The 56,701-nt window shown below is 65.1% G+C and carries 54 protein-coding genes (1 of these 54 cut by a window edge); 17 read left to right on the top strand and 37 right to left on the bottom strand.

Going from position 1 to position 56,701, the window contains the following annotated elements; genetic code table 11:
• Positions 1-169: 169 nt before the first annotated feature.
• Together F3087_RS33955 and F3087_RS33960 are read right to left on the bottom strand one after the other, a co-directional pair.
• Entirely contained in the window at positions 170-643 is a 474-nt protein-coding gene (locus F3087_RS33955; RefSeq protein ID WP_150406211.1) for a hypothetical protein, read from the bottom strand.
• A 564-nt stretch (positions 644-1,207) separates the two neighbouring features.
• A complete protein-coding gene (locus F3087_RS33960; RefSeq protein ID WP_223885556.1) occupies positions 1,208-1,843 on the bottom strand; it encodes a TetR/AcrR family transcriptional regulator in 636 nt (211 codons plus the stop codon).
• A gap of 111 nt (positions 1,844-1,954) precedes the next feature.
• On the opposite strand from F3087_RS33960, the gene F3087_RS33965 reads away from it, so the two are divergent.
• The 5 genes from F3087_RS33965 to F3087_RS33985 are packed head-to-tail and all read left to right on the top strand — an operon-like array spanning position 1,955 to position 7,383.
• Positions 1,955-3,343: a flavin-containing monooxygenase gene (locus F3087_RS33965; RefSeq protein WP_150406212.1), complete on the top strand. Its 1,389-nt coding sequence runs from the start codon at positions 1,955-1,957 to the stop codon at positions 3,341-3,343.
• Positions 3,344-3,380: 37 nt separating this feature from the next.
• Positions 3,381-4,625: an NADH:flavin oxidoreductase/NADH oxidase family protein gene (locus tag F3087_RS33970; RefSeq protein ID WP_150406213.1), complete on the top strand. Its 1,245-nt coding sequence runs from the start codon at positions 3,381-3,383 to the stop codon at positions 4,623-4,625.
• Positions 4,626-4,640: 15 nt separating this feature from the next.
• Positions 4,641-5,441, top strand: a complete 801-nt coding sequence (locus F3087_RS33975) for an SDR family NAD(P)-dependent oxidoreductase (RefSeq protein ID WP_150406214.1) — start codon at positions 4,641-4,643, stop codon at positions 5,439-5,441.
• A 2-nt stretch (positions 5,442-5,443) separates the two neighbouring features.
• Positions 5,444-6,223, top strand: coding sequence for an acetoacetate decarboxylase family protein (locus F3087_RS33980; RefSeq protein WP_150406215.1), 780 nt, complete (start codon positions 5,444-5,446; stop codon positions 6,221-6,223).
• Between the two features lie 35 nt (positions 6,224-6,258).
• The gene (locus tag F3087_RS33985) at positions 6,259-7,383 is read left to right on the top strand and encodes an MBL fold metallo-hydrolase (protein ID WP_223885557.1); all 1,125 of its coding nucleotides are present in this window, start codon (positions 6,259-6,261) and stop codon (positions 7,381-7,383) included.
• A 1,100-nt stretch (positions 7,384-8,483) separates the two neighbouring features.
• Here F3087_RS33985 and F3087_RS34000 read toward each other — a convergent pair.
• The 4 genes from F3087_RS34000 to F3087_RS34010 form a co-directional block, all read right to left on the bottom strand.
• Positions 8,484-8,792: a hypothetical protein gene (locus F3087_RS34000; RefSeq protein WP_150406218.1), complete on the bottom strand. Its 309-nt coding sequence runs from the start codon at positions 8,790-8,792 to the stop codon at positions 8,484-8,486.
• Between the two features lie 716 nt (positions 8,793-9,508).
• Positions 9,509-9,658 carry a hypothetical protein gene (locus tag F3087_RS46155; protein WP_191094277.1) on the bottom strand — a complete coding sequence of 50 codons (150 nt, stop codon included), beginning with the start codon at positions 9,656-9,658 and terminating at the stop codon, positions 9,509-9,511.
• A gap of 131 nt (positions 9,659-9,789) precedes the next feature.
• Positions 9,790-10,605, bottom strand: a complete 816-nt coding sequence (locus F3087_RS34005; RefSeq protein WP_191094278.1) for a pentapeptide repeat-containing protein — start codon at positions 10,603-10,605, stop codon at positions 9,790-9,792.
• Positions 10,606-11,562: 957 nt separating this feature from the next.
• Positions 11,563-12,942, bottom strand: coding sequence for a Scr1 family TA system antitoxin-like transcriptional regulator (locus tag F3087_RS34010; protein ID WP_150406220.1), 1,380 nt, complete (start codon positions 12,940-12,942; stop codon positions 11,563-11,565).
• A 146-nt stretch (positions 12,943-13,088) separates the two neighbouring features.
• On the opposite strand from F3087_RS34010, the gene F3087_RS47540 reads away from it, so the two are divergent.
• Positions 13,089-13,361 carry a helix-turn-helix domain-containing protein gene (locus tag F3087_RS47540; protein WP_223885578.1) on the top strand — a complete coding sequence of 91 codons (273 nt, stop codon included), beginning with the start codon at positions 13,089-13,091 and terminating at the stop codon, positions 13,359-13,361.
• A 1,932-nt stretch (positions 13,362-15,293) separates the two neighbouring features.
• Entirely contained in the window at positions 15,294-15,869 is a 576-nt protein-coding gene (locus tag F3087_RS34020; protein ID WP_150406222.1) for a hypothetical protein, read from the top strand.
• 339 nt (positions 15,870-16,208) lie between these two features.
• Here F3087_RS34020 and F3087_RS34025 read toward each other — a convergent pair whose 3' ends face one another.
• From F3087_RS34025 to F3087_RS34130, 23 genes are all read right to left on the bottom strand, one after another.
• Positions 16,209-17,285 (bottom strand): coiled-coil domain-containing protein, encoded by a 1,077-nt coding sequence (locus F3087_RS34025; protein ID WP_191094279.1) that lies wholly within the window; start codon positions 17,283-17,285, stop codon positions 16,209-16,211.
• Positions 17,286-17,640: 355 nt separating this feature from the next.
• Entirely contained in the window at positions 17,641-18,345 is a 705-nt protein-coding gene (locus F3087_RS34030) for a hypothetical protein (protein WP_150406224.1), read from the bottom strand.
• 870 nt (positions 18,346-19,215) lie between these two features.
• Complete coding sequence (locus tag F3087_RS34035; protein WP_150406225.1) at positions 19,216-20,052, bottom strand: DUF5131 family protein; 837 nt, start codon at positions 20,050-20,052, stop codon at positions 19,216-19,218.
• Positions 20,049-21,197: a hypothetical protein gene (locus F3087_RS46885; RefSeq protein WP_223885558.1), complete on the bottom strand. Its 1,149-nt coding sequence runs from the start codon at positions 21,195-21,197 to the stop codon at positions 20,049-20,051. The genes F3087_RS34035 and F3087_RS46885 overlap by 4 nt, the downstream gene beginning before the upstream one ends.
• A 36-nt stretch (positions 21,198-21,233) precedes the next feature.
• Positions 21,234-21,557 (bottom strand): hypothetical protein, encoded by a 324-nt coding sequence (locus F3087_RS34045; protein WP_150406226.1) that lies wholly within the window; start codon positions 21,555-21,557, stop codon positions 21,234-21,236.
• Between the two features lie 30 nt (positions 21,558-21,587).
• Positions 21,588-22,622 carry a toprim domain-containing protein gene (locus F3087_RS34050; protein ID WP_150406227.1) on the bottom strand — a complete coding sequence of 345 codons (1,035 nt, stop codon included), beginning with the start codon at positions 22,620-22,622 and terminating at the stop codon, positions 21,588-21,590.
• A gap of 2 nt (positions 22,623-22,624) precedes the next feature.
• Positions 22,625-22,891, bottom strand: a complete 267-nt coding sequence (locus F3087_RS34055; protein WP_150406228.1) for a hypothetical protein — start codon at positions 22,889-22,891, stop codon at positions 22,625-22,627.
• A 106-nt stretch (positions 22,892-22,997) separates the two neighbouring features.
• Entirely contained in the window at positions 22,998-23,468 is a 471-nt protein-coding gene (locus tag F3087_RS34060; protein WP_150406229.1) for a hypothetical protein, read from the bottom strand.
• Between the two features lies 1 nt (position 23,469).
• Positions 23,470-23,877 (bottom strand): hypothetical protein, encoded by a 408-nt coding sequence (locus tag F3087_RS34065; RefSeq protein WP_150406230.1) that lies wholly within the window; start codon positions 23,875-23,877, stop codon positions 23,470-23,472.
• 1 nt (position 23,878) lies between these two features.
• On the bottom strand, positions 23,879-24,451 hold the full coding sequence (locus F3087_RS34070; RefSeq protein WP_191094280.1) for a hypothetical protein: 573 nt from the start codon (positions 24,449-24,451) through the stop codon (positions 23,879-23,881).
• 253 nt (positions 24,452-24,704) lie between these two features.
• Positions 24,705-25,058 carry a hypothetical protein gene (locus F3087_RS34075; protein ID WP_150406232.1) on the bottom strand — a complete coding sequence of 118 codons (354 nt, stop codon included), beginning with the start codon at positions 25,056-25,058 and terminating at the stop codon, positions 24,705-24,707.
• Positions 25,055-25,498: a hypothetical protein gene (locus tag F3087_RS34080; protein ID WP_191094281.1), complete on the bottom strand. Its 444-nt coding sequence runs from the start codon at positions 25,496-25,498 to the stop codon at positions 25,055-25,057. Before F3087_RS34080 ends, F3087_RS34075 begins: the two co-directional genes overlap by 4 nt.
• Position 25,499: 1 nt before the next feature.
• A complete protein-coding gene (locus F3087_RS46160; RefSeq protein ID WP_191094282.1) occupies positions 25,500-27,719 on the bottom strand; it encodes a hypothetical protein in 2,220 nt (739 codons plus the stop codon).
• Between the two features lie 35 nt (positions 27,720-27,754).
• Positions 27,755-28,123, bottom strand: coding sequence for a hypothetical protein (locus tag F3087_RS34085; protein WP_150406234.1), 369 nt, complete (start codon positions 28,121-28,123; stop codon positions 27,755-27,757).
• Between the two features lie 6 nt (positions 28,124-28,129).
• Positions 28,130-28,756, bottom strand: coding sequence for a hypothetical protein (locus tag F3087_RS34090; RefSeq protein WP_150406235.1), 627 nt, complete (start codon positions 28,754-28,756; stop codon positions 28,130-28,132).
• Between the two features lie 17 nt (positions 28,757-28,773).
• Positions 28,774-29,403, bottom strand: a complete 630-nt coding sequence (locus tag F3087_RS34095; RefSeq protein ID WP_150406236.1) for a hypothetical protein — start codon at positions 29,401-29,403, stop codon at positions 28,774-28,776.
• A gap of 39 nt (positions 29,404-29,442) precedes the next feature.
• On the bottom strand, positions 29,443-31,461 hold the full coding sequence (locus tag F3087_RS34100; protein WP_150406237.1) for a type IV secretory system conjugative DNA transfer family protein: 2,019 nt from the start codon (positions 31,459-31,461) through the stop codon (positions 29,443-29,445).
• Entirely contained in the window at positions 31,458-32,561 is a 1,104-nt protein-coding gene (locus F3087_RS34105; protein ID WP_150406238.1) for a hypothetical protein, read from the bottom strand. The genes F3087_RS34100 and F3087_RS34105 overlap by 4 nt, the downstream gene beginning before the upstream one ends.
• Positions 32,558-32,953: an RRQRL motif-containing zinc-binding protein gene (locus tag F3087_RS34110; protein ID WP_150406239.1), complete on the bottom strand. Its 396-nt coding sequence runs from the start codon at positions 32,951-32,953 to the stop codon at positions 32,558-32,560. The genes F3087_RS34105 and F3087_RS34110 overlap by 4 nt, the downstream gene beginning before the upstream one ends.
• Entirely contained in the window at positions 32,950-33,258 is a 309-nt protein-coding gene (locus F3087_RS34115; RefSeq protein WP_150406240.1) for a hypothetical protein, read from the bottom strand. Before F3087_RS34115 ends, F3087_RS34110 begins: the two co-directional genes overlap by 4 nt.
• Positions 33,255-33,548 carry a hypothetical protein gene (locus F3087_RS34120; protein ID WP_150406241.1) on the bottom strand — a complete coding sequence of 98 codons (294 nt, stop codon included), beginning with the start codon at positions 33,546-33,548 and terminating at the stop codon, positions 33,255-33,257. The genes F3087_RS34115 and F3087_RS34120 overlap by 4 nt, the downstream gene beginning before the upstream one ends.
• 41 nt (positions 33,549-33,589) lie before the next feature.
• Positions 33,590-33,952: a hypothetical protein gene (locus F3087_RS34125; RefSeq protein WP_150406242.1), complete on the bottom strand. Its 363-nt coding sequence runs from the start codon at positions 33,950-33,952 to the stop codon at positions 33,590-33,592.
• A 145-nt stretch (positions 33,953-34,097) separates the two neighbouring features.
• Positions 34,098-34,310, bottom strand: a complete 213-nt coding sequence (locus tag F3087_RS34130) for a helix-turn-helix transcriptional regulator (RefSeq protein WP_150406243.1) — start codon at positions 34,308-34,310, stop codon at positions 34,098-34,100.
• A 162-nt stretch (positions 34,311-34,472) separates the two neighbouring features.
• Here F3087_RS34130 and F3087_RS34135 point away from each other — a divergent pair, with 162 nt between their 5' ends.
• Positions 34,473-35,267 carry a GntR family transcriptional regulator gene (locus F3087_RS34135; protein ID WP_150406244.1) on the top strand — a complete coding sequence of 265 codons (795 nt, stop codon included), beginning with the start codon at positions 34,473-34,475 and terminating at the stop codon, positions 35,265-35,267.
• Between the two features lie 2 nt (positions 35,268-35,269).
• On the top strand, positions 35,270-36,055 hold the full coding sequence (locus F3087_RS34140) for a glycosyltransferase family 2 protein (RefSeq protein ID WP_150406245.1): 786 nt from the start codon (positions 35,270-35,272) through the stop codon (positions 36,053-36,055).
• A gap of 60 nt (positions 36,056-36,115) precedes the next feature.
• Here F3087_RS34140 and F3087_RS34145 read toward each other — a convergent pair whose 3' ends face one another.
• Genes F3087_RS34145 through F3087_RS34155 form a run of 3 tightly spaced genes read right to left on the bottom strand, consistent with a single transcriptional unit; the run spans position 36,116 to position 38,415 of the window.
• A complete protein-coding gene (locus F3087_RS34145; RefSeq protein ID WP_150406246.1) occupies positions 36,116-36,724 on the bottom strand; it encodes a hypothetical protein in 609 nt (202 codons plus the stop codon).
• Between the two features lie 46 nt (positions 36,725-36,770).
• Positions 36,771-37,397 (bottom strand): HD domain-containing protein, encoded by a 627-nt coding sequence (locus F3087_RS47545; RefSeq protein WP_396897598.1) that lies wholly within the window; start codon positions 37,395-37,397, stop codon positions 36,771-36,773.
• Positions 37,318-38,415, bottom strand: coding sequence for a tyrosine-type recombinase/integrase (locus F3087_RS34155; RefSeq protein ID WP_191094283.1), 1,098 nt, complete (start codon positions 38,413-38,415; stop codon positions 37,318-37,320). Before F3087_RS34155 ends, F3087_RS47545 begins: the two co-directional genes overlap by 80 nt.
• 1,900 nt (positions 38,416-40,315) lie before the next feature.
• Between F3087_RS34155 and F3087_RS34160 the strand changes: the two genes are divergently transcribed.
• Positions 40,316-40,705 carry a hypothetical protein gene (locus F3087_RS34160; RefSeq protein ID WP_150406249.1) on the top strand — a complete coding sequence of 130 codons (390 nt, stop codon included), beginning with the start codon at positions 40,316-40,318 and terminating at the stop codon, positions 40,703-40,705.
• A gap of 238 nt (positions 40,706-40,943) precedes the next feature.
• Here F3087_RS34160 and F3087_RS34170 read toward each other — a convergent pair whose 3' ends face one another.
• Positions 40,944-41,987 (bottom strand): hypothetical protein, encoded by a 1,044-nt coding sequence (locus tag F3087_RS34170; protein WP_150406251.1) that lies wholly within the window; start codon positions 41,985-41,987, stop codon positions 40,944-40,946.
• 984 nt (positions 41,988-42,971) lie between these two features.
• On the opposite strand from F3087_RS34170, the gene F3087_RS34175 reads away from it, so the two are divergent.
• Together F3087_RS34175 and F3087_RS34180 are read left to right on the top strand one after the other, a co-directional pair.
• The gene (locus F3087_RS34175; protein ID WP_150406252.1) at positions 42,972-43,376 is read left to right on the top strand and encodes a DUF6299 family protein; all 405 of its coding nucleotides are present in this window, start codon (positions 42,972-42,974) and stop codon (positions 43,374-43,376) included.
• A 148-nt stretch (positions 43,377-43,524) separates the two neighbouring features.
• Positions 43,525-44,139 carry a hypothetical protein gene (locus tag F3087_RS34180; protein WP_150406253.1) on the top strand — a complete coding sequence of 205 codons (615 nt, stop codon included), beginning with the start codon at positions 43,525-43,527 and terminating at the stop codon, positions 44,137-44,139.
• A gap of 11 nt (positions 44,140-44,150) precedes the next feature.
• Here the strand turns inward: F3087_RS34180 and F3087_RS34185 are convergent, their stop codons facing one another.
• Positions 44,151-44,810, bottom strand: a complete 660-nt coding sequence (locus tag F3087_RS34185) for a TetR/AcrR family transcriptional regulator (RefSeq protein ID WP_150406254.1) — start codon at positions 44,808-44,810, stop codon at positions 44,151-44,153.
• A gap of 291 nt (positions 44,811-45,101) precedes the next feature.
• On the opposite strand from F3087_RS34185, the gene F3087_RS34190 reads away from it, so the two are divergent.
• From F3087_RS34190 to F3087_RS34205, 4 genes are all read left to right on the top strand, one after another.
• Positions 45,102-46,037: a LysR family transcriptional regulator gene (locus F3087_RS34190; protein ID WP_150406255.1), complete on the top strand. Its 936-nt coding sequence runs from the start codon at positions 45,102-45,104 to the stop codon at positions 46,035-46,037.
• Positions 46,038-46,122: 85 nt separating this feature from the next.
• Positions 46,123-49,068 carry an AfsR/SARP family transcriptional regulator gene (locus F3087_RS34195; RefSeq protein WP_150406256.1) on the top strand — a complete coding sequence of 982 codons (2,946 nt, stop codon included), beginning with the start codon at positions 46,123-46,125 and terminating at the stop codon, positions 49,066-49,068.
• Between the two features lie 148 nt (positions 49,069-49,216).
• Positions 49,217-50,455 (top strand): phthiocerol/phthiodiolone dimycocerosyl transferase family protein, encoded by a 1,239-nt coding sequence (locus tag F3087_RS34200; protein WP_150406257.1) that lies wholly within the window; start codon positions 49,217-49,219, stop codon positions 50,453-50,455.
• Positions 50,452-50,640, top strand: a complete 189-nt coding sequence (locus F3087_RS34205) for a hypothetical protein (protein WP_150406258.1) — start codon at positions 50,452-50,454, stop codon at positions 50,638-50,640. The genes F3087_RS34200 and F3087_RS34205 overlap by 4 nt, the downstream gene beginning before the upstream one ends.
• On the opposite strand, the gene F3087_RS34210 is transcribed toward F3087_RS34205, so the two are convergent.
• The 3 genes from F3087_RS34210 to F3087_RS34220 form a co-directional block, all read right to left on the bottom strand.
• Positions 50,637-51,317: a response regulator transcription factor gene (locus F3087_RS34210; protein ID WP_150406259.1), complete on the bottom strand. Its 681-nt coding sequence runs from the start codon at positions 51,315-51,317 to the stop codon at positions 50,637-50,639. The genes F3087_RS34205 and F3087_RS34210 overlap by 4 nt on opposite strands.
• Positions 51,314-52,537 (bottom strand): sensor histidine kinase, encoded by a 1,224-nt coding sequence (locus F3087_RS34215; protein ID WP_150406260.1) that lies wholly within the window; start codon positions 52,535-52,537, stop codon positions 51,314-51,316. The genes F3087_RS34210 and F3087_RS34215 overlap by 4 nt, the downstream gene beginning before the upstream one ends.
• A 93-nt stretch (positions 52,538-52,630) precedes the next feature.
• Positions 52,631-54,862, bottom strand: a complete 2,232-nt coding sequence (locus tag F3087_RS34220) for an MMPL family transporter (protein WP_150406261.1) — start codon at positions 54,860-54,862, stop codon at positions 52,631-52,633.
• Between the two features lie 219 nt (positions 54,863-55,081).
• Here F3087_RS34220 and F3087_RS34225 point away from each other — a divergent pair, with 219 nt between their 5' ends.
• Positions 55,082-56,701, top strand: the 5' portion of a protein-coding gene (locus F3087_RS34225) for an FAD/NAD(P)-binding protein (protein ID WP_223885579.1). 180 nt of this gene lie beyond the right edge of the window; only the first 1,620 of its 1,800 coding nucleotides appear in the window; it begins with the start codon at positions 55,082-55,084; its stop codon lies off the right edge, out of view.

Genomic DNA, 56,701 nt, shown 5'->3' on the forward strand with positions numbered 1-56,701 from the left:
GTTAGCACGATCGGAGGTCTTCTGCCGCTTCCCGCGCGGTTCGAAGCGGCCAGCGTGACCTAGCCGAAGATCAACGGCCCCGGGGCATCTCGGGGCCGCTGCTGTGTCCGCTCATAGCCGATTACAGTCCGTCGCCGGGCCCCGGCATCAGTGGATGATTGGTGTTCTGTCAGCCGAGTGGCTTCTCACACAGCGCACGAGCACCCTCCTCGTGTTCGGCAAGGTTATCGAAGGTCATATTCCCTTCTGAGTCAACAGACATGATCCGTGCTGCCTCATCTGCGTGTGGGGCGATAAAGGTGGTCTCCGCGTTGACCTTCAATGCGTTCAACAGCTTGTCCCGCGCCTTCTCAGGCACCGTGTCCCACTCCGCCAGTTTGCCGCCCCATGTCTTGCAGGCTTCAGCGGCGTCGGTCGCTTCGTGGACAGTCAGACCGGTGAGGAGGTACTGGCGCTTGTTGGATTGGGACTTGATGATCAGGTCTTTCGGGCTGCCGGGCGCGGCATTCGCGATCGTGGCCTGTACTGGCCCGAGAGCGATGGTGGCCGCGACGCAGGCGAGGACTCCTCGCGCGCCCAGCCGCAGGAGTTTGCCGGACATGTTGTGACGCGTCATGGGTAGCCTTCCGTCGTCGTTGTGCATATTTCGCACCTGGCCCGGCCGCTCGTGCTCCGGCACGATCCAACCAGCCGAAACTATTCCAGCTGGTTATTCGAGGCTCGAGCCGTTCCGGATCGGTGCGTGTTGGATACGGCAGCAGACCTCACTACACGGCGGGGGCATTGGTCCACCGGTGCGTCAGCCCAGTAGAAGGATTGCCAGAGCGAGCATGTGGGAGCGGTGTTCCCGAGTCGCGTCGAACCCTTTCCCCAGGTTCAGCGATCACCAGCAGGTTTGATGAGTCCGGATGTCCGCACATGCCGCTGAGCGAGCGATGTCCGGGCGTCCAATTTGGTTGGCTGGCAGCGCCTCTCAATATCCGGTCTTGCCGATTTCAGCCCGTTCAGTCCAGACTCGGCGTCCTAGTGGACGTCGGCAGTTGTCTTCGGTTTGCGACGGGCGCAGCACGACGGGTGGGTGCATCGGCTTGGTGCTCGACCGGGAAGGTTCGCAGGTCAGTGTGTTGCGAGTCAGGTGTACTGGAGTTCGACGACCGCGAGAGCGGGATGCAGCTCGGGTGGGGTACGGAGGGATTGCCTCGGCCTGTCATCGCGACGGGCTCGTGTCGTTGAAGGCCGGTAGGGCGGGTATGAGGGTGTTGGCGAAGTCTCGAATCCGTTGCGGGGGGTAGGTTTCGGGGTCGGCCAGAACTAGGCGGCCCGCTTCCCAGAACAGGGCGTACATGGTCCGGGCGGTCAGTTCGACATCGACGTCGGGGAGTCGTTCGGGTGGTGTCGCGGCTCGGACGAAGGCTGCGAGCGCGGCGATGAACGCCTGTCGGCCGTTGTCGAGGCGGCGCCGGAAGGTGGGTGTGCTGGCGTCGGCGATGAGAAAGATGGCTCGCCATCGGTCGGGAGCGGACCGGATCGCGGTGAGGAAGTGTTCGAGGCTTTCGGTCATGGCCTGGACCGGGTCGCCGGAGGCCAGTGGCACGGCCTCCGCCATCTGGGTCAGGGCCGCGGTCTCCTCGCGGTCGAGGGAGGCGCGCAGGAGCTGCGCGGAGTCGTCGAATACGCCGTAGACGACGGGGCGGCTGACGCCGGCTTCCTTCGCGACGGTGTCGATGGACACCTTGTGCACGCCGTGCTGCACGATCACGCGCAGCACGGCGTCGAGGAGTTGTTCGCGCCGCTGTTCGGGGGCCATTCGCGGTGCGTAGGCGCGGTTTCGCCGTTCGGCCATGATCGCGATTCACCTCTTTCGTCCAGGGGGCTACTTGACATCGTGCCCGCGCTCCGCAAATACTACACTCAGTGTAGCTACAGCGACTGTAGCTTTTGATGGGAGGTCGCAATGACGCGTCGATACTGCATCATCGGGGCCGGGTACACCGGATTGGCGGTGGCGAAGGCGTATGCGGATCTGGGTCTGGATTACGACCACGTCGAGGCCACCGATGCCATCGGCGGTAACTGGTCGCACGGGGTTTACGACTCGACGTATCTGATCAGCTCCAAGGATGTGACCGGGTATCCGGACTATCCGATGCCCGAGGAATATCCCGACTTCCCCAGTGCCGCGCAGATGTGCGACTACCTGCGTTCATTCGCTGCGGAATTCGGGCTGGATCATCGGATCGAGTTCGGCGCGCTGGTGACCGACGTCGCGCCGCTCGATGATTCGGGACTGGCCGGGTGGCGGGTCGGGTTCGCGAACGGCGAGGTGCGTGAGTACACCGGTGTCGTCGTCGCCAACGGGCACTATTGGGACCTCAACGTTCCGTCATATCCGGGCGAATTCACCGGTAGGCAGATCCACTCCAAGGACTACAAGCGGCCCGCCGATCTGTCCGGTCCCCGTGTGCTGGTGGTCGGTGCCGGGAATTCCGGTTGCGACCTCGCGGTGGAAGCGGCGCTGAGCTTCGGGAATTCGGAGATCTCGCTGCGCCGCAGCTATTGGTTCATCCCGAAGTATGTGCTCGGCGTCCCGAGCGCCAAGTTCGACGTCGGTTCGGTGCCGGTGCCGAAACTGGTGCAGGAGGCGATATTTCGCTCGATCGTCGCCCTGGGCATGGGGAGCTATCGCAGCTTCGGACTGAACAAGCCCACGCATCGGATCTTCGATCAGGATCTGGTGGTCAATCAGCAGCTGCCGTATTTTCTCAAGCACGGCCGTATCGCCGTGCGGCCGGAGATCACCCGGTTCGACGGGCGCGCAGTGCATTTCGTCGATGGCAGCAGCGGTGAGTACGACACCGTCGTGTGGGCGACCGGGTTCCGGACCACCTTTCCGTTCCTGCGTGACGGGCTGCTCGAGTGGGAGAAACGACAGCCGAGGCTGATCGCGCACACCTTCGCGCCGGGGCTGGCCAATCTGTGCTTCGCCGGGCTGGTCGCGCCGCGCTCGGGCGCGGGCATGCTGCTGATGAACAGCTCCAGGCTGCTGGCCGAGGCCGCGTTGTTGCAGCAGCGGATGCCGACGCCGGTCGGTGATCTGTACGCACGTATCACCGAGCCGTCGAGCGAAATCCTCGCGGGCGGACCGGAATTGCGCTGGGAAGTGCTACGCGGGCGCTGGCTGGTGCGGACCATGACCCAGCTGTCCATGCTGCGTGGGCTGCTCCTCGGCACCGCTGCCGAGGCGAAACCTGAAGCGGCGCAGCCGCAAACACCGCCCGCAGTACGTGGCCTACCCGGCAGTGTGTTGCGCCCTCTGCTCGCCGCCGCCCGCCGTATCGCCTGACCTCCAATCACCCATCCCACCAACAGGAGTCCCGCTCATGCCTCCCACGAACCGCACCACGCGCCTCGTCGCCGTCGGCAGCCCACTGGCGCTGCCGTGCGGTGTCATTTTGCCCAATCGCCTGGCCAAGGCCGCGATGAGTGAGCAGCTCGCCCAGGTCGACGGCTCGCCCAGCCAGACCTTGACCCGCCTCTACAGCGCCTGGGGCCGCGGCGGTGCGGGGCTGCTGATCACCGGAAACGTCATGATCGACCGCCGCGCCTATGTCGAACCACGCAACGTGACCCTCGAAGACGATCGGCACCTCGAGGCCGTCGGCAACTGGGCACGGGCCGGATCGCGCGCGGGCGCGGTCATGGTCATGCAGATCAATCACCCCGGGCGCGTCGCGGTCGGACCGCTGCACCGCCGCCCGGTCGGCCCGTCACCGCTGCGCCCGCAGGCGGTCGGCTTCAACTTGCGTAAGCCGCGGGAACTGAGCACGACAGATATCGCCGAGCTGCGCCGCCGCTACGCCCGCACCGCCGACCTCGCCGTGAGCGCGGGCTTTGCCGGTGTTCAGGTGCATGCCGCGCACGGCTACCTGCTCTCGCAGTTCCTCTCACCGATCGCCAATCAGCGTTCGGATCGCTACGGCGGCACCCCTGCCAACCGGCGCCGGTTGCTGCTCGAGGTGGTGGCGGAGGTGCGCAAGGCGATCGGCCCCGGCGCTCTGCTGTCGGTGAAGCTGAACTCGGCCGACTTCCAGCGCAACGGGCTGCAGGAGAGTGAATCCCGCGATGTCGCACTCGCTTTGGAGCAGGCCGGGGTCGATCTGCTGGAGATATCCGGCGGCAACTACGAGGCACCGGCGATGACCGGTGTCGTGGCCGACAGCACCCGCGAGCGTGAAGCGTATTTCCTGCGGTACGCCCAGGAGCTGCGCGCTCGTTCGGCGATGCCGCTCATGCTCACCGGCGGTATCCGCACCCTCGACTTCATGAACGACGTGCTCGCCGATGGCGCGGTCGATGTGATCGGACTCGGCCGCCCGTTCGCCGTGCGCCCCGATATCGCGGCAGAGCTGCTCGCCGGAGCCACCGAGCCGCAGACGTCGCCGGGCGCGCCACGCATCCCGCTGCCCGGCGCGGACCCGATCAACTCCTACCTCCAAATCGCTTGGCACGCAGCGAATTTCCGTCGCATCGCCGCAGGCGAGAAGCATGTCGGCGGGCCGGGCGCGTTGCGCACCCTCGCCGCCGCCGGCGCCGCCGTGACCGCCCGCGCGCTCACCCAGTTCTGATCACCGAGGAGAGCCATGAGCCTGCCCGAACCTACTCCCGATGCCCGCGCCGTCATCACCGGAGCTTCATCCGGCATCGGCACCGCACTCGCTGAAAACCTTGCCCGGCAAGGGTATTCACTGATCCTGGTGGCGCGGCGCGAGGACCGGCTGCGTGAGCTGGCCGGCCGGCTCGCCGGCCGCTACGGCGTCGAGGCCGAGATCCGCGCGGTCGACCTGGCCGACCGGGACGCCCGCGCGACACTGTGCGACGAACTCACCACTCGCACTATCGCGGTGCTGTGTAACAACGCCGGGTTCGCCACCTACGGCGAACTCGCCGCCGCCGACCCGGCCCGCGAACGGCGGCAGGTCGAGCTTAATTCGGTGGCAGTACACGATCTCACGCTCGCCGTGCTGCCCGGCATGGTGGCGCGCGACGCGGGCGCGATCCTGATCACCGGCTCCACCGCGGGCAACCAGCCCAGCCCGCACAACGCCACCTACGCCGCGTCCAAAGCCTTCGCCAACACCCTCGCCGAATCGCTGCACGGCGAACTCGCCGGCACCGGTGTGGGGTGCACGCTGCTCGCGCCCGGTCCGGTGCGCACCGAATACGCCGAGGTCGCCGAGATTCCGAACGTGGATCGCCTGATCCCGGCCCCGTTGTGGGTGAGCGCGGAACACGCGGCCGCCGAAGCGATCGCGGGCCTGGCCGCCGGTCGCCGCCGGGTAGTCCCCGGAGTTTTCGCCAAGGCACAGACCCTCGGCGGCCAGTACACCCCCCGCGCGCTGATCGGCCCGATCCTGCGCACCGTCTACCGAAAGGTCCAGTGACCATGGGCTGGGAACCCGCCATCCGCACCATGGGGCGCTCGCTCGGCGCGGATCTGCGCCGTGTACTGGCGCTGGCCGATCCGCGCCACAGCCTCTACCGTGACGCGCACTACTTCAGTGCCACAGTCGAAGTCGACCCCGAGCGGATGAAGCAGTGGCTGCCCGCAGGAGTGCGGCTCACCGAGCCTGCCCGCGCGGACCTGTTCACGGCTTGTTTTCCGGACAACAACTTCCAGTCCCCGGGCTACCACGAAGCAGGTCTGTTCGTGCACGTCAAGACCGTGCAGGGCACCGGAATCCATTGCCCATGGATGATTCTCGACGACGACGTGGCGCTGATCATCGGCCGTGAACTGCTCGGCTACCCGAAGAAACTCGGTGAGGTCGACTGGACCGTTACCGACACCGAGATCCGTTGCCAGGCAACCCGGCGCGGGCACAAGCTGCTCACCATGAGCGGGCGGCTCGGCGAGGTCATCACCGATCCGCCGCCGATCCTGGCCCGCCCGCACCGCAACGTCGTCGGCCTCGGTGGGGTCTTCCCGTCCTGGCTGGTGGCCTTCACTCCACGCGAGAGCGTGGTCGAGGTGCGGCGAATCGAAGACTTCACGCTGGAAGTCCATGGCTCCGAACGTGATCCGATCGATCAGATGGGCATCGGCCGGGTACTCGAGGCGCGACTGCACCGCGTGGACCTGCTGGGTGTGTGGATGCCGCCGATCCCCGTGCGCCCGCTGACGCCGCTGTTCACCATGACTCGTATCCGTCCACGGATCCTCTGACCGGTCGCTCCCCACCGCCACCTTAGGAAACCGCAGTGAGTATCGCCGAACGTCTCACCACCGAACCGATCGCCATTCCGCGACCGGCAACGACCGCACCATTCCCCCGCATCGACACCTTCGACAAAGCCCTCACCGCGCCCGGCGGCTTCGGCCCCCGGTTGCGCGCATGCCGCAGTGCCGCACTGGATTTCCGGCGCGAGTTCGCCGCAACCGGCACCCCGGACTCGGTACGCACCCATGACCTGATCTCGCTGCCGTATCCGACCCGCTACGGGCTGTTCCGGGCCGCGATCAGCCCGACACCGTTCCTCACCATCAGCAACCGTATGCTCATCGTGCGCTGGACCGAATCCGACAGCACCCCCCGAACACTGCTGTTCGAGCCCAGCGATCACGAACTCGACTCCTACACACCATATTTCGCCGAACTCGACAAGATGGTGCCGGGTCCGCTGCGTAACCTGTTCGTCTCCGAACACTCCGATGTGCTGACCGCCTGCCGCAAAGCCGGCCTCGACCCCGCCGAGGTCGACTACCTGGCCTTCGATCACCTACACACCCAGGACGTGCGGCGCTGGCTGGGCACCACCCGCCCCCAGACCGACATCAGCCCGGACCGGCCGGTGGCCGCGGCCTTCCCCAACGCCAAGCTGCTCGCTCAGCGTGCGGAATTGACGGCGATGGCGGACCTGCACCCATTCCAGCGCCCCTGGTATCAGCCACGGACCTTCCTCGACCTGCCACCGGAAAAGATCCTGCCCCTCGACGGCAGCGTGCTGCTCGGCCCCGGCGTCGCACTGATCAACACACCCGGCCACGCCAAGGGCAACCAATCACTGATACTCAACACCGACACCGGCCTCTGGGCCATCAGCGAAAACGCCATCGCCACCGAATGCCTCACACCGCAGCACTCCCGCATCCCGGGCCTGTCCCGCGCGGCGAAATCCTGGGGGCACGAGGTCATCCTCAATGCGAACACTCTCGAAACCACCTACGAGCAATACAACTCACTCGTCATCGAAAAAACCATTGCCGATGCCTCCCAGCAAGATCCGCGATTCCTCCAGTTCTTCCCCTCCAGCGAACTCACCGGCGCGCTACTCAGCCCGGGCACCTCACCCACCTTCACCCACCGCGCCATCCAGCACCGCTGACCCACCGGATACGCCCGACCGGCGACCCTCACCGAACCACCCCACAACGGACAAACACACGATAATGCCGCGACCCGCGCGTTCGACGCGGCCTGACGCCACCCTGCGGAAGATCAACGGCCCGAGGCAACTCGGGCCGTTCTGGTGTCCGCACATGCCGAATTGAGGGCGTCGGGCTGGCCCGTCGTGGGGGAACGGGCCGACCGGTTGCTAAACACGCAGATCTGCCGGCCGGCACGTTTTCCGAAAGTTCGCGTTCGGCGCGAGATCCTCAGGATGCCAGCAGCGATTATTCGTCGTTCTGTGCATCGTCCTTGGGGATGCATTTGCCGTTCGGCTTGTCCCGGATGTATCCCTTCTTGCAGAAGCACCCTTTCACGCACCCAGAGTCTTCGCAGTCAGGATTCGGGTTCGCGACTGTTGGTTCGCACTTCGGCCCACAAATCTTGTACTCCTGGTTCGCTGGGCATGCTCGAGCTGAGATTTCGCCGGTGCTGGTCTCCAGGCACGGCTGCTCGGGGCCCCACGCAATAGCTGAGTCCACCGGCGAGGGCGCGGCCATGGCCAGAGGGGCAGCCATACTGAATCCGGCGACGACAAATGCGCCTAGACACACACAAACGCGGCGAGTGATGACATCGACAATCCCGTTACGGCGCAGGCGACGGTTCAAAACCTTGCGCATACGATCTCCCTTGGCTCGGTCTGACCCAGAGGGCCAGCGTGCGAATCGAACTCGACAACTCCAGTCATTCGAGACGGCCCCAACCTTGGATGGGCCATCACCACAACCGCCAAAGAGATTCTGGATCGGACACGCGTGACGCAGCACTGCCGTCACTTGCGCAACCATCAGGAACCGGGCGCATGCCACCTTCACAGCAACCGGCGACTGTTCTATGCCGCATGCCGCATGCCGCATGCCGCATGCCGCATGCCGCATGCCGCATGCCGCATGCCGCATGCCGCATGCCGCATGCCGCACAGCAAACAGCGGCCCGTCCCCGGGCAATTCGGGAACGGGCCGCTGTGCATGTCGCTTCGCGGGAGTCCGACCGGCGATCAGTGTCCGCATGGGTGCGTGACCCTCGCCTAACGTCCTACCCGATATAGGGCGAGACGTCGATTTGAATGTGGAGCCCGTCGTAGAGCTCCGAGACGTCGCGAAGACGGTCGCTTTCGACGATCCAACTTTCCACCTCTGGAACAGCCTGAGGTGTCACCACGTAGGTAGCGATCCGCCTGCCCGAAGCGTCCAGGACCGTAAGGTTCTGCGGGAAAACAGGACCTCCGGTGAGTACCAGCTCAGGAACCCCGTCCGTAATCTGAACGGTAAGTTCGCCCACTGCCTCCGGCAATACGGCGGCAGCCGAAATCACCAACAGTTCACTGCTTTCGGCCGGAGGCATCGAGACCTTGGCCGGGCCTCGCGTGTTCAACGACTCTGGATTTCTGTCATGTCTCACTCCTGCGAATTGCGGGTATCGTCAGATACTTTGCTGCGCAAGGCATCTGACGCGATCGACGTAGCAAGGATCGCACAGTACGGCTGTAGAAATCGTGCGAATTGCGGGTATCGAATCTCCCGGGACAGGGGAACGCCTCACCACCACTTTGAGCGGTTGCCCAGGGACGGACAGCTGCGGCCCGCTTTGCCATTGTCGTAGGCGCGCCCTCGATGCACTGTCATGCCGCTTATATCGCGCGTCAATGAACAGTGCAACAGCTACCGACTGGCGAGAGATGCGCCGGCCTCGACTGCACGAGCACCGTTCCCGGACTGCTCTACGCCTGGGCACAATGCACCGACGGCTCCTGGATCGGCCTGGTGGGCTTCGCCATCTCGACCGCGGATGGGCAGGGGCGCGTCGAAACCCGGCAGTGGACAGTGGCGCGAGCGCTGTCGCCCCGCGACAACCCGCCCGCTCGCAGTAGGTAGCTGTGTGCTTACGCCTCGGAAGTCCGGGTCTTGCCGACGGGGGACACCGGCCGGACAACCGAGCCGCCGCAGGAACCGCGGCCCCGAGTTTGCCGTTCTCTAGGGGTCCTCAACCTGTAGCGCATTGTTGCATCTGCTGATCCATAGGCTTGTTCTGCAACGGTTCTCTGGGGGTGTGCGACAGGCTCAGCTGGGCTCGTCGGGCCAGGGCTTCCAGTCCGGCGGGCGAACGGCGGTGAAGTACGTTCCGTCCATCCACTCTTGCCACATCTGGCATTGACTCAACAGACCCTCGGGGGTGTACCCATCCCACGGGTCGGCGTCGAATTCGGCCATGCTTCTTTGACGGGCCTAGCCGCGTCGGTGGTTCCGTTCGGCGGCGGAGTTGTCCGGAGTTGTCCGCTACCGCTCGATAAGCGGCATGTGCGCGCACTATCGCTTGCTGTAGCCAGGGGGTTTATAGCTGGTCAGGGTTCGGATCGGCAGGGGGGCACATTGAAGTTTGGTGGCCACCTGGTTTTGCTGTCGCAATACACCAGCAGTCCGCCGGGATCCCGGGGGAACATATCGGCCTCCAGACCCCACGCCTGTCGAAGCTTGGCTCCCGCCACGTTCGCGCCAGCGAAGCTCACCCAGTCGACCTGTACGCCGGCAAACTCCGCCTCGGTCAGGTTCGTGAAATCGAGGTGCGCCCAGACCAACGTGGTGTTACCGAACCCCACCCGAGTCAGGTTGGCGTTCGACAGCTCGGCCCTGGTCAGATCCACGTGGTCGAACACACTGTCCGTCAGATCCGACCCGAAGAAGTTCACCCCCGCCAGGCTGCCGTCTCTGAGGTTCGCTCCGGCCAAGCATATTCGGGAAAGATCCGTCCTGAACAGCGCCGACGGCGGCAGCCTGCTGAGCACCGTCAGTACCGCTTGGATATCGGCCTGTAAGTCAAAAAGAGCTCGTGGACGGCCGTTACATTTCTCGAGCGGGGAGCTGGTCCGCACAAACGCCGAGAGTACGTCCACGACTGCTGTTCGATCGTCAGCGGAATCGCGAGCCAGTCGCCCCAGCAAGTAGACACCCGCTACCCGAGAGTTGAGTTTGTCGGAACTGAGCTGCTCGGTCGCTTTGGCGAACCGTTCGGTGATAGCTGAGTCACGCGCTGAACTGTTCTGGTTGTTGGTGGCACGGAGTGTCTGGCCCGTGAAATACAGCGCCGCCACCGCGGCCAGTGCAGTGACTGATGCGGTGAACGTGGTCCAGCCAGGCCAGGTGAAGATCGTGTGCAGCACCCGGCCTATCCGCTGGATCCGCGAGAACGACGGGGTGGGTGGGGCTGGTGGAGGAGGGGTTGGATCCGGAGAGGGCACCGGCGGGTTACCTGCGGTCACATGTTCCTCCCCTGGCAATCCTGTAAAGCGTGAAAACTAGTGTAAAGAAGGATCTTTCGACTGGTCTTGTCCCGAGAACGTGCGCGCAGCTGTTGATCTGCAACAACGTTCCAGCTCAGGTCACCGCAACCTGGACACTACGCCGCAGACACCTCCGCACCACCACGGTTGGGCACCGTCAATTCGCGGTAGTTGATTTCGCGAGCCCACCAGTATCACCTGCCGTACTGGTCCGGTTCGCGGCCTCCGAGATCTCGCTGAACGTCGTGTAATCGGCATGAGGGTGCGTCCGCCGCGGTGCCGGCGAAGTTCTCGGAGATGCCGGGAGCTCGACCTGAGAACACATGCACGACAGCTGTCGTGCATGGCCTCCGTCAGCGGACCACCGCTGAACTGCCCAAACCCCAGGCCGTACCTCGGTGACCCCCCCAGAGAAGTGACGTCGAATTGAGTATGACAATCAGTCCTGACCTGCACCCCGCACCGCGATGCGAGCCCTCTCTTACAGGTCAACCGCAGGCCGAAGAAGACCGTGCGCGCGCAAGTAAGATCGCGAATGCCTGGTTCGAGCAACGGGCCATTGACTGGAGGGTGCCGGGGGTTACTGGCCGAAACCGTCCCCTCCGAGATCATTCAGTGCCGGACGCCGTGGACTGAGGATGGTCGAGGTGCAGTGCGTGGTGGATTTCACGGGGTTGCGGGCGGCGCCGACGCGGTGTCGGTCTCATCGTCTGTGCCGCAGCGGGTTGCACGGGACCAGCTGCGCTAGAGCGACCTCACCTTCGAGAGGGTTCGCCGGAGCCCAGCACAAAGCGACGCCGAAAGGGAGCAGGGGCAGCGATACTCCCTGAACACAAATCAGGCACCTTTTTTGATAGTCCCTGACGAAGCTGCCGCCAGGCCCGAGTACTGGTCGCGCAGCTGATAGAGAAAGTTTGTGGACTGTTCGGGCGTGTAGGACATCACACACAGCCTGTCCATTAGAGCGGTGTAGGGTTGTACATCCCGCTTTCCTTCCATATACAGAGCGCTCGTCAATTGCTCGATATAAACGAGATCAGGAAGTTCTTTCTCATTGAACCGCAGCAAGCTGAAAGACTCGGCGATTTCGTTTGCCACACGCTTCGTCGGAAGAATTTGGATTACGATGTTATCCATTTTTGCCGCTTCGATGAGGTGTTCGATCTGCCCACGCAGAACTTCGGGCCCACCAACCTGTCGACGCAACGCACTCTCATCGATAACTGCCCACAACTTAGGAGCATTCTTCACCGACAGCATCTTTTGGCGCTCAATACGCATTTCTACGCGCCGCTCCGTATCGAGGCCCAGAGTACCGATTACTGCCCGCGCGTAGGCTGCGGTCTGCAAGAGCCCGGGTACGAACTGCGCCTCGTGTGTTCGAATTATCCTGGCGCACTGCTCAAGACTGATATAGCTCTTGAACCATGCTGGCATGATTTCGGTATAGCGGGCCCACCACCCCGGATGGCTGGCGTCCTCGGCGATCCTGAAGAGTTCCTGCCTCAAACCCGGATCGTTCAGCTTATATGCATTGAGTAGATCGCTCAAAGAATCACTGCTGAATACCGCCTTACCGAGCTCCAAAAGGTGGATGCTGTACGTAGTGAGGAACGTTCGCGCACTCACTTGCTCGGGGGTCATCCCTGCGGTCTCACGCAACCTTCTCATGTTTCTACCGAGAACCATTGTTGAGATTGTTGGATGCACCTCACGATAGGCCGCTATAGGCTGAGTATCCGGATGGAACGATTCAATCGAAAATTCTCCGCGTGTCGCCGAATTGACCGTCAGCGACTGGGCAATGTCACCAAGAATTTCCAACAGCCGGTCACCCGTTGCCCCATCGCCTGCCTCCGATATTTCAGCGGCAAGCTTGTAGGCATCAGCCATCGCGCGAACCGCCGATCCCAGTTTCCGACTGTCGTTCCACTCACTTGGCCGTACAGGATGCCCCTTGGTCACCGACTCGCGAATGACGAGGGGGTCACCACCGTTCAAGATTCGGTGAGCACTGCCAGGCGACCACCCCAATGCTTGCTCGACCAGCGCCAAGGTTCCTTCGGACATCCCTCGGACCCCCCGTTCGAGGTCACCCAGGAGCCGGTAGCTCAAACCGGTCGCATCGGCCAAGTCCTGGCGAGTATGCAACGAGAGCTCCTCGCGGCGGGAGACCACACGATCTGCCAAACGCTTCCAGTCCTTGCCCGCGCTCATAGGCACATGATGCCACCCTTAGTCAGGGTGACCAAAGAATAAGTTCACGTGCTTAGACCATGCGGTGACCTTGCTAGATCGCTCCAATGGCACAGGATTCCTATTCATGCTGGCAAACGCTGCCAATTACTGGCTACGATGCGCACATGCAATCGTCGCAGGACCAGGTGAGGGTCGGAGCAACCATCCGGGCACTCCGCGAAAGGTCCGGGGTCAGCCGCCGCGACCTCGCGCGACAGATCGGGATCAGCGCGTCGCATCTAGCCAACATCGAGCGCGGACTCCGCGCCTGCACGCGCCCGAACGCTCACAAGGTCGCCGAGGCTTTGAACGTGGATCCGATCGCGATCATGGCCGAATCCGGCGAATCCGACGCTGCGCCCGATCGACTAGCCGGGTTTGCAAAGCCCCTCCGATAGAGCCATCTGGAGAGCGGGCCAGGGGTCACGTGCCCGGGCCGGCGCGGCATGGCACCAGATGAATTCCACAGGCCCCGGCGAAGACCGAGGCACCCTTCACCCCCGAATCAACTGCCTCAGACACCGGCACGACTGCCCCGCGCTAGAGCCAAGGAGGGTCGCGCCTCGTCTACCGCTCAGCTGCGCCTTCCTTACCGAACGCACATTCGAGCGCTTCGGCTGCGCGCCGATCTGATGCTCACGAGAGTTGATGCACTACTGACGAGTAGGAGACTTCTGTAACGATAGCGCAACGGAGCGTGTACCAAAATTGAAGTTGGGCGCGGATTGTGGTCGATCCACTTACCACCCGGTCCAAGGGTTGTACCCGTGAGTAACCAAGCAAGTCAGATAACGATTAGATAACGAACAATGTGAACGAAAGGCCTAAATCTTACCGAACGGTAGCCACCGTCTACCTCAGCAAAAAATCGGCTCAGCCATCGATGTCGGCGAGGATTCTTGTACGACCGAACTAAAATACTGGCCAGTAGGACTTGTGCGTGGACACCAAACGTGAGCATTCTGTCCCTGTTTAATGCCAGGCTTGTCCCGTCGAGCTTCCCACGGCCAGCACCCCCGGCCACGGGGAGCAAGGGTAGGACCACACCAAACGGCCTACACCTGCCGGCGCCGCCAGCACCCGCAACGCGGGCAACGGCACCCGCTCCACGAAATGTCCAGCGCGAAACCGAACACCGGAGTCCCCCATGAGCGTTGCGACACTGCGCGTCGCCACCGCAGCCTCGTCCCCGAACGAGCCCGCGGGAATTCCGCGTGTCCACCGACTGCACGATCGACTAGTCGCCGCTTACCGACTATTCGGCGCGGCGCACGTCACTGTCCCATCGGCGGTGTTGGCACCCGCCGACAGGCTCGGACCGCCCTGCGATGAATCCAGTTCGCCCCCGACGGCCGGCTCGGCGCGGTAGGCGAACGACCGGTACGAAAGTCGCGAATTCGCTACAGGTCTCAGCAACGGCCTGACAGGGCGAGCTAACCGGCGGACACGTCGAAGCCCAGCTCTTCACTGTCGCCTAGTTCGGCCTGCGTGAATCGATCCACCCGCATTTCCTTGCTGCAACCCCTTTCCCCGCGAAAGGGCACCTGGGCCGGCCGCCGAAACACGTCGGCGGCCACAGCTACCGACCCCGTCGGTAGCTGGGCAGTAAGGAGGTCCAGTGGATCCGTCCGACGTACCGGACACGGCTGGGGACGAGGAACAACCCACTCCCCCCAACCGGCAGGAAACAGCTCGACGATACTGCAAGGCTCTCGCCATGGGACTCGACGCCATCTCAGCGTTCTGCTCCCTGACAGGCAGAGACAGCCTGGCAGCCATCACCAGGCTGTCTACCCTGCCACTGCGAGCGATAGCGGATAGGAAGCCAAACTCGCCGCAGTGATCGGAGCGCTCGGGTCGTCAGCTACCAACTGCCGGCCCGAGCACTTCGCCCCTTACAGGACGCTTATACGGTAACGGTCCTTAGCCTTGCATAGCTCACGAGATGTAGCCAGATGTGAGAAGTGACAACGGCAGCTGAACGTCGAGCACCCTCACCAGGACACCACGCCGCATTCCGGTTCTCCAATGCAATTGCGTACACGCAACGCAACACTTCGCCTGAGGCACATTACAGTTCCCCCACCACCGGAAGGCACTTGCGGACCGTCACAACATGATGACAACCAAATGTCCGCACTCACGCCAACCTCCGCCAGGAAGACCAGATCAGGACGGGCCTGCCCAGGTCAGGGACTGTTTACCAGCAACAATCGGACAGCCCAGCGTAGACATGCAGAGAAGCGTATCGGGCGGGTGATGTCGCCGAAAATGTACTTGACCTCTCCGTCGACCCTGGCACAAAGTGAGGCACCGTAAGCTCCTCTGACATGGCAAAAGCTGTCACGTTCGGCGGCGTGGTTCTGTCCGTCGCGTGCTTTTTCGTCCTCCGAGGCGCCGGGATGTCTTTCGGTCACATCGGCAAGATCATGGAGCTCGCCGGGACCGGCATCACCGTCATCGGCCTGGGGATCGCGTGGGAGAAAGCAGCCAAGCGGCTAGCAGCCTCCTGGCAAGCGTTCATAGATCACGCGCGCGGTTGGCAAGCGCGAATCCTCGGCCGCACTACCGTAACCACGATCCAGGCCTCCGACACGATTACCGTCACCGACACCGCGACAGTACTGAAACAGGACGGTTTCCCAGCTACTGCGGTCATTGACGAAAAGGTCTACCGGCTGCTCGACGCAGTCAACGAGATTCGGCGCGATCTCCACACCACAGAGCAGAGGATGACCGCCATCGCCGCGGCACCGCGGCTGACACAGGCCGACGTCGACGCCGCCGTTGCGAACGCGTTAGCCGGCTTCAAGTCAGATCTCGAAATCCACGCAGTAAAGGACCTGACTGTAGCGATATGCGGCGTACTGACCACCATGGCCGGTCTCATCCTCGGCGCGGTCTAGCAGCATCGCGAAGCGGTCAGGTGTTGTCGGGTAGTGGGCGGAGATAGCCGTGTCCAATGCCGTAGTAGGTATAGAGGCAGTCGAAACAGACTACGTCGTTCTTGTTCCCCGTAGAGGCTGCGGTTTAGAGCGTTAGTGGGGTCTGGTTGAGTGCTGAAGCGGCGATCTAGGCACGCGAGTCGGCCTTGCCCACCCAGCGGCGGCAATCGGCGCACGGCGCCTCGTACATGTTGGTGCGCATTGCGCGTCCTAACTCCTTCGAATGATCAGTTCGATTGTGCCCGAACGGCTCTCGGTTCCGGCACAGGTTCCGGCCTCGGTAATTCGGTATGAGAAACCTCAGGTGAGCAGGACCACGAAGACCAGGGCGAGGCAAAGACCTATCAAAGCGAAGATCGCAGCAGCGCGGAGGTTGAGCTGGGTGGCTTGTTCGGCGAGCCGGTCGGTCAGGTCGGTCATCTTCTGCTGAGCGGCCGACCGCTCCCGCTCGGCGGTCTTGATGCTCTGGTCGGCCCGGTGGAGTTCGGCGTTTTGACTGGTGATTTTGGCTTCGAGCTGTTTGCGGTAGGTGAGGGCTTGCTCGGCCGCGGTGGTTTGGCGGGTGAGTTTGTCCGCGGTGGTGCGCAGCGAGTTGCAGGCGGTCTCGAATTTGGCACGCAGGTCGTCGCGTTCGGTGAGTGCCGCGGCGAGTTGGCGTTTCTTGGCCGCGATTTCCTCGGCTTGGGCTTTGGTGTGTTGCTGCCAGTCGGTCACGGTGGCCCACCCTCCTTTCTTGTGGTCCGGGTGCGCCCATGCCAGCCGGTCGCCAGCGATCCAGTCACGCAGGAAGGCACGGACCGAGATGTGGGCGGGTCGCAGGCCGGCGCGCGGGCGGTAGGTGAGAAATCCGGTGTGGGCTTCGTAGTCGTCGCCAGCAGGGTTGAACGAGGTGATGCCCAGGACTGGCAGCTTCTCGGCCCAGGAGCACGGGCGGGTGAGCCACAGCACTTCGTCGGCGCCCTCGGCGAGCAGATCCCGGGTGCGTGCTTGCGCGTCGGAGTGGTCGAGTCGCGACCATTGGACCTCGACGGCGAATCCGCGCCCGTGCAGGTGGCCGAACACATCCGGCGTGCGGGCCTCGAGGTGGGTTTCCACCCGGGCGTCCTCGGAGCCGAGCACCCGCAGTTCCGCGCACACCCAATGTTTGAGCCGGAAGTGCAAGAACGTCTCGCGCGCCGACGTCCTCAGGGCGCGATCACCGGTGACCCCAAAGCCTTTGCCGTGGCGCACGAACGGGTTCTTCGCACTTGAGTGGTAGACCGTTACCGGATGCTGGCAGACCAGGCACCGCAGCCCCGAGGTCTTCTGCCACGTTGCGAACACACCTGGGTCGCGGATGTCGATGTACTCGTCGTAGCGGCCCAGCGCGGCATCCATCTCCAGCGCATAGCACGGGTTTTTCCGATCCGGCCCGGCCATCCTCACCCCCAGAGCAACGTGAACGTCAACCACCTATCACGGTAGCGAACGGGTATGACACAAACCTGGGTTTCGGTGCGCACGAACGGATTTGGTCTCTATCCGGCCGAACGAGCCCTCGAGTCGTTTCGGATTGAGGCTTATGCGTCAAGCTAGCCCTGGGTGGTGAAGGGCTGCGCGCAAATCCCGCAGACAATCGTACCGCGTTCGATCGTGGTCTCGTCGGCCTCGATGTGCCGGGGTGGTGAGCACTGGCAGGTCAGCACCTGGTCGGGGTCGCCGGTGTGTGGATTCTGTTGTTGAGGCATATGCATCACGCGTCCTGGGTTGTCGGGGCGATTCGGAATTGTTCGTTGCAGAATCCGCAGAAGATCCGGCCGGCGGTGATCGTGCGTTGCGCGGCGCGGACCCGCCGCACCGGATCACAGGCACAGACCAGGGCTCGGCCGCTGCGTGGGGCGCGTTCACGCTCCTTTTCGTCGTTGGTGGCGTCCGCGTCGTCACCCGGAGCCAACAGGTCGTGGGGAGGGGGTTCGTGTTCGGAGCGGCGGCGCGCGATCAGCACCCCGGTCAGGGCGGCGATCTGGCTGCGGTACTGGGTTGCGGTGGCGTCGGGCAGGGTTGTTGCCGACCAGCCGCGGTGGGGTTCGCGGGTCACCGACAGGCCGAGTTCCTGTGCGATGCCTTGGAATCGGGCGTTGTGGTAGGTGCCGGCGCGGCTGGTGTCCTGGATGCCGCGGGCGCGGGCGACGCCGTGGGCGGCCTCGTGCAGCATCGTGGCCAAGACATCGTGGGCGCCCTGGGCGAATCCTTCTCCCCCGACGAACAATTCCGGCATCCACTGTTCGCCGCGCTGCCAGCGATCGGGTCCGAACTGTCCGAGCCGAACACCCCGGCCGGACCCGACCGATCCGGCGGCCATCGCGACCACCACGTCGGGCACGTCGGGATGGCGTTGGCGGATCGCCGCCCACACCGTTTCGATCGTGGTGACAACAGTTCCAGCGAACGCATTCACCCTCGTCTCCTCCCATAGATCTGCGTGCCTCGGTCGAACATCGACAGCTCCGCCCCTGAATGGGGTGATGCGATGTCGAGGACGCCGGCAGCCGCCGCGCCGGGTGGTTGTTCCAGATACCCCGGGTGATCACAAGCTCCGGGCTTGTGATGCCTATGCGTCAATTCTACCGCGAAAACCCTTGATTAGCAGCATGTTTCGGCGGTCGGACCAGTGCGATCCCGCTACAACGATGTGATGCATATGCATCACATGGCCTCCATCTGAATTACTTGACGCATGCGCATCAACTGGGCCCCACCCTGGTTTTGTGGTCCCATCCGCGACGCCTTCACAAAGGTGCGGCCGCCTCGCCGGGAGCCTCGTCCCTGCGAACTCGCGTGCTCTTGACCGCTACGTTCGCACCCTGCTCGCCCCCGCACTGAGCGCGCCTTGGCCGCGAACACGCCACCTCTGGTGGCGCAGCTCTAGACGTAACGTCCGCTCCCAACCTGACCCCGCTCCCAACCCCCTCCTTTGTGGTCTCTTTTCCTCTTTTGGTCCTTCTCTTGTCTCCCTTGTCTTTTGATCTCTTGTTCTTTGTGTTTTGTGTTGTCCTCTGTCCCTGCCCGGCTGACACTCTCTATGAACAGCGAAGCCATAGAGAGTGTCAGCCGGGCAGGGACAGAGGGCGGCGCGAAACACCCAGCTCAAACGTAGTTTGAGCGTCTACCTGCCGGGACTTGGACGGGACTTGGTTTTCCCGTCATTGTCCCGTCCAAGTCCCGTCATTGTCCCGTCCGAGTCCCGGCAGGAGTGGGCGTCTGAGCACACGAAAAGGCCCGCCTGGCGGGTGCCTGGCGGGCCTGGATTCGGGTCGGCGGGTCGGGATCAGGTGGTGGGCATTTGGTTCCAGATCTGTCCGTCGAGGGTGCGGCCGTGCTGTTTGGGTGTTCGTCCGCCCCACTGTTTGAAGAAGAACGGCACGCCGGCGTCGACGCATTGGTCGCGCAGGTCGCGCACCCAGTCCGGGTGCATTGCGCGGGCGCCGGAGCCGGACTCGCCGCCGGCGATCACCCAATCCACGGCCGGATCGGGTCGCCAGCTCGAACACCGACCGCCGCAGCCACATTCGTTGCGGTCAGCGTCATCGGGACGTCGGCATCCGCACCCCTCAGGGCATCTGTCCGGGAACAAATGCAGGTCGAGGTCGACCGGTCCCAGCAGTGGCTCGCACGACAGGAACCGCACCGCGGCGGGAACGGCCCGCAAGTGGGTGATCCGCGCGGTGCTGGCCTGGTCCTCGACCGACACACCGACCCACAGGTTCGGCGGAAACACCAAGTCCCGCTCCGTCATTCGCCGCATCCGCAGCGGTCGCTTGGTCAATATCTGGTAGGTGTGCTGCGGCGTCGAAGCGATCACCGCGAACACCTCCCGGACGAACGACTCCGGGACACGGGCATGGAACAGGTCCGACATCGAGTTCACGAACACCAGCCGTGGGCTGCGCCAGCGTGCCGGAATGTCGAGTGCCGCTGGGTGAATCGTCACCCCGAACCCGGGCCCGGAGGTGCGGGGGTCGCCGTCTGCCTGGTATTTGGCGGCGCCCATGGCTTTCAGCCGTTTCGCCATCGATAGCGCGTAGCAGTGATCGCAGCCCGCGCTGATCCGGTCGCAGCCGGTGACCGGGTTCCAGGTTGTCTCGGTCCACTCGATCCCGGTCATCGCACGCGACTCCGACCGGTCTGCTGCTCGATGTCCGAGGGTTCGGTGTCCTCTACCAGTTCGGCGTCGATCACGTCGATCGGCTCGTCGTCTGGTGCGTGGACGACCTGGAGCCCGGGATGCCGAGACGCGGTGTGCACCGGCGCCGGTGCGGGTGGTGCATCGGCCAGCACACGGCTCGCGGGTGGTGCATCCGCCGGTGCAGTCTTGGACTGGTTCAGTACGCGGGTGATCGTGGTGTGCGCGACGCCGATGAGCGGAGCGATCTGCCGCGACGACATGCCCCTGCCGCTGAGTTCGTGGATCAGGGCGTCACGATCGGCCGGTAGTGGCTGCTCGGTCTTCGCTCCGACGGGCTCCGGTGCTGGTGTCGACGGGTTGTGAGCTGGCGCGATGGCCAGTTCGGTTCGGTGTGCGCGTGGGCTGATGGATCGGGTCGAGTGGCCGTGTCGGGGTGTGCGTGCAACACGCCGGTGCGTGCGCACCGGCCCCGGTCGACGCAGTGGTGCACCGGTGGTGCGCGATGCACCACCGGGTGTGCTGCCGCTCGCGGCTGGTGCATTCGGCGGTGCAGTGTCGGGGGTGCGCGGGGCGGGTGCCTCGTGCTCGTTCTGGTCCGGATGCGCCTGGTGTGCAACACCTCCTGCGGTTGCTGGTGCGTCTTCGCCGGTGGGTGCCGGGTGGTGTTGCTCGCGCAGGATCATGTGGGCCAGCGCGGCGCCCATGCCGAGCACGGCGACGGGCAGGCACGCCACGAGCACGGTCACCGGCCAGGGCGCGGTCCGGACTCCCGCGGACTGCATGAGGTGATAGGCGATCTGTCCGACCGCGCCGAGGGCCAGACTGCCGAACGCGGACCATTTCGCATACCGGCGGGTCCCCGCGGCACGGATCCGGTGGCCCAGCCACACATACAGTGCGTAGGAGGCGTAGGTCTCCATCCCGATCGGCAACGTGATCGCGGTATTGAGGGTGAACGCGTCGGCGATACCGGGCAGCGGCCGGACCGGACCGAACCCGGTCAGCTCCCCCAACCCCACCCAGCCGGACCAGATCGCCACGAACGCCGGCAGCGCCAGCAGCAGCACCGGCCACGCCTTCATCGGCCGACGGGTCGACTGGTCGTCGAGCAGATTCGTTGTCATGATGTCGAAGCTCCTTTCGATTCGGACCGTCCCCGGTCAACGGGTGCGGCGCCGGTCACGGTCTTCGGGATCACCGGTGCCGGTGAACAGGTCGGTGATGGTGATGTTTTCGGCCGCGAGGTCATCGAGCACGCCGTACTCGACGCGGAACTCCGGGCGGGCGCCCAGCACGGTCCGGTGCGCGGCGAGGAATTCGTAATAGGTGATCTCCGCGGAGACCTCCCGGCGCGCCAGGTCGGTGGGTGCTGTCGTGTCCGGGTAGGCCAGTTCCGGGTTGTTCGCAACCGTGGTCGCGGCGACCATCGCGCGACACAGCTCGCTGGCCCGCTGATAGATCGCGGCGGAGTTGGGGGAGGTCATGGTGGTTGTGTCCCTTCGGTTCTGGTGGATTTAGCGGCCACGAGTCCGCGCCCGGCTCATGGCCGGGTCGCGAAATCTGTCCTGCTGCGGGGGATGCGGCCGGTCGAGGTAGGGGACGGGGTCGAGTTCGGACACCTCGTATCCGGCGTCGAGGTGGTCGGAGAGGTCTTTGCCGCCGCGGGCTTGCATCACCCGCACCTCCCCCACCCGCCCGGCCAAGGTGTCGGCGACCTTGGCGGCGTGCCGGTAACCGGGACGGTCACGGTCGGCGACCACAACCACCCGGCCGGCACCGGCCAGCCAACGCGCATGCTCCGGAGTCCAGGACCCGGCGCCGCCGACGTTGCAGGTCGCTATCAGTCCGGCCCGGTTCGCGCGCTGCACATCCTTTTCGCCCTCGCACACGTAGATCTCGCGACCGGTGTCGAGGCCTTCACGGATATCGGAGAGCTGGAACGGGATCGGCGCGAAACCGGCGTCCTCCCACTGGGTTCCGGTCCAACGCCGTTGATAGAACGACTTCTTCGTGCCGTGCTCGTGCGGGGTGTGTACCCGGATCACCGCGCCCTCGACGTGCCCGTCGGGCCACCGGTAGAGGTAGGCATCGACCTTCTCCGGAACCCCGGTCTGCACACCCAGGTCGGGTTTGCTCAGGATCGGTAACCGTGCGGCCAGGATCGCCTGCTCCACTGGCGACACCACCCCCGCCCGTCGCGGACCCTGACCACCACCGGCACCGGACGCGCCAGGTTCGCGGCGGCGTTCGGGCAGCCGGTCGAACATGTCCCGCACGCCCAGCTGCCGGTTCTCGGTCGGATGTGGCAGTCGTGCGAGGACTTTCTCGTCGTCGCAGGTGGCCCAGCAGCGCACGATCGTCTTGCCCTGCTCCGGGTCATACCGCACGCCCAGGCTCGGGGTGTGCGGGCGGCCGTCGCCCTCATGGACAGGACACAAATAGTTCGTCCACCGAGTCGGATCATGGGTGCCGTGTCCAGGGCCCATCGTGCGTTTCAACGCGGTGGTGATCAGGTGATAGGACGGCCCGGCGGGCTGGTGCTGCGCCATGGCTACCGCGCTCGCTGCTGCGGCGGTCGTTCCTGCCTGCGATCACGTTCCGCCGCGGTGAGGTCGCGGGCCTGGAGCTGGCTGCGGTACTCGACCTCGGTCACGCCGACGAAGTAGCCGACCGCGCGGTCCTCGTCGACGCCGTCCAGGAACCGGTCCATGGTCTCGGGGCGGCGCTGCCAATCGTCGTGGGCGGCGTCGAGGTAGTGCCAGTGCTCGGCGTGCGGACCGGACTTCCACAGTTGACTGATCTCATTGCGCGCGCACACAATCCGAGACTGTTCGTCTCCTCCGCGGGCGTGGGCGGCAGCGGCACTCAGACGATCGAATCGCGCGAAGTCTCGCCGCATGGCTTCTTCGTGTTCGCGTTCCATGTCAGCGACTCCGCTCGATCCGAGGACGCGGCCGATCCTGAACCGGCGCCGGATTCTGTTGCACCGGTTGCGGGTTCGCCTGCACGGGGATCGTTTCGAGGTAGTCGGCGTAGCCGGTGGCCTGTTGATCCCAGCGAGACTCCGCTTCGGTAGCACTGATCCCGTACGCGGCACCGATCTGATCCCAGCCGGCACCGAAAACGCGGGCGTTGATCACGTTGCCGAGCGGGTCGACATCGGCGGCACGCTCGATACGGATCTTCGTCACATGCCACTGCGCCGAGCGCGCCTGCCCTTCCGGAGTGTCGCGCTGGCTCCACTCCCGTTCCCATTCGGTGCTTCCCCACTGCGGACGGTGAAGGAGACCATCGGCCAGCTCCGAAGTCTTGATCGCGATTGCTGCCCTGAGTTCGCGTGCCGCCGCGTCGATTTCGGCGTCGCTCGGCGAGTGCTGCTCGGTGTTGTGGTCCATGTCAGTGGGTCCTTTCGATCCGGTGCGGGCGCGCCTGCTCGACCGCTGTGACGGCGGCGGGTGTGCGGCGGTCCCGGATTGGTGTGGTCGTGATGGCGTCGTGGACTTGGACGAGGCTGCGGTGCTGCACGTCGGTCAGGCCACGCTCGAACCAGGCAGGCTCGCCGCGGTCGAGTCGGTCGAGGCTGCGCGCCAGCGCAGCAGGGTTGTTCGCCCACTGCCAGTGCGCCATCTCGAGGTATCGCCACTGATCGGCGTGCGGCCCGTCCTCCCACCGCTGACCGATCGCGTTACGTGCGCGCAGGATCCGGGGCCGCTCCACTCCGGCACGGGCGCGGTCGGCGGCGGCACTGAGCTCGGCGAACCGGGCGAAGTCTCGCCGCATAGCTTCTTCGTGCTCGGGATTCATCTCAGCGGGTCCTTTCGATCCGGCGGCGCACGGGCACCGCGAGTTCGGTGACGGCGTAGCCGTCGTGGGTGTGCGAAGGTGCAGCTGTGAGGGCCTGCACTGCCCAGCCCAGTTCGGGGCGTGGCGTCTTCTTGCGGTCGTGGTAATAGCGCTGCGGACTGGCATTCGGGTCGTCGATGGTGTCTTCGTCCCACTGCCACGACCGCGCCCAACGGTGTGCGCGCCCGTAATCACGGGCACGCTGGGACGGTCCTGGTGTGAGTTGCATCCGCGCGAAGAGCTCGACCACGTCGCGATACCGGCCCGCGGTGATCGGCCGGTCGCCGTGCATGAGCGGCCCCATGTTGCTGGGACGCATGCCGAGTTCGTGAGCCAACCGAGCTTGCGGCCAGCCATCGGCAACCAACGCCCGCAACCGGCGCTGCGCGCCTACCAACGGCACCGGAGCACCGTCGGCGGCGACCTCGACCACTGATTCCGGCACCGGCACCGCCAAGATCCGCTCGGCGGTGGCGTGGGAAACCCACTGCTGCGGTGGCGATTCCGTACCGCCGCGCAGCAGGTGACCCAGCACCGATCGATGCAGACCGGCGAGCTCGACGAGCCGACGGTGACTCAGGCCGGCCTCGCTCAGCCGGGCGACGTGCTCGCGTACGGGTTCAGCGGGGGCTCGGTCCGGGTCCCATCGGCCGTAGGCCTTGTTGCGCTCTCGCGTCCGTTCGTAACACGCCCCGCACAAACCGCGTCGCAATGGCGGTTTGACCCGATCGCATCGGCCGCAGGCCTTAGCAGCGGAATTCCCGTGCCCGGATTGGGTTCCCATCGTGTCACCGGCCCCGCTCGATCTCGGGACGCACTGCCTGGCAGGACAGGATGCGGGCTTGTTCGATGCTGCGCCGCTGCACCGCGTCCAACCCGCCACCTGATGCACCGAGGGAATGCCGCAGCGCGTGGCGCACACTGTCGGGTTCGCATTCCCATTGGCTGCGAACCGATTTCAGGAACTCCCATTCCTGCTGATGCGGGCCGTAATGCCAGCCCTGATCGATCGCAGCGCCCTCGGTGTAGAGCCGGTTGATATCGGCTTCACTGGCCTGGGGCCGATACGCCATGTTGGTGAGGCGATCGAGTTCGGTGAACGCCTCACGCATCGCTTCCTCGTGCTCGCGGTGCATCCTCACCGCCCCCGCTCGATGCGCCGACGAGCTGGGCCGAACGCCGGTACCGGCACTTCCGGGGTGAACCGGGCTGCATCCGGTGCGTTGCGTTCGTAGTCGACGTGGAAGGTGTTGCCCGACAGCTCACGGGCCTGCTCGATGTTGCGCCGCTCGACCGCGGTGAGCTGCTCGTAGCCGATCTCGCGGTAGTGCTCGGTCCACGCCAGGAACCGGCGCACTCCCTCGGGGTCTTGCTCCCAATTGGTGTAAGCGGCGCACAAGTGTTGCCACGCTTCGGAGTGCGGCCCGTTCGTCCAGCGCTGGTCGAGGGTGTGTCGCTGGTCGTCGAGAGCCTCCACCTCGGTGTCGGGGCAATCCGATACCTCGGCGTGAACAACTTCATCGCGCAGCCGGACAAGTTCGGCGAAGTCGGTGCGCATGGCGTCTTCGTGTTCGTGTTCCATGTCACCGGCTCCGTTCGATCCCGTTGCGGCGCTTGCCGTTGCGTTCCGGCTGGGTGATGCGCTGGCGTGGGGTGTCGAGGTCTTCGGCTCGCCAGGGCTGGGTGTTCTCGCGCTGGTCGGCGGGTTCAGGCTGAGACTGATCGCGGGAGCGTTTTTCGGCCCAGTACTCCTCGGCGCCACCGTTGGCCCACCAGCGCACGAATTCGGCGGCCTGGGGTGCCCCGATCGGGCGGCCTCGATCCTCGATCGCCTGAACCTGACGGCGGATTACCTCCGAGTAACGGTCGGTGAGAGCGTCGGTCATGTTCTGGCGCACGAGGTTGTCGAAATCGCGTCGCGCCTCCTCATGGGACGCGCGGGCGTCGCGAAACCGATCCGCGTCGCTGTCCTCGCGGTTCGGGGTCGCTGGGCGATCACCGCTGGGATGCTCGCTGCCGTTGGAGCTACGCGAACGGCTGCCGTAACGGTCCGGCTCGGGAGTCGACCGCACCAACTTGGCGACCGCCTCATCGCGTTCGCCTTTGTACCGGTCACGTTCCGCGGCGACCTGTTCCACCGTGGGGCGCTCACGGAGCTCGTCGATCTCGTTGGCCAGGCGCAGGTTCCGGTTCTTCAACTCCTCGATCCGGGCATCGGCGCTTCCCAGGCACCGTTTGACCTCGTCACGGTCGGCGGTGACCGCATCCAAGCCGCGCTGAAGAATTTCGACCCGGGAGGCGAGCCGGTCCCGATCGGCGGCCATGTCGGTGAGCTGGCGTTCGATCTGCGCGATCCTGGAGTTGTCGACGCCGGCGGCGGCCGACGACTCGGCCGGGCGCGTCTGCTCTCCACGATTGCGGTGTGCGTGCTGTGCGCGCAGCGCGTCGATCTCGTCGCTCACCATCCCGATCGGGCCCTCGGTACGGAATACCGGATCGTGGTCGCCGCGGTCGCCGTCGTAGATGCCGACCTGCACGAGGGTTCCCGGTGCGGGCCGGATCGCGTCGAGCTGAGCGCGGGTCCAGTCCGCGCATTCGGCCTCGCTGGGGTGGCCGCGGGTTTCGTGCACCGCCCGGTCCCCGCCCTGGGGGGTGTAGCTGATCTGCGCGGCGTAGCGGTACCAGCGTTGACGGATGTCCTCGATGACATCGCTGGGTGTACCGGCGGCGACGTGGCTGGGCTGGACGGCGTCCTTGTCCCACAACGTCGCAGTCACCCTCGTGCGGGGCTCGATGTCGAGGGACCCCACGGTGTCGTGCACCCAGCGTGCAGAGGTTTCCCGGTCGTCGTGAAACCCGCGCAGCACCGAGATCTGATCGGCGTCGAGATCACCCGGTGCGTGATAGCGCACGATGGTCGTGAACCGTCGGTCCTGCGCGGTCACCGCGGCGGCGTCACGGCTGATGCTCCGGTCCCGAGCGTCGGTGTAGGCGAGCAGGTTTCCCGTGACCTCGCGGGGTTCGCCGTAGTCGCGGTAGGGCGACACGCTCTGGTCGTGGGTGTCGGTGATGTTCAGCTCGACGGTCGTGCCCGAGGTCCAGTCCGAGCGTGCGATGTTGTCGTGGACCCACTGCGCGGCGCCGTCTTCAGTTCTGGCCGAGCCGAACTCGCTCCACACCCAGCCCCGCGGATCCGACCACGTCAGCTGTGCGGCGAACCGCTCGGGCCGGCGTACCCGCGGCACCACGCGGCCCTGGTCTTGGTCGGGTGCGATCTCGCGGCCACGATGCACCTGGCCGGTCTTCTCCCGGGCGACCAGCGCCCGATAGTGCAGGGCATCAATGCCTTTCACCTTGTGGGCGCGGTCGAACAACCGGCCGGTCTTCAGGTGCGGGAACACCGTGGCCGCGTCGAGCCCGTCCAGAGCGATGCCCCGCTCGGTGAGCGTCAACCGGGAATTGTCGAGGATCTTCGAGCGGAGGTAGTCCGAATGCTCGGCCAGAATCTGTGAATCACGGTGCCGACGTGCGTGATCGATGTTCGGGTTCTCCGCACGCTCGGCGACGGTGGCGGCGTGCACGCGGTAGCGCTCGACCATCTGCTGAGTCCAGCCCAGTTGATGATCACGCATGGTCTGCTCGGCGCGGCGCTGCTCGCGCAACGCGAGACTGATCTGCTTGCGGATGCGGCGCCGTTCCAGCCAGTGTGCGGCTTGGGCGTGGGCGCGCAGCATGTGCTGAAACGAGCGGCCGAACTTCACCGCTTCGGCGATCAGTTCGTCTTCGGGACTACGGTCAGTCATGTCTGTATTCCTCTCGGAGGTAACGGATTTGAGGGCTATCGGGTGCGGTCGATCGGTGGCCGGCGCTGCGTCAGCTGGTGTTCGCGCTGTTCGCAGGCGTGGTCGGTGAGCTTCAACCGGCCGGCGTAGGCGCGTGCTCGGGCGAGCTGTTCACTGGCGCGCCACAGGTTGCTGTCGGCACTGGACAACCAGTTCTCCGTGAGCTGGGCGGCATGAAGCGGACTGATTGGTTCGCCGAGGGTGTCGACATCCAGGGATCGGGGCGCGCGGCTCAGTTCGTAGTAGCGGTGCTGGAGGTCGAGCAGCTTGCTCTGAAGCTCGGCCAGCTGGTCCTGGACCTCTCCCACCTCCAGGTACAGGTCCGACGGGATCGGCAGGACGGATTCGTCGTTGTGGTCAGGCATCGCCGCTCATCCCTCGATCTCGGTGCCGCGGCCGGCGGGGTCGGGGCCGGTGAAGCCCGGGTGTGGGTACGAGCCGTAGGCCGTGGTGATCGGCGCATCGGCGTCGTCGAAGGGCTGGTTGCGGGTGGTGACGACGCGGTCGAAGGCGATATCGAGTCGGAGCTGGTCCGTCCGCGACAGCCTCGCGCGGGCTTGCCATCCGTTGCGGCGGGTGAACTCCTGGAACAGGGCTTCGCGATGCGGATACAGCAGTGTGTGGTCGGCGTGGCGGTAGGAGTGCTCGGCGTGCTCGATCTCGGCGACCAGCCCCGCGAGGTCCAAATCGCGCGGGCTGTGCACCTGTTCGGGTGTGTTGAGCAGGTCCGGGTTGAACCCTGCGGCGACCAGGGCCGCATGCTCGTCGCGCTCGCGCTGGTCCTGCTCGCTCAAAGCGTGGTACAGGGTGTCGCGGGCGCGGCGTTCGAGGTTCAGCCGTTCCAGCTCGGCGCGCTCGCCCGGGGTTAGCCGACGCTTGGCCAGGTGCCCGGCGAGGGTGTTCCACGGGTCGTACTCGCCCCAGACGAACAGTGCAGCGAACATGCCGGCACCGAGAGCGATCCCGAGGAGGACCGAGCGAATGATATTGGGTTCCATGATGATTGACCTTTCTCTTATGCCGAGGGCGCGGCGGGTGAGGTGCGGGTGGTCTCGTGCCGGGTGCGGGCGGTATCGACGCGGTCGATCAGGCCGTGGGCAAGTCCGGCGAGGGTGGTGAGCACGACCGCGAACGCGCTACGGATCGCCCCGGTCAGGGCGCTCAGGACCTGGCCGATCGAGGGGCGTAGGGCGGCGTTCCACCACAGGTAGGCCAGCCAGCCGGTCCCGTAGACCGCGAGTGGGCCGGTCACGATCAGCGGTTCACCCCAGCCCGCGAGCACCCCGGCGGTGACCACAACAGCGGAGCCGCCGGCCGCGACACGTACGACCCGGCGCCGCGCGGTGCGCGCCGCCTCGACAGCGTTTTCGACGGTGAACGGCTTGTCCCAGTCCCCGGTGTCAGGGCCGCCGGCGACGGGGGTGACCAGCCGCAACGCCGGTCGCGGTGGCGCGGGGACAGTGTCGGGGTCGACTGGTTCGGGGACGTTGGCGACGACGTCGGCGAGGTAGTCGGCGAACTCGGCGGCGAGGATGTCACCGATCGCCTTCGGCTCCCGCGACTCGACCGGAGAGCCCGGCTCGTTCGGTGTCCGGTCGTCGTCGGATTCGTCGTCGTGAGGGTTGTTGTCACGGATGATGCGCATCAGATTGTTTGCCTTTCAACAGGTTTCGGGATGGACAGATCAGGCGACGGCGGTGTCACCAGAGATGAGCGGCTTGCCTGCGGCTTCACGGCCGCGAGCCGCAGCTGCGGCGGGGGTGCCGGGAAGCGGGGTGAGTTCGTCACGGTCGACTCGCACGACGTGGCCCCAGTCGGCGCGGCGGCCGCGGGCGTAGACGAATTCGCCGGTGTCGAGCTGGCGCAGCACGTCGGGGTCGACGAGCCATTTCTCCCCGACCGAGACCTGGCCCTCGTCGCCGTGGCGCTGCCCCTTGATCAGATGACGCGACGGCAGCATCGAGCGCAGGGAACCGACGTGCTTGCACAGGTCGCCGGCGTTCTCGTTGTAGCCCAGGATCAGCCCGCCCGCGCACGCCTTGAGCAGCCGGTTCAGCGACCACTCGTCCGGGGCGAGGCCTTCCTGGGATTGGGCGGCGAACAGCAGCGCCACACCCTGGGAGCGGCCTCGTTCGCACACATCGGTGAGCCCGATCGTGCCCTTCGCGGTTGTGAGAGCGGAGATTTCGTCGATAACCAGCGTCACCGAGCGCCGCTGGTCCTTGGCGGTGCGGCCGGCGCGCTGCATCACCATCCGCAAGATGGCGGCGACCTGGGCGCGGGCGGCGTCCTTGTCCAAACCGGGCACGGTCACATACAGCACGTCGAGGTCGTCGAGGTCCTTGCCGCCGTCGAAGACCATCTGCCCGGACTGGTCCTGAAGCAGCTCGAACAGGTTCGACGCCTTGATCAGCGCGTCGTCGAGCTGGGGAACCTTCTCCTCCTGCATCGCGTCGAGCATCCGTTTGACGCTCGGATCACCACCCCACGCATCCAGCAACACGGCTTTGTCCAGGCGGGCAAGGAATTCGGTCGAGGACTGCGGCGGCCCGACCGGCGCCCCGCACACCAGCGACACGATGCGGCGGCGCATCTCGTCGAAATGCTGGCCCTCGCTGGTGGTGGCCTCGCCGGCGTTGAGCAGATCCCCGACCGCGGCACGCTGGTCACGGGCGGAGGTGTTGGCCCACAGCTCGAGCCGGTCCCCGCCGGGCACCACCACCGCGATCCGATGCGGCTCGATTCCCTTGCGCAGGGCGATCTCCCGGATCTCGCGACCGAGTTCCAGATCATCGCGCCCGCCCTTGCACGAGATGATCACCTGAAGCGGGCGCGAGTACCGCCCCCGCATGCCGGGGACATCCGTCCAGCGCTGCCAGGCGCTCCACTCGTAGTCGAGCATCCCGGCGTAATAGCGTTTGATCAGCTCGGTCTTGCCGCCACCGGTGGTCGCGACCGCCGCCAAATGCCGGCGGGCCTGGCGGTGCGGGATCACCATCCACTGCTCATGGCGCGCGGTCAGCCCACGCCACAACCCCGGCGTCTCCGAAGTCGTCCGGTTCGCCAACGGACCGAGCACGACACCCTCGGCCACAGTGAAGGGGGCACCGTGCTGGGCGGTTTTGGCGGCGCGGGCGAACTGCCGCGCCAGCATCGCCTCACTCACGCGTTCGGTGCGGCCGAGGTTCTTCAACCCGACCGTGCGGACCTTGTGCACGAACTTCGCCCGCACATAGGTCGCGGTCACCGCCGCGAACGGCGCACCGAGCGCGAGCATCATCCGCACCCCGGACCAGTCACCGTCGGTGACACGTTCGGCGCCGGACCACAACAGCGACAACGGCGTCGTCCACGACCCACCAGCCGCGACCGAGGCGGCGGGCAGCAACAGCGAGGCGATAGCGAAGTTCCGCAGCCGGTGCGCCGAGAGCGGCCAATAGGTCGCCACCGCCACGATCAAAACCAGCATGACCATGAGCACCAGCCCCGCTGTCACCGCGGTACCGGCGTGATGGACCGCGACGCTCAGATCCGGCAGGTCGATGCCGTCGAGCTGTTGGATCGGGGGTTTGACCGGATGCACCTCGATCGGAGGCGGCGCCTGCTCGACAGTCACCGGCGCCGGCGGTGGTGGCGCGGTCGCGGTGCCGAGCGGGTCGCAGTCGGCGGGAGTGAGGACAGGTTTGCAGTTCTGGCTGCTCATGACGCTTCCTGAGAGAGGTGAATGAGGGTGCGGCGGCGGCGATTCGAACTGCGCGCCTTGGCGGCCTCGCGCATCGCGCCGTAACGGGTGAGGAACTTCTCCCACGTGCGGTCGAAGTCGCGGATCACCAGATCCAGCGCCAGCCGCTCACCGAATTCGTTGTCCGGCAGCCGTTCCGATGCCGCGTTGACGTTGTCGATCACCGCCGGGGTCCGGCACAGATACAGCACCCCGACCATGGATTCCTCCGTCGCGTCGCGGGCGGCACGGATAGCGCCCTTCAACGCGATATCCATGTGCTCGGGGTCCTTCTTGGACAACTCGACCTCTAAGGCCCACCAGCCGTGCTGGCCTTCCACCACCCCGAGGAACCGGCCGTCGTGCACATGCGGGTAACCCAGCAGCGGCGTACGCCCCGAGGACACCGGCGGCTCCCCCGTGGTGCGTTTGCCGTTGGGGCCGGCGGTCTTGCCGATCCGGTGCCGCAACACCCGCTCCGAGACCCACAGCGCCCGGTCGGAGCCGACGAGCATCACCCGCGCTTGGGCCACCGCCCGGTAGTGCTCGGCCAACGCCAACGGTGGATGCCAGTCCGCGGGCCGCCATCCCAGATAGCGAGCCGCGGTCACCCGGGTCGGGACCACCCACTTCTCCCCCGCCTGCACATCGGCGAGTTCGTGGATGAGGCCGTCGTTGTGCAGCTGCTTGGCCAAGCTGTACACGTGGTTACGTTCCATGCCCAGAAACCAGCCGAGCACGTCGAGCTGCATCGCGTGCATCTCCGAAATACCGGCCAGGGCAAGGGTTTTCCGTGGCGTCGAACGAGCTTCCTTCGGGTTGCGCAGCAGGTCCTGCACCGTGCTGCGGGGCAGCCCGACCCGGCGGGCGATCTCGTTCTGACTGAGCTGACGCGCATGTAAGGCGGCGACCTCACCCAGCGTCGCCTCGACCCGGCGAGCCCGAATATTCAGCGTGCGGGCGATCTCCTGGTACCCCATCCCCGCCGCACGCATGCCGGCCACGATCTGATCGCAGTACTCGATCTCCAGATTCGGGTGCCGATCAGATCGGACCCCGGACTTGTTCGTGTTGTGGTTCATCGGTTTCGCTCCCTTCCCACACCGCGCTTGACTGAGCGGCGAGCGGTGATATCGGCACGCGCCTGCTCGATGACCTCGCGCATATCGGCGGCATCGATCCCCCGGCGTTCACACGCGGTCGCCGACCGTTCCCACCGCGCCAGCTGCAACGCCTCCAGCTGCGCGTCCGTCGGAACTCGTTTCGGCACAGCCGAATCCGCGTCGTACAGGTACGCCTTCAACGGGCCACGTGATCCGCCCCGCGCCCGCAGCACCTGCGCCTCGTACTCGCCACCGGGCCGCTGTCCCTCGCGGGCGAGCTGGCGGCGGGTCCGCAGATGCTGCGGCGCCAGACCCCATGGCCAGGTCGGCAACCCGTGCCGTTCACCGTCGGGGTCGAGGAATCTGCTCATCGTGACCGCCGGATTCCGCGAGTCCGCAGCTCGGTTTGCACCGCAGCACGGAGCTCGTCGGCACCGTCCTTGCCGTAAAAGGCATCGAGGTAGCGGTTGCGTGCCCGACTCGTCTCCTCGTGCACAACTCTGCGGGCGGATCGGATCTGGTCAAGCTTGCCGATCTCCGCCGTCGAGTCAGCGAAGTCCTTACGCTCCATCGACTCCCACGCGGCACCGTCGATATCGGACAGCACATCCTCGACCGTCGCCAACCGGCGGAACTCCGCCAGCAAGCTGTCCCGATCGTCCGCCGGCGCGGTCATCGCGCCACCCCCGGCAGCTGCGACGCCGGTACGCACGAACCCGGACGCTCAATCGGCACACCAGCATTCACCGACCGGCAGATCTTCGGCGACGGCGTGTACTGCTGGTAGTCCACCCACGCCGCAGTGCACCCGCCCATCGCGATCAGCAGCAGCAACCCGAACGCGGCCAGCCGCAGCATCGGCGGCAACAAGCCGATCGGCGCGTATACCGCACCAGCACCGGTGAACTCCGGGCCGGCCATCGAATGCAACGGGGTATGACCCCGGCCGCGGTCGACGTAGGTCACGTGCTGCACATGCTGGATCGGGGCATCTCGCCACTCCCCGCTCACCGCGACCGCCCCCGATCAACCCGAGGCTGCTCGACCTGCTCACGTTCGGACCGCGGATACTCCCGGACCTTCTCCGCGAGCTCCCGCGCTGGCAGCAGGTGATAGGTCACCGCACCCGACACCTCCCGGGTGGAGTCGACCAGCCGGATCGCCGCGTACTCGACATTGATGTGCCCATACTCCGCAGGCAGCCCTTCGTACTTGCCTGGCTTGTCGAACCGGGATGCGTGAGCTTCCAGCGACCGATAGCGGGCCGCCAACGCCAACGTCCGCTGACGCAGCAACTCCTGCTCACGCAAGATCGAATCCAGCTCGTCCAGCAGATCCGCCGGATCATGCTGCGGCTCGTTCACGCTCATCGCCGAACCCCCCACCGGCGACTCGACCGCCAGAGCGCAAGCGCGCCAACCAACATCACGGTGAACCCGACAATCGCGGGGTTAGTCAGTACCAGGTACCCGACCGCCACCATCGCGATCGCCGCACCAAACGTCCGGGCGCGCATCACGCGTCACCGCCCGCAACCAAGATCGGGCGCACGAGGCCACTCAGATCCTGCGGGTCAACTCGAACCGACCGTGCGCCCACCTTGTAGGCCTTCAAGTCGCCTGTCGAGATGAGACGTTCCAGCGTTCGAACGCTCAGCCCGAGCTGGCGCGCCGCCTCACGCATCGTGATCAGCTGCTGAGGCAGCGGAACTGTGTGTCGCTGTGTCATCTGGAGTCCTTCCCTATGGCGTCAAGGAGGTCGAACCTCTCCTTGTGTCATCATGTCCTCTATAGGACTGACATATAGAGATCATGAGGACATACCCGCGCAGAGTCAAGACCTAAGGAGGACTTAAGATGAGTTCGGCGCCCCGACGAGGAAGAGGACACGATGCCCGCGAAGTACGAGCTAATCGCTGACGACCTCAGGCAGAGGATCTTGTCGAGGGAGCTAAGCCCTGGCGATCGCGTGCCTGGCGAAGCTGCTTTGACTGAGGAGTTCAGAGTCAGCGTGCCTACCGTTCGCCAGGCGTTGGCTGTTCTCCGCCATGAGGGCCTAATTGAAGCGAGGCACGGCGTCGGCACCTACGTTCGAACGCCTCGGATCAAGGTCCGGCGCACTGACGAGCGGCACCAGTGGGAAAAGAATCGTGTGCGGGAGCCGGAGACCGTTCGCCGGTCAACCGGCGCAACCGAATACGACACCGGCCTCTCTATGCCGGATCTGGCATTCAGCGCCCACTACACCACTACGGAGGCAACCGACGACCTGGCGGACGCTTTCGCTATAGCCGCCGGCACAAAGCTCCTCCAGAGGAACTATCGAACCCAATACCGCACCGAGGACTCGCCTTTCAGCTTGGTCTGCTCATACCTCGTTTACGAAGTGGCCGAAGCCAACCCCGATCTTCTCGAAGACGACAACGAGCCATGGCCAGGTGGCACGCAGCACCAACTGTCAACAATCGGAATCGAGCTAGCGAGTATCACTGAGGAGGTGCACACGCGCATGCCTAACGGCAGCGAGGCCGAAGAGTTGGGCATCCCGACAACGGGCGTGGCAGTCTTTGATCTCCGAAGGACCTCGATCGATGTGACCGGCCGCGTCGTCGAGGTTGCCGACATTGTCCTTCCCGGCGATCGAAGCGAACTCGTATACACCACCAAGCTGAGCCGATGGAGCTAAACATGGACCGACTAATTTCGGTGATTACACCGGTCTACAACCCGGACCCGGATCATTTAAAGGCGGCCTGCGAGTCAGTCCTGGCGCAGAGGCTTCCCGACGGTTGGTCGCTCGAGTGGGTCCTACAAGAAGATGGAGACACCGGCGCCGCACAAGCGATTCTGGGGAGAGCCGACGATCGGATCCGGTTTCACACTGGCCGGCGTGGCGGCGTCGCACTTACCAGAAACCTCGCGCTCGCCAACTCCAGGGGCGAACTCATAAAGAATCTGGATGCCGACGACATCCTTACGCCGGGCGTCTTGATACGAGACATCGAGACCCTCATGTCCGGCGACGACATCGCGTGGACGACATCGCGTCTGCTGGACCTGTTGCCTGACGGGACGACCGTAGGGTTCGATAATGACCCGCCACACGGCAAGCTCCTTCCTGGCGTGGTGCTCGACCATTGGCGCAGTCACAATTTCAGGCTTCCCGTCCATCCGACAACCGTGTGCATTCGTCGCTCCCTCGTCGTCGCTATAGGAGGTTGGATGGGGATTCCTGGGTCGGACGACACGGGGATGATTATCGCCGCCAGCCTCCTGGCCACGGGCTTCTTCAACGAGGAGGTCGGCCTTCTGTATCGGAAGTGGCCAGGCCAGGAAACGGCCAAGCAAGAGCACAATCACGAAGGCGAATGGACTGCTCGGATGAGTCTCATCAACGAACGAGCCGATGCACTACAAATGGCGATCGCCAACGGCTGGAGCACTGGTCATCCCGAGACGGCTGCACAAGCTTGACGCCAGCCCTCGTCGGGCGTCCCCGGCCGGCATGTACTGCACACATTTCGTTCGTGCGCATCATCCCAGCCAGGGCGCCCCGTCGTGCAGGGTTGTGTGGTCGCCGCCTTTGCTGCGGTTTTGCACCGACCACGTCTCTCCCTCAATCAGCGTGGGGTCAAGGGACATTCGGTCGGTGTACGCATTCCCGTCATCGTCCACGTAGGTAAATAGGACCGCGGTCTCGCGCGGGATGCCGTCAATGTTCATGTGACGGCCTTGCTCGTCTTGTTCATTGCCGAGGACCAGAAATTCGCTCCGTGCAATATAGCCCGGAGCCCACGCGTCGATGGGTGTCGAGAAGCGGCGACGCACGAGCGGAATGATGCTGTTTTCTCCATCAGGCGTTTGCTCGTGCGTAGGCAGTGGAGGATCGAAGGTCACCTCGACCACCCGGGCTATCGACTGGCCGACATTCGCGATCTCCAGGCCAGCGGACATTGCGCTCGTAGGTTTCAGCGTCGCAACCATCATTGGCCGAGTGGCTCGATGGGTGGCCTTACGATTGTGTCGTAGCGAGCGGACAGCGGTGCTGCCGGTAACGACAGCCATCACTCCGCCCGCCGCGGCGGCCGCCGACGCGACCCGTGCGGTCGTCCACCAATGCCAGAAGTCGAAGAACCATCCCATGATTGGCCTCGCTCTCGTCCTGTAACCCAGTGGCAACGCATGATCTTCACGAGACAGCGGACCTGGACGCACCCCTCGCCAGTCGTTCATCGGTCCTCAACACTGCCGCGAGCAGCGTTGGTGCCGACTCCTGTAGCGACAAGAACACGACGTGCTCGTCCCCGTACCTTGAACGAACCTCACGGATCCGCTCCTGCGCCGTCGTGTTCTCGTCAACCCACTTCAGTTCAATACCGCGCCGGCGCGTTTCGACACACGCACATGAGTGATTCGCGACAAGCGCACACTGACGATCGGACACACCTTCGCCATGCAGGAACTCGGCTCCGTCAACAGGAGCGAAGCCCGTCCGGGTCAATTCGGGTGCGTACCCGATGTCGTGAAGCCAGGCCGCGGCAACCAGCGTGTCCGCGTTGTCGACCACACCAGCGGCCAACCAGGCCCGCCGGGCGACACCTTGAACGTGCGCCCATCGACGCGGTAGGGATGACGCGAGTCGAGTGCGCACCAGGTCTTCTGCCCACGCCGCCAAACACTCCATGTCGCGAGTGTAGTGAGCAGGCAACTTGGTGCGGCCTCGAACCGGCGGAGCACTAACCAAGCACGCTACGGACACTTTCCCACTGGCTGTCAGCCAGGCTCGCGTAGCGCTGGGTCGTCCGGAGCGACGCATGCCCTAGCAGCTTCTGAACCTGCTGGATAGGCACCCCGGCCCGCACAAGCCGGCCCGCGTACGTATGCCGTAGATCGTGAGGGCGCACCTTTCCTAACCGCCGCTTCTCGTCATCCTCGCCCACCCACGCCACCCGCGACGCTGCCTGGAATCGTTTGCCGAAGTTATCAGCGTCGAAGGGCCGATGGTCGACATGCGCGAGCAGCAAACCACTCCGCACTGACCGGCCGGCCACATACCGCACCGGCGCAGGTTCGCCAAGCCCGTCCCGCTTGATGACCACTGCCAGAATCCTCGTCAACGAGTCGCCGATCGGGATCACCCGCTTCTCGTGGTCCTTCGGCGGCTTCAATCGCCGGACTGCTTTGTCCCATGCCCACTCGATCGAAATCGTCTTCCGCTTGAGGTCGATATGCTCCTTGTGCAGCCCCTGCGCCTCACCCATCCTCATCCCGGTCCCGACCAGCACGTCGACGATCAACTGATCCAATTCTTCGAGCGGCTCACGCAAAGCGACGAACTCGTCGTCCTCAAGGAACCGCTCAGGGGAGGGACCAGCCTTCGGTAGATCGATGTCATGGCACGGATTGTCGGTGATCAGCTTCGCTTTGCGAGCAGCCTTCAAGGAACCGCTGAGAAGGTGGTAGCACTTCTCGACAGTGGTCGGCGCCATAACCCCGCGCAGATCCGCAACCCACTCCTGAACGTCCTGCTGCTCGATATCTTTCAGAAGCTCGTGCCCCCATCGTGGGGTCAGGTGCTTACCAATCCGCCCGTCGTCGATCTTCTGCGTACCCTCCTCGACGGCCCGCAGCGCCCTCCACTTGGGAAGCCACTCATTCCAGGTCATCGCAGGAACCGGACGCGTCGGGCTCTCCCGCTGCGCGTCTTCCTTCGCGGTGGCCTTTCGCTTGGCGACGTCCTTGTTCGTGAAGATCCCGGCACTTCGCTTCTTTCCGAACGCATCGCGGTAGACACCGCGGTACCGCCCGCTAGGAAGTTTCTCCGCCCAACCCATTTCTCGCCCTCCTCCCTGCCCCCACGCTCGCTCACCTGGTTGTCGATCCGGCCAGGCTGGATACGGTGCAACTGTACGTGGGGCAGACAAGCAGCGGAAGTGGGGCAGATTGTGGGGCAGACAGGTGTCCCAAACTGGCATGATCTGTCGGCTGGTGGCGGGATCGAAATTGTTCGAAAAGTCCTGGCCTGCACAAATGAACACAGGAACTGTCGCTGGTCGAAACTGCGACCGACTCCGATGCAGTGTTCTGGTTTTACACACCAGCGGTCGGGGGTTCGAACCCCTCTGCGCCCACTTCGCTCATCGGCGAATCCTGCTCGCGGAAAGCGCTCGCGGGATTCGCTCCATCTGTTTGTGGGGGTGCAACCCCCACGCCCCGCCCGGCGGGCTTCGCCCCCCGGACCCCATCCCCCGCACGCCAGACCCGAAACGGGCCCGGCCCCTCCCGGTGGTCGGGACTGAGTGCCGACGGCTGCGGGGTCTTCACCGAACAGGCCGCCCGCCGCCTACAACGACTGCCCGAGCACTCATAGTGCGAGCACTGACGCAGCGTTCGGGGGCGGCGTGACGGTTTGGACCGGGTCTCCTACCACCACAGCGCATTTGGGGCGTGCTAGCGTCGAATGCGAACACTCGGAGGGGGATTCAGTGGTCGATTCCGCGGTCGGTTCGTCCAAGCTCGCAGGCTTCAAGCTTGATTGTGACCAGCATGCTGCCGCCCTCGCACAGGCAACGGTAGCTGTCGGCGGACAACCTGCGACCCCGGCTGGTACGGCTACTGGTGTAACCCGGTACAACGGACTACGGCTATCGGGATCAGGCCCGCCGACTATCTGGCACCTCTCGTAGCGGATCAGGAACGGGCGCAAGAGATCGGCCAGCGGATCGTTGTGCTCGGCATCAACGATTTCGTCACGGCACAAACATGCCTGGTGCGATGAACTGGTTGCGGACCAGCTGGTCCGGCGAGACGGCGAAAGGAACGATCCCACCCGATGAGGCACCCGATGGATAGAGTCCGGGCAGTAGGACTGGTCAGCCTTGTTGCCGTCACTGTCGGTGTCACCGGCTGCGGTAATGACCAGCGGGGCAACGACTCACGGCCAACCGGAACCTCGACCACGTCGGTTGCTGACATCACCAGGGAAGCTATCGAATTCGGTGGAGTCGTCATCCCTGACAACGTCACCGTTCTGGCTGCCCACACCGACAGCGCACTGGACACCCGGTACCAACTCGCGCTACGCACTGATCAACAAGGACTCACACAACTGCTTACTGCCTCCAACTTTGCAGCCCCGCTGACCAAGACTTTCGCAGTCACGGAGAGAACCATCGCAGGACCACCGTTAGAAACCTCACCCTCACTCCTAGAGACCGGGGACCGTATCCAGCGCCCAGGCGGAAAATACGTCAGCCGATCCGTCACTGTCGACGAACGAGACACAACAACCCGCTACGTCCACATTCAGCTCTTCACGACGTAACTTGCAATGGCTGACACCTCTACCGACGATGGCCCACGCTTTCAGGACATGCTTCTGGCGATGGTTACCACTCTGGGGTTCGTGAGAGCCGAGAGGCGCACGATGTCGTCGCTCGACCCGTGACGGGGGCGGCATGAACGGAGATCACCGACAGAACGACGGCGACGCTCGATACGCCGATAAGTCAGGGATGTACGATGCCAAACTCCGCATACCCATCCGATAACTCTGACCAGCCGATGCCGGCAGCAGCAAACCTGCGGCGCCCCAATGAGTTTCACCAGTATCCCGAAGACGCCTTTCGTCAAAGATGGTCCGCCGTCGGGCCTGCTCTCAAGCCAGTTCCGCACGGCGCCAAGAATGATCCGTGCTACCCATCAACGCGGAGACTCCGTCGAACACTCGCGCTCGTGGTCGACTGGTCCTTGCAGGTCGGAGCAGCGGCCGCTGTGGTCGTCGCGGGCAACGGACGTGTTCCATTGGTCGGCGCAGTCGCCGTACTCGCCTGGCTCACAGCATCTTTCCTCAACCGAGTAATCATCCAGGCCGTGGTTCACACCACCGTCGGGAAAGCACTCTTCGACCTGCGTGCGATCACTCCGGATGAGGGCCGGTTCCCGTCGTTCAGCAGGCTGACAAAAAACTGGCTCCTGAACCTGCCCCTCATCGTTTTCGCCACACTGTCCTACCAAGACGACGAGGCGTGGCTCGCGGACGTTGACAACGAACTCCTCCGCGCTGTGCGCCGCCGCGACATCGAGAGGAACGCCCACTGCCCAAACCCAGTCACCCCGACTTAATGCCGCAGCGCTGAACCATCCTGCTCACAGCGACGACACTTTCCAAGGAATCAATCGGGACCAGGTGACAGATGCTCGCTCTCCCCCTCGGAGGGGCTCGACCGGAGCGCAAACCGCACCTCATGCCACGCACGAATGATCGGGGGCAGCTTCGCCAAAACCTCACCGATCTGCGTAAGCGCGAGGGTTAGGCAGCCGAATGCCGCGAGTATCAGGAGCGATGCCGATTCCCAGTTCATCAGGCACCGCCTTGATCTGAAGCGATGGGTTGGGCTGCGGAGCTCGACGGCACAGGTGTTCGACGCGGTCCGTAGATGGCGAGTGTCGCGCGGCCTAGGCTTACGACAATATGGTCGCCAAGGTCGCGCCACGTCGCGCCAGGTATCCCGACTCGATTAGCAGTAAGTGACTGAGCGATATCGTCGATGTGGGGCAAGTCCTTCAGGCGGATGGTCCACCTGTTTGATGCGCCCCAGAGAGTTCTGTCGTAACTGCCCAGGCGGTCTCGCGCTGAGGATGGGGTTTCGAGAGGGTCATAGAACCAATTTCCCAGAGCCCATTTCGAATCCGGGTCTCTGGAGTCGGCACGGCAGGTGAGACCCGCGAGCAGCTTCTCCGCATCTGAGGACATGTCGGGGATCGATTCGAGTCGCTGGCGTTCGTGTTCACTCAGCGGCACGTCGATGCCCTGATAGCCCATCGGTCGCCCCCGAGATACTCGACGTTTCCACGATGCGTCAATGGCGATGACGAGCTGCGCGCCCGTCGGCAAGTGCTGGCACACGTATACCCCGTTATCTGGATACTCCTCCAACCGGAACCCGAGCCCAGCGTCGAAGAAGTACTGCGCAACATTGTGTGGGGTGTCCGTAATGATGACCAGGCGATTGTGCTGTGGCGACATCGTCACCGAATAGGCAAGGACCGTGTGCAATCCCCAGTCAGCGGCAGGCGCTACATCGTGGTAGCCACGATTGAACAGCCCGAGTGCCAATATCGCCCGAAGCGTGCGTTGTCTGGATGAACACATATCCAGACCGAGTGATCCGTCCCGTCCTGTGCCGGCATTAGCAGCGGACAGAGGTTCACCGGTGTACTGGATACGGAGCCTCACGAGCGCTTGTTTGACTCCTCTGGGAACTCTGAAATCCGGTGGCACCTGAGCCATCCTTCGACCTGCCGCAGCAAAATCTGGCCTGGTGAAATGGGCCCGCGTATAAGAGATGCCCAAAGCTGCGGCACGCCGTCGATTTTCACGTTTACGTGCCTTGTTTTTCGTCATGACGATTCGTCACTTTCCAGCGGGAGACCCACACCTTCCCACCAAATGGCGAGTCGTTCGGTGAGTCGAGTCAGAGACCCTTTGATCGTCAATGCCTTATCCGGTGTGGGCGGAAGTTCGGCTCCGATTCAGGCCCGCGTCGCGGCCGACAGCCATCATAGGTGAGCACACCGACAGCTACAAGCGCCCACGACACCACGACGATCGCACCACGTCCCGGTTGTTGCGATGCCCGAGCAGACCGAGACATGTTCTGACTGTGTCATCCCAAGTGCTGTCGATCATATTCCGAGCCGCGAGCGGCAGACACATCTGGAGCCCCGAACGGCCTAGGACGTTCTCAACCGATGTTGTCGACGCCATAGGGAGCAATCGACACCACCGCGTTGAGAAGTGCTGTCAGGCAACCTTTTGAATGACTGACCACCCCGGCAGCAGGGTGGTGGTGATCCGAACCCGGGCCAGTACTCGTTCTTGATGACGAGGTGGTACCCGCGCATTATTCCGTCGAGCTTCGACTTCTCGCGAGCCAAATTGAACGAGGCAAGCTCCGAGGGCGAACAGATGAAGGGTGTCTTGAGCATCAATGTCGCCTACCACGAGGCGGACGGCTGCCCAAGCGCACAAAGGGTCCGTAAATCCTTTGTACACAACAGTTCTGGTCACCAGATCTGATCCGGCCGCAACCTTACCGAGTCGTCACTCCCCCACGTGCCGAGCCGTCTGGGGATTCGATCGAGGACTAGATCGGTGTGACTGGCGGGCATCGTAATCAATCATGCGAACCAGGTATTGGCCTGGTAGTGAACAGAACTGGGGAACAATTCGCCCAGTCATATTGCTACGGTTGCAGAACGCCCGGGAAGCAAGCCGGAGACGAGGCCTGGCGTGCTCGGACGACCTTGAATTCCTATCCGATGCAAAGGAAGTCGTGTTATGGCCGAGTGTCTTGGCACCGCCGGATGGCGGGCCACTAATTGGATCATGAAACTGGCTGTCGCCACGGCGGCGACGCTTGCCGGCACCGCCATTCTGGCCGGCCCTGCCATGGCGGACCCGACCTTGAAGCTCACGGTCGACAACAAACAGCACCTCAAAGACGACGGCAGCGCGCAGATCACCGGCACCTACACCTGCACCGCCGTCGGTCGGGTAAACAGCGCCAGGTTCGGCTACTTGAGGCAAGGCGAGGTCCAGGGGGACGCGCCCGGCGGGCGGGGGATGTTGACCTGTGACGGCGCCGCGCACCCGTACACCAGCGACATCGCGGCACCGGTCACGTTCCCCTACCAGCTCGGCCCCGCCACCGTCGACGTCACCTGGGATCTGTACAGCGCCGACGGGAGCACCGAGGTCAGACTCACCGATATCCCCGTCACCCTGACGTAGCGAGATTCGGGCCCGACGTCCTGCCGTCAATGCCCCTGACCAGTCGAAACAGCGCCGAAAGCACTGTGCTCCAGCGTTTTTGGCGTTACCATCGAGCACGGAGGAACGCCTCCGATGAATCCGCTGTCCGGGGAGGAACGTGGATCCGATGACGACCAGCGATGTGTCACTCACGCCGCGGCGCAACTTGCTGCGTCTCGCGGTCGGCGTCGGAATAGCCGCTGTCGCAGCACCTTTGCTGATCGAGAACGCCGCGCCCGCTTCGGCCACCCAGCGCCTATGGCGACGATGCGGACGCTGCAGTGGCCTCTGGTTCTCGGGCAACGGCACCCGCGGCGGTTGTCCGGCAGGCGACATCTTGGACGGTGGCCACCACGACGACGGAACCGGCGACTTCATCTTGAAGGAAACCCCGGATGGTGGCCAGGGCCAATCCGACTGGTTCTGGTGCCGGAACTGCCAAGGGCTGTGGTTCCAAGGAAATGGCGGATTCGGGGTGTGTCCTTCACCCGATCGCCTTCCCGGCCATACTTCCTGGGGATCCGGCAACTACCGGCTGGAAGACATCACCAATCGAGACGCGCCTGGCGGTAATACCAATTGGCGTTGGTGCCGTAAATGTTTCGGCCTGTACTACAACGGCGCCACTCCCGGCGCCTCGGGACTGTGCCCGGCCGACCATCAGCACCACGACGTCGTCGGCAGCGGCAATTATCTACTCCGCGACCCGGATTCGACGCGACTGCCGAGACCGCCTTACTGATCCGTCCGGATTCACAAATGTTCGGTGGCGCCGAACAGGTCGAGTGTGGCGGTATTGAGCAACGGCAGAAGTGTCGGCAAACCGGCGGCGCCGCGGGTTTGCAGGCAGTGGCGGACGCGGTCATCGATACCGCCGATGATGAAATCGAAGGTCTCGTCGGGCCGGGCAGGGAGTGCGGGTTGTTGCCGGCGGGCGAGCTGGTGGGCGCGGCGCATACGGTCGGCCAGGATCGCTTGGACCTGGGCTCGTTGCTCGGCGAGTTCGCGGCCGGCGACGAGAGTTTCCACGTGTAGTGCCTGAGCGATGGCCGGGTTGTCGGCGAGCGCGGTCAGATACAGCTCGAGGGAGTCGTGGACGAGCGTGCGCCAGTGGCGGGTGTCCAGCGATTCCGCGCGGGTGCGGAGTTCGGTGTCGAGGGTGGCGACGAAGTAGTCGCAGGCGGCGCGGAAACAGTCCTGTTTGTTGGTGAAGAACTCGTAGAAGGTGCGCCGGGAGACTCCGGCGGCGGCGACGATCGCGGCGACGGAGGTGCCGTGGTAGCCGTGGGCCGCGATCTGCTCGAACGCGGCGCGATGCAGTCGCTGAATCTGGGAGGTGATGACGGTGTCGCGCGCGAGTTTGTGCCGCCCAGGAGGTAGGCGGGTGGCGGAGGCGGAGTTGCGCGCAGTCATCGAAGGCAGCGTATCCGAGATACGCGCAGGTTGACGGCAGCCCCTATTGCGCGCCGAGGCAATGAGAGATACAGTCCTCCACTGTTTAGGTACGACAGTGTTTCCGTTGCGTTCGATCTGCGCCGCAGTTCGCCGTGACCAGGCAAAACCCAAGGCCGACGGCCCGCGGAACGAATGCCGGAGCTGAGGGTCCGGCGGGACGGAGACGCACGCTCGTGGACCCTCGCACCCCTCGAGTGACCGGACCGACGGCGCCGCGAATGAGCCGACGGCTGTGGACAAAGGTTGCCGATGTCTGACTGCCCTTTACTGACTTCCAACACGATCACGCTGCGCCAGTTCGACTACTTCGTGAGCGCGGTACAACTCGGCTCGCTGTCGGCCGCGGCCAGGCGATTCGGGATAACACCGTCGGCGATGTCACAGCAGATCGACGCACTGGAATCCACCCTCGGCCAGAAGGTGTTCGATCCCCGCTCACGCCGGTCGAGACTCACCAAGTTCGGGCGGGAGTTCTTCGCTCAGGCCTCGATCGTCGTCGAGTCCGCCCAGCAAGCGATCGCCATGGGGCAAACGTTCGGCGAGGGCATGATGACCGTCGGCACCACCCCGACCATCGCCCACAAACTGCTGCCGCCGCTCATCTACCGTTTGCGCCACCAGCAACACATGGACAACGTCGAGGTCCGGGCGTTCAACGACCTCCGCGAGCTCAGCGCGGCGCTGACCGAGGGCGCGCTCGACCTCGCCGTCGGCCCGCTCGAGCAGTCCAGCTCGCGGGTGATGCACCGTTTGGGCCAGGAAGAGCTCGTCGTCGTCTGTCATCCCGGCCAGCGCAGCAGCTTCGACGGCTCGTGGAAACAACTGGTCGAGGCGCCCTGGATCCGCTGCGGCGCGAATTCCGATCTCACCGACATCGTTTCGCGCGAGGCGGGCCGGGCCGGCGTGCACGCCCGATTCGTCGTCCGCGCACCCGACGTCACCACCGCGCTGAACCTCGTCGAGCACGGCGTCGGCGTCGCACTGGTGCCGAAAATGGCACTACACGGATCGTCCAGGCTGCTGTCCATCATCCGACTGGCGCGTCCGATTCGCCGGGACTTGACCGTGCACGCGCGCGACAAGTCAGTTCAGGTGGAGAAGTTTCTCGAGGTCATCACCGACTCCGACCTCGTCCGAAAGTTCACGGCCTCGGGTCTATTGGAGGTCGGGCGGCCAGGCCCTTGAGGCGGCATTCGTTCGATCACCACCGCAGGCCGGGCATACCACGCGGTTTGTAGGATGAATCGAGCTGTGCGAGAAAGAGAGGCCGATGGACCCCGCGGCACTGAGATTCACCATGCTGGGCCGGGTCACGATCCGCCGCGGTGACCTCATCCTGCCTTTGGCACGCCCCCGCACCCAGGCGGTGCTGACCGCGTTGCTGTTCGCGGCCGGCACACCGCTGTCCGCAGCGCAACTGGTCGACGCGGTATGGGGTGATGAACTTCCCGGTGATGCCGTTGCCTCGCTGCGTTCGCACGTGCGGTTGCTGCGTCAGCTGGTCGAGCCCGACCGCGCTCCACACACCCGGTCTTCGGTTCTCGTGTCGGTGGGCGATGGATACGAACTGCGCATTCCGCGCGCCGCGGTCGATGTCCAGCAGGCCGAGGAGCTGGCCCGCACCGCCGAGAATGCCCGTGCGGCAGCCGATTTCGCGCAGGCTCGGGAACTTCTCGGCCGAGCGCTCGAACTGTGGCAAGGAGAAGCCCTCGCCGGTGTGCCCGGTCCGGCGGCCGCCGGTCAGCGACGGCGGTTGTCGGAGCTGCACACGGCCTTACTGGAGGCTCGGCTGGAGATGGACCTCCGGATGGGCCGCCACGAACAGGTGACCGGCGAATTGGCCGCGCTCAGTGCCGAATTCCCGCTGCGCGAGCGGCTTCGCGGGCTGTGGATGACCGCGCTGTATCACTGCAGGCGGCGCAGCGAGGCGCTGTCGGTCTATGCCGACACTCGCCGATTGCTCATCGAGGAGCTCGGTATCGAACCCGGTCCCGAACTGGCCGAGCTGCATCAGCGCATCCTCGATGACGACCCCGAGCTGAGCAGAGCCGAATCCCGCCCATCGACGCAAGGGATATCTCTCGATCTCGGCGCGAGCGTGCGCCCGGCCCAGCTCCCCAGAGATGTCGCCGACTTCACCGGCCGCGAAGCAGTGGTGCGCGAGCTGTGCGAGATACTCACTCCCACCGGGTTTTCGACTCCCATAGCGATCGTCATCGGCATGGGCGGGGTCGGAAAGACCACCCTCGCGACACATGTCGCCCACTTGGTCCGGGACCACTTCCCCGACGGTCAGCTCTATGCGGACCTGCACGGAATGGATGACCGCCCCGCAGATCCGGTGGCAGTGCTCGGCGTATTCCTGCGCACCCTCGGGGTGCTCGATGGCGACCTGCCGTCCACCGGTCCCGAGCGGGCCGGGCTGCTGCGCACGCTGCTCGCCGATCGGCGGGTATTGATGGTGCTCGACAACGCAAGTGGACTGGATCAGGTGACCCCGCTGCTGCCGGGTGGCGGCGGCTGCGCAGTGCTGATCACCAGTCGTGCGGTCCTGCCGCTGGCCGACGCGACCATCCGGCGGCTGGACGTACTGCCCGACGTCGAAGCACGAAACCTGTTGGGGCACATCATCGGCGAGCAGCGGACAGCGGCCGAACCCGAGGCCGCCCAGGCCGTCGTCACCGCGTGCGGCAGGCTGCCGTTGGCGATCCGGGTCATCGGCGCCCGGCTGGCCGCACGCCCGCAATGGAGTATCGCCACGGTCGCGGGACGCCTGGCCGACGAGCAGCGCCGGCTGCCGGAGTTGCGATGTGGCGATCTGGCCGTGGATGCCAGCTTCGCCTTCGGCTACCGGCAGCTGGATCCGGCGACCGCGCGGGCGTTCGTGCGGTTGGCCATCCCCGCGCTGCCGGACCTGTCGCTCGCAGCGGCAGCCGCGATTCTCGGGGTCTCCCCCGCCGTCGCGACGGATGTCTGCGAGTCCTTGGTCGATCTCGGGCTGCTGCAATCGACCGCAGCCGATCGCTACAGCTATCACGATCTGCTGCGGTTGTTCGCCCGCACAATGGAGGCGCGCGGCGATCGCGAACAAGTACTCACACGGCTGCTCGACTACCATCTCGCGTCCGCGAAAACAATTGTCCGCCAACGTTACCCGGGACATCGCCTCGACTATGTCCCGGCGACCGAGCACGGCGGCGAGCCGATCCGGTCGGCGGCGCAGGCGCAGGCCTGGCTGGACACCGAGCGCGCGGGCCTGATCGCCCTGCACCGCCAGATCGCCGCCGACCACCCCGGCCTGGTGCCGTCGAGCGTCGATGTGGCGATGCTGATCAGCGAGACCATCGACAACTCGGCCCAGTCCGGGGAGTTGGCGCATGCGCTGCGGCAACTGCTCGCCGTCGCCGAACAACGCGACGACCCGGACATCGAGATCCGGGCACGCCTGGCACTCGGCCTGGTGCTCGCTCTGGATCTGGGCCGGGGCGCCGAAGCCGCCACCGTGCTCGAGCGGGCCAGGAACCTGCTCCGGCCGACCGGGAATCGCTTGCTGATGGGCTTCGCCGAACATCTGCTCGGCGCCGCCGCGTGGAGTACCGGCCGGGACGAGGACGCGATCGTGCACATGGCCGCGGCGGTCGAACTGTTCCGCGATCTGGGCGACGCGTCGTGGGAGGGCTGGGCGTGCGCCACCCTCGCCGACCGGTACGGCGATGCCGCGCAATGGGATCGCGTCGTCGAAACCGCCGGGCGCGCACTGCGATTGGCCGCTGAGCTCGGCGGCGCGAGCTTTGATTCGCTGTCCTTGGCTCAGCTCGCGCGGGTCGCGCTGATCCGTGACCACGACCCGGAACGGGCGATGTCGCTGTGCACGGAGGGCGTGCACGCGGCACGGGCCCACGGCCGGCGGCTGCACCTGGGATGGGCGTTGTACCGGCTGGCACAGGTCGCCCTGCACGACCGTCGGTTCGACGTGGCCGAAGCGGCTGCGGCGGAGGCCGCCGCGGTGCTCGCCGAGGCCGCCGACCCGATCCGGCGCGGCCAGGCCCTGCAATTCCAGGCGGCGGCACTCGCGGGCCAGGGCCGGATGGACGAGGCGCGGGAAGTCCGCGGCCGGCTCGACGAGTTCTACGCGCGAATCGGCCTGACGCCCCCGCCCTCGGACTCGGTCGCCGACGCCATCGCGCTGGCGACCGCCGGAAACCAGCGAATCTAGCCGGTTCACCTGCGCGTTCATGCTCAGCTCAACGGGCGCTCGAGCGCGCTGCCGAAGATTTCTCCCGGGCCATCCGCCCGGCTCCCCGTTCGGGAGCCAAATCTTCTACAGCGCATGAGTATTCGTGTGCCCTACGCCAGGAGCAGACATGCAGTACCGACTCGGAAAGATGGATGAAGGCTTCGTGCCGAAGCAGTTCACGGTCTGTTATGTGACCGTCTGCGAGGGCGAGATCGACAGCGCGTTGCTGCAATTGGCATTCGAGCTGACCGCCCGGCGATACCCGATGCTCACCGGAACCATCGCGCTCGCGGACGGTGAATGTCTGCTCCGCATTCCGGACGACGACGCAGGCACCGTGGTGACCGAGACCGTCCACGGCTCCCTGTCCGACTGGCTGCGCAACGGAGCGATACCGCTCGATCCCGCACGGGAACTGGCAAAGCTGGAGATCGTGCAGACCGGGCAGACCGCGGCCGTCTGCCTCCGGGTCTGCCACGCCATCAACGACGCGCACATGGGATTCGCGCTGCTCGCGGACTTCTGGCGCACCGCCGCGGCACTGAGCACGGGTGCCGCACTGCTCGATCCGACGCCGATCTACCCGCGCAGCCTCGAGTATCTACTCGCCGACCGCGGGGTCACGCTGCCCGATCCGGCCCTGCCCGATCCGGGGCGGGTGTACAGCTTCGCCGACTCGGAGACCCTCGACGGCCCCGGCCGCCGCCTCGCGCCCGGCGAGCGGATCACGTTGTCCGAGAACGAGACCGGCCGGCTGGTCCAGCATGCGCGAGCACTCGGCACGACCGTGCACGCGCTGCTCAGCGCCGCCATCGTCCGGGCCGAACGGGCGACGATCGCCGAAACACCGGATACCGCAGTCGAAACCGAACTGCCCATGCTCATCGGTCATGCCGTGGACCTGCGGCCGCACCTGCAACCACCGGCCCGGCCCGCCGACGCGACCAACGCACTCGGCTTCGCGCCCACCGTCACCGCCTGCACGACCAACTCCGATCTGCACATCCTCGGCAAGGAGATCAAGGCGCAGATCGTGCACGGCATCGAAAGCGGTACCGCCCTCGCGGCCATGCACGCGGCCGCCTACGTCATGCAAAGCGATACCAGGGAAATCGCCGTGAACACCATCACCAACTGGGGTGTGGTACCCACACTGGCATCACCGGAAGGCATGCGTATCAACGATTTCCGTGGATTCGCCACGTCCGCCCCGGTGCCGGAGTTGAGCTACTTCGTCTACACCTTCCACGGCAGGCTGAACATCGAATTCGCCTACTCCGAACGGCATCATCGGCCTGAGCGAGTCGCCCACCTGCGGAACGTCGTGGCCGCGAACCTGCAGCAGGTTGTCCCGGAACCCGCATGACGAATCAGACACCTCCACCATTCGCCGCCCTGCATGAGCCCTGGGGCTGTATCAAAGCGCTGCTTGTGCTGGTGACCGTCGCGATCCTGTCCGTGCTGCTCGCGATCGGCGACCTCGTCCGCGGCCGACCGGCGAGCCAACACGCCGGCACACCTACCGAGTCCGGCCCAGCAGCGGGTAGCTAGCGCCCCTGCGGGGGTGTTTCGATGCGGACCAGTCCCGATTGGAAGGCGATCACGACCAGCTGGGCGCGGTTCTGGACGTCGAGCTTCGCCATCGCTCGTTGCACGTGGGTGCGGATGGTGAGCGGGCTGACGTACATCTTCTCGGCGATCTCGTCATTGGACAGTCCCGCGGCGACCAGGACCACGACTTCGCGTTCGCGGGTGGTGAGGACGCCGAGGTTGTCGCCGGTGCCGATTCGGCTTTCGGGCTGGGCGAGGTAGCGGGCGATCAAGGTTCGGGTCGCGGTCGGAGACAGCAGCGCCTCGCCCGAGGCGACGGACCGGATCGCGTCCAGCAGTTCTTCGGGGCGGACGTCTTTGCCGAGGAATCCGCTGGCTCCGGCCCGAAGTGCCTGTGCCACATATTCATCGAGTTCGAAGGTGGTGAGGATAAGTACGCGGGTCCGCTGCAGCGCGGGGTCGGCGCAGATCTCCCGGGTGGCGGCGAGGCCGTCGACCTCGGGCATGCGGATGTCCATGACCACCACGTCGGGCTCGATCGTGCGGGCCAATTCGATTGCCTCGCGGCCGTTTCCGGCGACGCCGACGACCTCGAGGTCGTCGGTGGAGTCGATCAGGATGCGGAAGGTCCCGGTGAGCAGGGCTTGGTCGTCGGCCAGGAGTACCCGGATGGTCATGCGGTCTTGTCCTCGTGGTCAAGGGATTTCGGGGGCTCGAGGGGCAGTTCGGTGGTGACTTCGAAGCCACCGCCGGGGCGGTGCCCGGCGTGCAGATTGCCGCCGACCGAGATGGCTCGCTCGTTCATTCCGATCAAGCCGTAGCTCGGGCTGTCGCCGGGCACAGGTGGCGAATGTTCGCCCCCGTCGTCGGTCACGCTGATGGTCAGTAGCAGCCGGGAGTAGACGAGCCGCACCGTGGCCGTGGCGGCGTCGGCATGTTTGGTGACATTAGTGAGTGCTTCCTGGATGATCCGGTAGGCGGTCAGGTCCGCGCCCGGCGAGAGCGGACGCGGCAGCCCGGTGATCGACAGCGACACGGTCAGGCCGGCGCGTTCGAACGAGGTCAACAGGTCGGCGAGTTGCGCCAGGCCCGGGGTCGGTTCGAGCGGGGCGGCCGCGTCGGTCTCGCGCAGCAGTCCCACGCTTGCCTTGAGTTCGCGCAGCGCCCCGGAGGTGGTGTCGGCAAGTTGATCGAGCATGTCCTGCACCTGGTCGGGCTGGATGCGCAAAAGGTATGCCGCAGTGGAGGCTTGGGCGTGCGCGAGGGCCATGTGGTGGGCGACGATGTCGTGCAACTCGCGCGCGATCCGGAGTCGTTCCTCGCTGACCCGCAGCCGCGCTTCTTCTTCGCGGGTGCGTTCGGCCAGCTCCGCTCGGGCATGCAGGGCCGCCAGGTAATCCCGCCGGCTGCGTCCGGCGTCGGCGAACGCGGACGCGACCAGGACACCGGCGATGAGACTGATCCGCCCGCCGGTGAGCAGCGGCAGGAAAGAGCCGAGCAGCGAGGTCAGCAGCAGCGCCGCGCCCGAGAACAGTTGGGCGGCTTTACCATTGCAGTAATTGGGCCACTGCAACGCGAACGAGTATCCCGCGACGAACGCCGCGCCCGCAGTGATGATCGACAGTTCGAATCCGCACGCGCCGATCGCGATAGCGCAGGCGGTGGTGATCAGCAGCACCGCGCGCGGAAACCGGCGCCGCCCCAGCAGGGCGAGCGATGCCACTGCCGACAGGACGAAGACCGTGGGCGACATCGGGCGCAACACCATCGGCCCGCCCCCGTCGTGCCCCACGACGACCCGGCTGGCGTAGGTGGCCAGCGCGCACAGCAGCACGGCGAGGATCACGTCGAAGGCTTGCTGGTGTCGGCGCGGCCATTGGGACCAAGCGGCGGTCATGGGTACTCCTCCCTACTACTGCACACTAATCTGCTGGTCACAGACGCACCGATGGGCCGCCCCCGAGGGGACGGCCGACCGGCGGATTGTGTTTCAGACGCGGGCGGATTCGGGTTGCCGATCCGGTTGCGCGGGCTCGAGCCGCTGGAGGCTTTCCCCCTCGACGTCCACATTCGGCAGGACCTTCGCCAACCACCGGGGTAGCCACCACGCCTTGTCGCCGAGCAACGCGAGTACGGCGGGGACCAGGGTCATCCGGACGACGAACGCGTCGAAGAACACCGCCGACGCGAGCCCCAGTCCCATCATCTTGATCATCGGTTCGCCGCCGCCGACGAACCCGGCGAACACCGCGATCATGATCGCCGCCGCCGCGGTCACCACCCGCGCGCTGTGCCGGAACCCGGTGACGATGGCCTCGCGAGCGCTCTCGCCGTGCGCGAAGGCTTCCCGCATCCGGGTGACGAGGAAGACCTCGTAGTCCATCGCGAGTCCGAACACCACACCGATCAGGAAGATCGGCATCATGCTCATCACCGGTCCGGTCTGCTGCACACCGATCAGGTTCGCCAGCCATCCCCACTGGAAGACGGCCACGATCACCCCGAAGGCCGCGCCCACCGAGAGCAGGAATCCCAGGGCCGCCTTGATCGGCACCGCGATCGAGCGGAACACGATCATCAACAGCAGGATCGCCAGCCCGACCACGATGGCGAGGTACGGCAGCAGTGCGTCGGACAACTTCTGCGAGACATCGATGTTCATCGCGGTGGCACCGGTGACCAGCATGGTCGCACCGGTCGCGGTTTTCAGCTCGCCCGCCTCGCCGCGCAGCGTCTGGACCAGGTCTTTGGTGGCGGTGGACGACGGGCCGGTGGCGGGCACCACGGTGAGCACGGCGGCGTCGCTGGTCTGGTTGAACGTCGCGGGCGAGACCGACACCACCCCCGGGGTGGCAGTCAGGTCCTTCGTCGCTTGCTCCACCGCGGACTTCGGGTCCGCGACACCGCTTTTGACGTCCACCACGACGGTGAGCGGGCCGTTGAAGCCGGGACCGAACCCCTCGGCGAGCGCGTCATAGGCGCGACGCTGGGTTGTCGAGGTCGGCTGCGATTCGTCGCCCGGCAGGCCGAGTTCGAGGCTCCGCACCGGCAACGCCAGAACTCCCAGTCCGATCAGGCCGATCAGCAACACCACGACCGGACGGCGCACGACCATTTCGGCCCAGCGCGTACCCATATTGGCCTTGGCCTGAATCGGGTTGTCCGCCTGGTCGTTTCCGGTGAGCCGAACCTTCGGATCAGCAGGTACGCGCTGGCGGAACGCCCGTGGCATGACCGCCCGTTGGAAGAATCCGAGCAGCGCGGGCAACAGCGTCAACGCGATCGTGACGGCGACCGCGACAGTGCCCGCGGCGGCCAAGCCCATCGTGGTGAGGGCAGGAATGCCGACGACGGCGAGCCCGGCCAGCGCGATGACGACGGTGAGTCCGGCGAAAACCACCGCGGAACCAGCGGTGCCGACGGCTCTGCCCGCCGCGTCCTCGGCGCCGTATCCCTCGGCACGCTCGGTGCGGTACCGGGAGACGATGAACAACGCGTAATCGATACCCACCGCGAGCCCAAGCATCATCGCCAGCGTGGTGGTCGTCGTGGACAGCCCGATCGCCACAATGGCGGCGATGCCGACACCGATCCCGATCAACGCGGTCAGCAACGGCAGTCCCGCGGCCGCGAACGCACCGAAGGTAATCATCAAAACCACTGCGGCGATGGCGATTCCGATGGCTTCGGTGGCGCCGCCCATTTCCGGCTCGGCCATCAGCGCCGACCCGCCGATCTCCACGGTGACTCCCGAGGCCTTACCCGTGTCGATCGCGTCGGTGAGCGTGGTCTTGGTGGCATCGGTGAGGTTCTGGGTGGACTCGCCGTAGCTGACGGTCGCATAGGCGGTCGTGCCGTCCTTGCTCACCGCCCCGGTCTGGAACGGGTCCAGCACGCCTTTCACCTGCGTGCCACCGGCCACATCGGACAGGATCTTCTCGACCGAGTCCCGGACCGGTTGCGCACTGATCTGCTCCCCCGCGGGCGCCACGAACACGATACGAGCCTGTGCCCCATCGGATTTGGTGCCGGGGAACCGTTCACCGAGCAGGTCGAAGGCCCGCTGGGATTCGGTGCCCGGAATCGAGAAGGTATCCGGCGGCGGAGTCGGCGCGTTGACCGCACCGACCACCAAGGCCGCCATGACCCCCAACCAGACCACAACCACGAGCCGCCGCCGCTCGAACGCGAACCGGCCCAGCCGGTAGAGGAATTTCGCCATGCCCCCATGCTGGTGGCCCGACTCCGTAGTCCGCGTCGTGCAGATGAAGGCTGTTCCCGAGTACTGCGTATGCAGTACGTCGGACGATCGGTGTAGTTCGTTCGGCCGATACCACTCAGGGGCCGCGTATAAGGGATTACCGTAGTCGGGTTGTTCGCTATTCCAAGCTATCGAGGGGTACGGAAAGTGAAGTCTCCGCAACGATCTCGGCGAATCGTCGTGGTCGGCGCAGGCCTGGCAGGTACCGCCACAGCCATACGGCTTCTGCGGTTCGCCACGGAGCCTGTCGACATTGTTCTACTCGAACGACAGCAGGAACACCGGCACGCCGGAGTCGCGTATCACGCGGCGGGAAATCCGTGGAGCCACGTCTTCAACATCCAGGCGGGCAGGATGTCGGCTTTCCGTGAGGATGTCGATGACTTCTTGAATTGGGCCAACAAAGAAGCCGACCGGTCCGCGTGGTCCGTGGAGTGGCGGGGCGTCGAATTCTTCGAATCGGATCCGGCTCCGCGCCGGCTATATGCGGATTACCTAGGCCAACGGCTGGCCGAAGCCGCCGAGGAAGCGTGTGCCGGCGTTGTCCTGCGCGAGGCGAACGGTGAAATGGTCGACCTGACCCCGACCGCCGACGGCGTCACCGCCGTCATCGAAAACCTGTCCTGGTCAGGCGAAGAACCCGATCCCGGATCGACGGCCCTCGATGCCGACCACATAATTCTCGCCACCGGACCCGAACTGCGCCACCCGCGCTACGCCGAAGCCGTGTTCGACCACCCGTCCTACATCCGACTGCCGTACTCCGGCGAGGGCGTCGAACGAATCCGGACCCTACCGCCGCATGCCGTCGTCGCGATTATCGGCACAATGCTCAGCGCCTACGATTTCGCCGCCCTGCTCCTCCGGCAAGGGCACACCGGCACGATCTACATGATTTCGCCGTCCAGCCTGACCCCCCGAACATATCCAGCCGACCACCGGCATGGCGTTCTGGACATCCCGGCACCCGATATCGACGTCGAGCGTGGCAGCGAGACGCTCGCCGGTCAGCTCGAGGCCGAGTGGCTCCGGGCCTGCCTTTTCGTCGCCAGTCAGCATCCCGAAGTGGATCCCGCGGTAATTTCGGAGCGCATCGCGAAATCTTGGGAAGCATGTCTGCCCGAGATAATCCAGAACGTCTCCGGCGAAGACTTGCGTACCCTCTTGGCAAAGTACGGAAGTCGTATCGCCATTCTGCGGGTCAGTGCGATGTCGTACACCACCGCGATCGTGGATTCCGCTCACCGGGTGAGCGGCCAGGTCCAGGTGATCACCGGCCGGGTCACGGACTTGCGTCCGCTCGCGGAAGATCGCGTGTCGCTGACGATCTCCGGAAGCGGGTCGCACCGAACCCTGGCCGCGGATCTGGTCATCTCCAACTTCGGACGCGAATTCGACTATACCGAGGTGCCATCCCGGCTTTGGCAACGTCTCCTCGCCGAAGGGCTGGCCGTTCCGCACCGAAAGACCAAGAGAGGGGTGGAGGTAGACGAATCCGGCGCCTTGCTCATGGCCGATGGCCGCAAGTCCGGAGCGATCTCCGCGGTGGGAGCTCCGCGGGAAGGCGACGAGATAGTCCGGAACGGCCGCATCGGCGCCTTCGGTTTCAATCTGGCGACCATCAAGAACCATTCCGTTTCCGTGGCCGCAGTCGTGCTGCGCAACCTCGAATCGCGATATGACAGCCGGGAACCACCACCCGACATCGCACCAAGCCTGGAAAGTGAATGGGCAGAACTGGTTTCGCTGGAGATCCAGAGATTGGCCGCGCCCGGCAGGCAGCGCCGCACCGAGTATCAG

It is taken from the genome of Nocardia colli, from assembly GCF_008704205.1.
Lineage (GTDB): Bacteria > Actinomycetota > Actinomycetes > Mycobacteriales > Mycobacteriaceae > Nocardia > Nocardia colli.

What these genes read in the sequence shown, in the direction of transcription:
- F3087_RS33955 (WP_150406211.1), bottom strand. Translation starts at nt 643, where the DNA reads ATGCACAACGACGACGGAAGGCTACCCATGACGCGTCACAACATGTCC.
- F3087_RS33960 (WP_223885556.1), bottom strand. Translation starts at nt 1,843, where the DNA reads ATGGCCGAACGGCGAAACCGCGCCTACGCACCGCGAATGGCCCCCGAA.
- F3087_RS33965 (WP_150406212.1), top strand. Translation starts at nt 1,955, where the DNA reads ATGACGCGTCGATACTGCATCATCGGGGCCGGGTACACCGGATTGGCG.
- F3087_RS33970 (WP_150406213.1), top strand. Translation starts at nt 3,381, where the DNA reads ATGCCTCCCACGAACCGCACCACGCGCCTCGTCGCCGTCGGCAGCCCA.
- F3087_RS33975 (WP_150406214.1), top strand. Translation starts at nt 4,641, where the DNA reads ATGAGCCTGCCCGAACCTACTCCCGATGCCCGCGCCGTCATCACCGGA.
- F3087_RS33980 (WP_150406215.1), top strand. Translation starts at nt 5,444, where the DNA reads ATGGGCTGGGAACCCGCCATCCGCACCATGGGGCGCTCGCTCGGCGCG.
- F3087_RS34000 (WP_150406218.1), bottom strand. Translation starts at nt 8,792, where the DNA reads ATGCCTCCGGCCGAAAGCAGTGAACTGTTGGTGATTTCGGCTGCCGCC.
- F3087_RS46155 (WP_191094277.1), bottom strand. Translation starts at nt 9,658, where the DNA reads ATGGCCGAATTCGACGCCGACCCGTGGGATGGGTACACCCCCGAGGGT.
- F3087_RS34010 (WP_150406220.1), bottom strand. Translation starts at nt 12,942, where the DNA reads ATGAGCGCGGGCAAGGACTGGAAGCGTTTGGCAGATCGTGTGGTCTCC.
- F3087_RS47540 (WP_223885578.1), top strand. Translation starts at nt 13,089, where the DNA reads ATGCAATCGTCGCAGGACCAGGTGAGGGTCGGAGCAACCATCCGGGCA.
- F3087_RS34020 (WP_150406222.1), top strand. Translation starts at nt 15,294, where the DNA reads ATGGCAAAAGCTGTCACGTTCGGCGGCGTGGTTCTGTCCGTCGCGTGC.
- F3087_RS34025 (WP_191094279.1), bottom strand. Translation starts at nt 17,285, where the DNA reads ATGGATGCCGCGCTGGGCCGCTACGACGAGTACATCGACATCCGCGAC.
- F3087_RS34035 (WP_150406225.1), bottom strand. Translation starts at nt 20,052, where the DNA reads ATGACCGGGATCGAGTGGACCGAGACAACCTGGAACCCGGTCACCGGC.
- F3087_RS46885 (WP_223885558.1), bottom strand. Translation starts at nt 21,197, where the DNA reads ATGACAACGAATCTGCTCGACGACCAGTCGACCCGTCGGCCGATGAAG.
- F3087_RS34045 (WP_150406226.1), bottom strand. Translation starts at nt 21,557, where the DNA reads ATGACCTCCCCCAACTCCGCCGCGATCTATCAGCGGGCCAGCGAGCTG.
- F3087_RS34050 (WP_150406227.1), bottom strand. Translation starts at nt 22,622, where the DNA reads ATGGCGCAGCACCAGCCCGCCGGGCCGTCCTATCACCTGATCACCACC.
- F3087_RS34060 (WP_150406229.1), bottom strand. Translation starts at nt 23,468, where the DNA reads ATGGACCACAACACCGAGCAGCACTCGCCGAGCGACGCCGAAATCGAC.
- F3087_RS34065 (WP_150406230.1), bottom strand. Translation starts at nt 23,877, where the DNA reads ATGAATCCCGAGCACGAAGAAGCTATGCGGCGAGACTTCGCCCGGTTC.
- F3087_RS34080 (WP_191094281.1), bottom strand. Translation starts at nt 25,498, where the DNA reads ATGGAACACGAACACGAAGACGCCATGCGCACCGACTTCGCCGAACTT.
- F3087_RS46160 (WP_191094282.1), bottom strand. Translation starts at nt 27,719, where the DNA reads ATGACTGACCGTAGTCCCGAAGACGAACTGATCGCCGAAGCGGTGAAG.
- F3087_RS34085 (WP_150406234.1), bottom strand. Translation starts at nt 28,123, where the DNA reads ATGCCTGACCACAACGACGAATCCGTCCTGCCGATCCCGTCGGACCTG.
- F3087_RS34090 (WP_150406235.1), bottom strand. Translation starts at nt 28,756, where the DNA reads ATGGAACCCAATATCATTCGCTCGGTCCTCCTCGGGATCGCTCTCGGT.
- F3087_RS34095 (WP_150406236.1), bottom strand. Translation starts at nt 29,403, where the DNA reads ATGCGCATCATCCGTGACAACAACCCTCACGACGACGAATCCGACGAC.
- F3087_RS34100 (WP_150406237.1), bottom strand. Translation starts at nt 31,461, where the DNA reads ATGAGCAGCCAGAACTGCAAACCTGTCCTCACTCCCGCCGACTGCGAC.
- F3087_RS34105 (WP_150406238.1), bottom strand. Translation starts at nt 32,561, where the DNA reads ATGAACCACAACACGAACAAGTCCGGGGTCCGATCTGATCGGCACCCG.
- F3087_RS34110 (WP_150406239.1), bottom strand. Translation starts at nt 32,953, where the DNA reads ATGAGCAGATTCCTCGACCCCGACGGTGAACGGCACGGGTTGCCGACC.
- F3087_RS34115 (WP_150406240.1), bottom strand. Translation starts at nt 33,258, where the DNA reads ATGACCGCGCCGGCGGACGATCGGGACAGCTTGCTGGCGGAGTTCCGC.
- F3087_RS34125 (WP_150406242.1), bottom strand. Translation starts at nt 33,952, where the DNA reads ATGAGCGTGAACGAGCCGCAGCATGATCCGGCGGATCTGCTGGACGAG.
- F3087_RS34130 (WP_150406243.1), bottom strand. Translation starts at nt 34,310, where the DNA reads ATGACACAGCGACACACAGTTCCGCTGCCTCAGCAGCTGATCACGATG.
- F3087_RS34135 (WP_150406244.1), top strand. Translation starts at nt 34,473, where the DNA reads ATGCCCGCGAAGTACGAGCTAATCGCTGACGACCTCAGGCAGAGGATC.
- F3087_RS34140 (WP_150406245.1), top strand. Translation starts at nt 35,270, where the DNA reads ATGGACCGACTAATTTCGGTGATTACACCGGTCTACAACCCGGACCCG.
- F3087_RS34145 (WP_150406246.1), bottom strand. Translation starts at nt 36,724, where the DNA reads ATGGGATGGTTCTTCGACTTCTGGCATTGGTGGACGACCGCACGGGTC.
- F3087_RS47545 (WP_396897598.1), bottom strand. Translation starts at nt 37,397, where the DNA reads ATGCGTCGCTCCGGACGACCCAGCGCTACGCGAGCCTGGCTGACAGCC.
- F3087_RS34155 (WP_191094283.1), bottom strand. Translation starts at nt 38,415, where the DNA reads ATGGGTTGGGCGGAGAAACTTCCTAGCGGGCGGTACCGCGGTGTCTAC.
- F3087_RS34170 (WP_150406251.1), bottom strand. Translation starts at nt 41,987, where the DNA reads ATGACGAAAAACAAGGCACGTAAACGTGAAAATCGACGGCGTGCCGCA.
- F3087_RS34175 (WP_150406252.1), top strand. Translation starts at nt 42,972, where the DNA reads ATGAAACTGGCTGTCGCCACGGCGGCGACGCTTGCCGGCACCGCCATT.
- F3087_RS34180 (WP_150406253.1), top strand. Translation starts at nt 43,525, where the DNA reads ATGACGACCAGCGATGTGTCACTCACGCCGCGGCGCAACTTGCTGCGT.
- F3087_RS34185 (WP_150406254.1), bottom strand. Translation starts at nt 44,810, where the DNA reads ATGACTGCGCGCAACTCCGCCTCCGCCACCCGCCTACCTCCTGGGCGG.
- F3087_RS34190 (WP_150406255.1), top strand. Translation starts at nt 45,102, where the DNA reads ATGTCTGACTGCCCTTTACTGACTTCCAACACGATCACGCTGCGCCAG.
- F3087_RS34195 (WP_150406256.1), top strand. Translation starts at nt 46,123, where the DNA reads ATGGACCCCGCGGCACTGAGATTCACCATGCTGGGCCGGGTCACGATC.
- F3087_RS34200 (WP_150406257.1), top strand. Translation starts at nt 49,217, where the DNA reads ATGCAGTACCGACTCGGAAAGATGGATGAAGGCTTCGTGCCGAAGCAG.
- F3087_RS34205 (WP_150406258.1), top strand. Translation starts at nt 50,452, where the DNA reads ATGACGAATCAGACACCTCCACCATTCGCCGCCCTGCATGAGCCCTGG.
- F3087_RS34210 (WP_150406259.1), bottom strand. Translation starts at nt 51,317, where the DNA reads ATGACCATCCGGGTACTCCTGGCCGACGACCAAGCCCTGCTCACCGGG.
- F3087_RS34215 (WP_150406260.1), bottom strand. Translation starts at nt 52,537, where the DNA reads ATGACCGCCGCTTGGTCCCAATGGCCGCGCCGACACCAGCAAGCCTTC.
- F3087_RS34220 (WP_150406261.1), bottom strand. Translation starts at nt 54,862, where the DNA reads ATGGCGAAATTCCTCTACCGGCTGGGCCGGTTCGCGTTCGAGCGGCGG.